At 44.9% G+C, this 57,671-nt stretch carries 49 protein-coding genes, 1 tRNA gene and 3 pseudogenes (1 of these 53 running past the window's edge); 18 read left to right on the forward strand and 35 right to left on the reverse strand.

Annotated features, from left to right (window positions below):
- Nucleotides 1-298: 298 nt before the first annotated feature.
- From AC0IYG_RS29425 to hpt, 3 genes are all read right to left on the reverse strand, one after another.
- A tRNA-Leu gene (locus AC0IYG_RS29425) sits at nt 299-382 on the reverse strand.
- Nucleotides 383-455: 73 nt separating this feature from the next.
- Nucleotides 456-1,856: an MBL fold metallo-hydrolase RNA specificity domain-containing protein gene (locus AC0IYG_RS29430; protein WP_471714615.1), complete on the reverse strand. Its 1,401-nt coding sequence runs from the start codon at nt 1,854-1,856 to the stop codon at nt 456-458.
- Nucleotides 1,857-1,869: 13 nt separating this feature from the next.
- A complete protein-coding gene (hpt, locus tag AC0IYG_RS29435) occupies nt 1,870-2,397 on the reverse strand; it encodes a hypoxanthine phosphoribosyltransferase (RefSeq protein WP_471714616.1) in 528 nt (175 codons plus the stop codon).
- Between the two features lie 163 nt (nt 2,398-2,560).
- On the opposite strand from hpt, the gene AC0IYG_RS29440 reads away from it, so the two are divergent.
- Nucleotides 2,561-3,787, forward strand: coding sequence for a tetratricopeptide repeat protein (locus AC0IYG_RS29440; protein ID WP_471714617.1), 1,227 nt, complete (start codon nt 2,561-2,563; stop codon nt 3,785-3,787).
- Between the two features lie 13 nt (nt 3,788-3,800).
- On the opposite strand, the gene AC0IYG_RS29445 is transcribed toward AC0IYG_RS29440, so the two are convergent.
- The 5 genes from AC0IYG_RS29445 to AC0IYG_RS29465 form a co-directional block, all read right to left on the reverse strand.
- The gene (locus AC0IYG_RS29445; RefSeq protein ID WP_471714618.1) at nt 3,801-5,171 is read right to left on the reverse strand and encodes a dipeptidase; all 1,371 of its coding nucleotides are present in this window, start codon (nt 5,169-5,171) and stop codon (nt 3,801-3,803) included.
- Nucleotides 5,172-5,276: 105 nt separating this feature from the next.
- The gene (gene plsY / locus AC0IYG_RS29450) at nt 5,277-5,933 is read right to left on the reverse strand and encodes a glycerol-3-phosphate 1-O-acyltransferase PlsY (protein WP_471714619.1); all 657 of its coding nucleotides are present in this window, start codon (nt 5,931-5,933) and stop codon (nt 5,277-5,279) included.
- Between the two features lie 153 nt (nt 5,934-6,086).
- On the reverse strand, nt 6,087-10,769 hold the full coding sequence (locus tag AC0IYG_RS29455) for a hypothetical protein (RefSeq protein WP_471714620.1): 4,683 nt from the start codon (nt 10,767-10,769) through the stop codon (nt 6,087-6,089).
- A gap of 8 nt (nt 10,770-10,777) precedes the next feature.
- On the reverse strand, nt 10,778-11,608 hold the full coding sequence (prmA, locus tag AC0IYG_RS29460) for a 50S ribosomal protein L11 methyltransferase (protein ID WP_471714621.1): 831 nt from the start codon (nt 11,606-11,608) through the stop codon (nt 10,778-10,780).
- Between the two features lie 173 nt (nt 11,609-11,781).
- Nucleotides 11,782-13,596, reverse strand: coding sequence for a glycosyltransferase family protein (locus AC0IYG_RS29465; RefSeq protein ID WP_471714622.1), 1,815 nt, complete (start codon nt 13,594-13,596; stop codon nt 11,782-11,784).
- 328 nt (nt 13,597-13,924) lie between these two features.
- Here AC0IYG_RS29465 and AC0IYG_RS29470 point away from each other — a divergent pair, with 328 nt between their 5' ends.
- Both AC0IYG_RS29470 and AC0IYG_RS29475 read left to right on the forward strand, forming a co-directional pair.
- On the forward strand, nt 13,925-15,493 hold the full coding sequence (locus AC0IYG_RS29470) for a glycoside hydrolase family 10-like protein (RefSeq protein ID WP_471714623.1): 1,569 nt from the start codon (nt 13,925-13,927) through the stop codon (nt 15,491-15,493).
- Between the two features lie 4 nt (nt 15,494-15,497).
- Complete coding sequence (locus tag AC0IYG_RS29475) at nt 15,498-16,715, forward strand: NADH-quinone oxidoreductase subunit D (RefSeq protein WP_471714624.1); 1,218 nt, start codon at nt 15,498-15,500, stop codon at nt 16,713-16,715.
- 56 nt (nt 16,716-16,771) lie between these two features.
- Here the strand turns inward: AC0IYG_RS29475 and AC0IYG_RS29480 are convergent, their stop codons facing one another.
- The gene (locus tag AC0IYG_RS29480; RefSeq protein WP_471714625.1) at nt 16,772-17,782 is read right to left on the reverse strand and encodes an aspartate-semialdehyde dehydrogenase; all 1,011 of its coding nucleotides are present in this window, start codon (nt 17,780-17,782) and stop codon (nt 16,772-16,774) included.
- An 84-nt stretch (nt 17,783-17,866) separates the two neighbouring features.
- Complete coding sequence (locus AC0IYG_RS29485; RefSeq protein ID WP_471714626.1) at nt 17,867-18,445, reverse strand: 5-formyltetrahydrofolate cyclo-ligase; 579 nt, start codon at nt 18,443-18,445, stop codon at nt 17,867-17,869.
- Nucleotides 18,446-18,564: 119 nt separating this feature from the next.
- Here AC0IYG_RS29485 and AC0IYG_RS29490 point away from each other — a divergent pair, with 119 nt between their 5' ends.
- Nucleotides 18,565-19,776 carry an NADP-dependent isocitrate dehydrogenase gene (locus tag AC0IYG_RS29490; protein ID WP_471714627.1) on the forward strand — a complete coding sequence of 404 codons (1,212 nt, stop codon included), beginning with the start codon at nt 18,565-18,567 and terminating at the stop codon, nt 19,774-19,776.
- 141 nt (nt 19,777-19,917) lie between these two features.
- Nucleotides 19,918-21,132, forward strand: a complete 1,215-nt coding sequence (locus tag AC0IYG_RS29495) for a BamA/TamA family outer membrane protein (protein ID WP_471714628.1) — start codon at nt 19,918-19,920, stop codon at nt 21,130-21,132.
- A 10-nt stretch (nt 21,133-21,142) separates the two neighbouring features.
- On the opposite strand, the gene AC0IYG_RS29500 is transcribed toward AC0IYG_RS29495, so the two are convergent.
- Complete coding sequence (locus tag AC0IYG_RS29500) at nt 21,143-22,669, reverse strand: RtcB family protein (protein ID WP_471714629.1); 1,527 nt, start codon at nt 22,667-22,669, stop codon at nt 21,143-21,145.
- A 182-nt stretch (nt 22,670-22,851) separates the two neighbouring features.
- Here AC0IYG_RS29500 and AC0IYG_RS29505 point away from each other — a divergent pair, with 182 nt between their 5' ends.
- Nucleotides 22,852-24,081, forward strand: a complete 1,230-nt coding sequence (locus tag AC0IYG_RS29505; RefSeq protein WP_471714630.1) for a pyridoxal phosphate-dependent aminotransferase — start codon at nt 22,852-22,854, stop codon at nt 24,079-24,081.
- Between the two features lie 96 nt (nt 24,082-24,177).
- On the forward strand, nt 24,178-25,245 hold the full coding sequence (locus tag AC0IYG_RS29510; RefSeq protein ID WP_471714631.1) for a 2Fe-2S iron-sulfur cluster-binding protein: 1,068 nt from the start codon (nt 24,178-24,180) through the stop codon (nt 25,243-25,245).
- 60 nt (nt 25,246-25,305) lie between these two features.
- Here the strand turns inward: AC0IYG_RS29510 and AC0IYG_RS29515 are convergent, their stop codons facing one another.
- The 7 genes and pseudogenes from AC0IYG_RS29515 to AC0IYG_RS29545 form a co-directional block, all read right to left on the reverse strand.
- Nucleotides 25,306-27,210 carry a M56 family metallopeptidase gene (locus AC0IYG_RS29515; protein WP_471714632.1) on the reverse strand — a complete coding sequence of 635 codons (1,905 nt, stop codon included), beginning with the start codon at nt 27,208-27,210 and terminating at the stop codon, nt 25,306-25,308.
- Nucleotides 27,211-27,212: 2 nt separating this feature from the next.
- On the reverse strand, nt 27,213-27,587 hold the full coding sequence (locus AC0IYG_RS29520) for a BlaI/MecI/CopY family transcriptional regulator (protein WP_471714633.1): 375 nt from the start codon (nt 27,585-27,587) through the stop codon (nt 27,213-27,215).
- A gap of 186 nt (nt 27,588-27,773) precedes the next feature.
- Nucleotides 27,774-28,899 (reverse strand): annotated as a pseudogene (gene dnaN / locus AC0IYG_RS29525) (DNA polymerase III subunit beta).
- 18 nt (nt 28,900-28,917) lie between these two features.
- On the reverse strand, nt 28,918-29,496 hold the full coding sequence (locus AC0IYG_RS29530; protein ID WP_471714634.1) for a Gldg family protein: 579 nt from the start codon (nt 29,494-29,496) through the stop codon (nt 28,918-28,920).
- A gap of 40 nt (nt 29,497-29,536) precedes the next feature.
- Nucleotides 29,537-29,947 carry a Gldg family protein gene (locus AC0IYG_RS29535; RefSeq protein ID WP_471714635.1) on the reverse strand — a complete coding sequence of 137 codons (411 nt, stop codon included), beginning with the start codon at nt 29,945-29,947 and terminating at the stop codon, nt 29,537-29,539.
- Between the two features lie 368 nt (nt 29,948-30,315).
- Complete coding sequence (locus tag AC0IYG_RS29540) at nt 30,316-30,573, reverse strand: DUF7088 domain-containing protein (RefSeq protein ID WP_471714636.1); 258 nt, start codon at nt 30,571-30,573, stop codon at nt 30,316-30,318.
- Between the two features lie 241 nt (nt 30,574-30,814).
- A pseudogene (locus AC0IYG_RS29545) lies at nt 30,815-31,704 on the reverse strand (3-keto-disaccharide hydrolase).
- 182 nt (nt 31,705-31,886) lie between these two features.
- Between AC0IYG_RS29545 and AC0IYG_RS29550 the strand changes: the two are divergent.
- Nucleotides 31,887-32,102 (forward strand): hypothetical protein, encoded by a 216-nt coding sequence (locus tag AC0IYG_RS29550; RefSeq protein WP_471714637.1) that lies wholly within the window; start codon nt 31,887-31,889, stop codon nt 32,100-32,102.
- Here the strand turns inward: AC0IYG_RS29550 and AC0IYG_RS29555 are convergent.
- The 7 genes from AC0IYG_RS29555 to lipB form a co-directional block, all read right to left on the reverse strand.
- A complete protein-coding gene (locus AC0IYG_RS29555; protein ID WP_471714638.1) occupies nt 32,099-33,331 on the reverse strand; it encodes a ribonuclease R family protein in 1,233 nt (410 codons plus the stop codon). The genes AC0IYG_RS29550 and AC0IYG_RS29555 overlap by 4 nt on opposite strands.
- 1 nt (nt 33,332) lies before the next feature.
- Entirely contained in the window at nt 33,333-33,611 is a 279-nt protein-coding gene (locus AC0IYG_RS29560; protein WP_471714639.1) for an RNB domain-containing ribonuclease, read from the reverse strand.
- A complete protein-coding gene (locus AC0IYG_RS29565) occupies nt 33,592-34,305 on the reverse strand; it encodes a hypothetical protein (protein WP_471714640.1) in 714 nt (237 codons plus the stop codon). The genes AC0IYG_RS29560 and AC0IYG_RS29565 overlap by 20 nt, the downstream gene beginning before the upstream one ends.
- On the reverse strand, nt 34,275-34,472 hold the full coding sequence (locus AC0IYG_RS29570) for a hypothetical protein (protein WP_471714641.1): 198 nt from the start codon (nt 34,470-34,472) through the stop codon (nt 34,275-34,277). Before AC0IYG_RS29570 ends, AC0IYG_RS29565 begins: the two co-directional genes overlap by 31 nt.
- Nucleotides 34,473-34,566: 94 nt before the next feature.
- Nucleotides 34,567-35,301, reverse strand: coding sequence for a 3'-5' exonuclease (locus AC0IYG_RS29575; RefSeq protein ID WP_471714642.1), 735 nt, complete (start codon nt 35,299-35,301; stop codon nt 34,567-34,569).
- Nucleotides 35,302-35,328: 27 nt separating this feature from the next.
- Nucleotides 35,329-35,742, reverse strand: coding sequence for a hypothetical protein (locus tag AC0IYG_RS29580; protein ID WP_471714643.1), 414 nt, complete (start codon nt 35,740-35,742; stop codon nt 35,329-35,331).
- 12 nt (nt 35,743-35,754) lie between these two features.
- Nucleotides 35,755-36,468: a lipoyl(octanoyl) transferase LipB gene (gene lipB, locus AC0IYG_RS29585; protein WP_471714644.1), complete on the reverse strand. Its 714-nt coding sequence runs from the start codon at nt 36,466-36,468 to the stop codon at nt 35,755-35,757.
- 88 nt (nt 36,469-36,556) lie between these two features.
- On the opposite strand from lipB, the gene AC0IYG_RS29590 reads away from it, so the two are divergent.
- Nucleotides 36,557-36,916: a YraN family protein gene (locus AC0IYG_RS29590; RefSeq protein WP_471714645.1), complete on the forward strand. Its 360-nt coding sequence runs from the start codon at nt 36,557-36,559 to the stop codon at nt 36,914-36,916.
- Nucleotides 36,917-37,228: 312 nt separating this feature from the next.
- Here AC0IYG_RS29590 and AC0IYG_RS29595 read toward each other — a convergent pair whose 3' ends face one another.
- Entirely contained in the window at nt 37,229-37,435 is a 207-nt protein-coding gene (locus AC0IYG_RS29595; RefSeq protein WP_471714646.1) for a hypothetical protein, read from the reverse strand.
- Between the two features lie 90 nt (nt 37,436-37,525).
- Entirely contained in the window at nt 37,526-38,326 is an 801-nt protein-coding gene (locus AC0IYG_RS29600; RefSeq protein ID WP_471714647.1) for an AraC family transcriptional regulator, read from the reverse strand.
- Between the two features lie 206 nt (nt 38,327-38,532).
- Here AC0IYG_RS29600 and AC0IYG_RS29605 point away from each other — a divergent pair, with 206 nt between their 5' ends.
- From AC0IYG_RS29605 to AC0IYG_RS29630, 6 genes are all read left to right on the forward strand, one after another.
- Entirely contained in the window at nt 38,533-39,351 is an 819-nt protein-coding gene (locus tag AC0IYG_RS29605; RefSeq protein WP_471714648.1) for a phytanoyl-CoA dioxygenase family protein, read from the forward strand.
- A gap of 72 nt (nt 39,352-39,423) precedes the next feature.
- On the forward strand, nt 39,424-42,177 hold the full coding sequence (locus tag AC0IYG_RS29610; protein ID WP_471714649.1) for a DUF1553 domain-containing protein: 2,754 nt from the start codon (nt 39,424-39,426) through the stop codon (nt 42,175-42,177).
- Nucleotides 42,178-42,214: 37 nt separating this feature from the next.
- On the forward strand, nt 42,215-43,690 hold the full coding sequence (locus AC0IYG_RS29615; RefSeq protein ID WP_471714650.1) for a DUF1501 domain-containing protein: 1,476 nt from the start codon (nt 42,215-42,217) through the stop codon (nt 43,688-43,690).
- A 32-nt stretch (nt 43,691-43,722) separates the two neighbouring features.
- Nucleotides 43,723-44,043, forward strand: coding sequence for an L-rhamnose mutarotase (gene rhaM / locus AC0IYG_RS29620; protein ID WP_471714651.1), 321 nt, complete (start codon nt 43,723-43,725; stop codon nt 44,041-44,043).
- Nucleotides 44,044-44,067: 24 nt separating this feature from the next.
- The gene (locus tag AC0IYG_RS29625; protein WP_471714652.1) at nt 44,068-45,567 is read left to right on the forward strand and encodes a c-type cytochrome domain-containing protein; all 1,500 of its coding nucleotides are present in this window, start codon (nt 44,068-44,070) and stop codon (nt 45,565-45,567) included.
- 57 nt (nt 45,568-45,624) lie between these two features.
- The gene (locus AC0IYG_RS29630) at nt 45,625-46,071 is read left to right on the forward strand and encodes a barstar family protein (protein ID WP_471714653.1); all 447 of its coding nucleotides are present in this window, start codon (nt 45,625-45,627) and stop codon (nt 46,069-46,071) included.
- Here the strand turns inward: AC0IYG_RS29630 and pnuC are convergent.
- A complete protein-coding gene (gene pnuC / locus AC0IYG_RS29635) occupies nt 46,053-46,667 on the reverse strand; it encodes a nicotinamide riboside transporter PnuC (RefSeq protein WP_471714654.1) in 615 nt (204 codons plus the stop codon). The two genes, AC0IYG_RS29630 and pnuC, sit on opposite strands and share 19 nt — an antisense overlap.
- A gap of 238 nt (nt 46,668-46,905) precedes the next feature.
- Here pnuC and mfd point away from each other — a divergent pair, with 238 nt between their 5' ends.
- Nucleotides 46,906-50,259 carry a transcription-repair coupling factor gene (gene mfd, locus AC0IYG_RS29640; RefSeq protein WP_471714655.1) on the forward strand — a complete coding sequence of 1,118 codons (3,354 nt, stop codon included), beginning with the start codon at nt 46,906-46,908 and terminating at the stop codon, nt 50,257-50,259.
- Nucleotides 50,260-50,364: 105 nt separating this feature from the next.
- Nucleotides 50,365-51,639, forward strand: coding sequence for an SUMF1/EgtB/PvdO family nonheme iron enzyme (locus AC0IYG_RS29645; protein WP_471714656.1), 1,275 nt, complete (start codon nt 50,365-50,367; stop codon nt 51,637-51,639).
- Nucleotides 51,640-51,696: 57 nt separating this feature from the next.
- Here the strand turns inward: AC0IYG_RS29645 and AC0IYG_RS29650 are convergent, their stop codons facing one another.
- Together AC0IYG_RS29650 and AC0IYG_RS29655 are read right to left on the reverse strand one after the other, a co-directional pair.
- Nucleotides 51,697-52,104, reverse strand: coding sequence for a ComF family protein (locus tag AC0IYG_RS29650; RefSeq protein WP_471714657.1), 408 nt, complete (start codon nt 52,102-52,104; stop codon nt 51,697-51,699).
- A 19-nt stretch (nt 52,105-52,123) separates the two neighbouring features.
- On the reverse strand, nt 52,124-52,390 hold the full coding sequence (locus tag AC0IYG_RS29655) for a hypothetical protein (protein WP_471714658.1): 267 nt from the start codon (nt 52,388-52,390) through the stop codon (nt 52,124-52,126).
- Between the two features lie 48 nt (nt 52,391-52,438).
- On the opposite strand from AC0IYG_RS29655, the pseudogene AC0IYG_RS29660 reads away from it, so the two are divergent.
- Nucleotides 52,439-53,801 (forward strand): annotated as a pseudogene (locus AC0IYG_RS29660) (dihydroorotase).
- On the opposite strand, the gene AC0IYG_RS29665 reads toward AC0IYG_RS29660, so the two are convergent.
- The 5 genes from AC0IYG_RS29665 to AC0IYG_RS29685 form a co-directional block, all read right to left on the reverse strand.
- On the reverse strand, nt 53,784-54,209 hold the full coding sequence (locus AC0IYG_RS29665) for a (deoxy)nucleoside triphosphate pyrophosphohydrolase (RefSeq protein ID WP_471714659.1): 426 nt from the start codon (nt 54,207-54,209) through the stop codon (nt 53,784-53,786). The pseudogene AC0IYG_RS29660 and the gene AC0IYG_RS29665 overlap by 18 nt on opposite strands.
- 83 nt (nt 54,210-54,292) lie before the next feature.
- Nucleotides 54,293-55,318, reverse strand: a complete 1,026-nt coding sequence (gene ruvB, locus AC0IYG_RS29670) for a Holliday junction branch migration DNA helicase RuvB (protein ID WP_471714660.1) — start codon at nt 55,316-55,318, stop codon at nt 54,293-54,295.
- Between the two features lie 19 nt (nt 55,319-55,337).
- On the reverse strand, nt 55,338-56,303 hold the full coding sequence (locus tag AC0IYG_RS29675; protein ID WP_471714661.1) for a T9SS type B sorting domain-containing protein: 966 nt from the start codon (nt 56,301-56,303) through the stop codon (nt 55,338-55,340).
- A gap of 59 nt (nt 56,304-56,362) precedes the next feature.
- Nucleotides 56,363-57,040, reverse strand: coding sequence for a PKD domain-containing protein (locus AC0IYG_RS29680; RefSeq protein ID WP_471714662.1), 678 nt, complete (start codon nt 57,038-57,040; stop codon nt 56,363-56,365).
- On the reverse strand, nt 57,006-57,671 hold the 3' portion of the coding sequence (locus AC0IYG_RS29685; RefSeq protein ID WP_471714663.1) for a PKD domain-containing protein. It continues 513 nt past the right edge of the window; 666 of the gene's 1,179 nt are visible here — the last part of the coding sequence; its start codon lies beyond the right edge, outside the window — the gene reads right to left on this strand; the stop codon is at nt 57,006-57,008. Before AC0IYG_RS29685 ends, AC0IYG_RS29680 begins: the two co-directional genes overlap by 35 nt.

Consider the following 57,671-nt stretch of genomic DNA (forward strand, 5'->3'; position numbering starts at 1 on the left):
TGTGCCCGGTATTCACCTCTTTCCATCCCGACTACGTGTCTCCGAACAGAGAAGTTAAGCGGGGCTGCCTAAGCCCAGAACCGCCGATGATACTTGGATCAAACCTGATAAAGCAGGCGGGACGCGCAGTCTAGCCGCCACAATACCAACACAAATACCATCTCACAAGGATGGTCTTTTTTTGCTCGAGACCTGATGGATTTAGGTAGAATGACTTTGTCCTGATCAGCATATATATTCGTAATGCACAAAAAAACCTCAACTCGCTATCATCTAGCTCATTGAGGTCTTAAAGTAGTGCCGAAGATGGGACTCGAACCCACACAGGGCAACCCCCACACGCCTCTGAAACGTGCGTGTCTACCAATTTCACCACTTCGGCCTAAAAACTGGTTGGCAAAAATAATAATGTTTTAGACTTTGTCAGCTGGTTATGTCAAAAACGCACAAACTTTTTAAATTTTGATATTCTCGAACTGAGCCGGAATGTGAATGTTTTTGAAGCCGGCACTTTCGAGTTTAAGTTTGAAAGCCACTTGTGTTTCATATTCTCCGTGAACAAGAAAAACCTGCCTAACCCTTTCCGGAGTTTGACATGATAAAAATGCCAGCATTTCATTATAGTCTCCGTGGCCTGAAAAGGATTCCATTGAAGCAATTTGGCATCGCACTTCAAATTGTTCACCAAAGATATTAACGTGCTTGTCTCCACGTTTTAATGCTCCCGCAAGTGTATTGCCGGATGCGTAACCCACCAGAAGAATGGTTGAGTTCGGATCGCCGATATTATTCTTGATATGGTGTTTGATACGGCCAGCTTCTGCCATACCCGATGCTGATATGATTATGCAAGGCTCTTTGTTGTCGTTTAAGGCGATAGACTGGTTTACATCTGAGATATAGTTAAGATAGGGAAAAGCGAAAGCGTCACCGTCTTTTTCTATATAAGCTAGAATTTCAGGATTGAAACACTCATCATGCTCTTTCATAATGCTCGTCGCGCGAATGGCGAGCGGACTATCAATGTAAACCGGAATTTCAGGAAGACGACCAGAGCTTGACAACTGATCCAGCGCGTAAATAAGCTCTTGTGTGCGGTCGATAGCGAATGCAGGAATGATCAGCTTACCTTTTCGTTTGACACATGTTTCATGCACAACTTCTAAAAGATGGCCTTGCATATCTGGTTGCTTTTCGTGCAGGCGGTCGCCGTAAGTTGATTCGCAAATGATAGTGTCAGCTTGTGGAAAGACGTCTGGTTTACGCAAGATCCGGTCTTCGGGGCGGCCAATGTCACCCGTAAAAGTAACCTGCTTGAATGTTCCTGCATCGGCAATTGTCAGATGGACGGCTGCGCTGCCTAACAAATGCGCTGCATCAGTCAGTAAAACAGAGACCTCCTTGTCATTGCCTAAGTGAAAAACTTCTCCATAACGAACTGATTTGAATAAACTCAGTGCCTTAACGGCGTCTTCCGTGTCATACAATTCGTCCAGCAACGGCCTGCCTTGCTTTTCCCGGCGCCTGTTAATGCGTTCAAGGTCTTTTTCCTGAATGTGGGCGCTATCCAGCAGCATTACTTTACAAAGATCTGCTGTGGCCGCCGTACAGTAAATAGGGCCGGAAAAACCTTGCTTAACGAGTCTTGGGATTAATCCTGAATGGTCAATGTGAGCATGCGATAGGATCAAATAATCTACATCGGACGGTTTGAAACCAAAGTTTTCGTTCAACTCATCAGTTTGGATGCCTTGAAACAATCCGCAGTCCAGCAGAATCTTTGTTCCCTTCTCGGTTGTAATCAAATGCTTGCTGCCGGTAACAGTTCTTGCGGCTCCAAAAAATTGTATGTTCATAAAGAGAGTTTAATCAAGCTAAAACGTAAAGCGAATCCAAATTCCGCCCTATCCCGTCGTAATCCAGCCCATAGCCGACTACAAACTTATTTTCTATATCAAAACCAATGTATTTCAAATCAACAGGCGTTTTCAATGCCTCCGGTTTGTGCAGCAATGTCGCGATCTCCATTGAAGCAGGGGCCAGTTTGCTCAACTGATCCAATAACTGTGACATGGTCAGACCGGTGTCGACAATGTCTTCAATAATGATTAGGTCGCGGCCAGAAATGTCTTTATCCATTCCTATTATTTCCCTGACCTCGCCGGTCGACTGTGTTTTTGAGTAGGATGAAAGTTTTATAAAGCTAATTTCGCAGCTTAATGGGATCCGTTTTACTAATTCGCTGGCAAAAAGGAATGCGCCGTTTAGAACCACCACGAAAAGTGGACAGCGGCCGCGGTAATCATTTGTTATGCTATCGGCAAGAGCGGTTATTCTATTTTCTATGACTTCCCTGGATATTAATGGGACAAATGTCTTGTCAAGGATGTTAATCATAATTGGGTGTCATTTTATCAAAACGGCCTTTGCCGCAGATAATAAATATTTTTTCAGGAGCGGAGAATTGTGTTAGTCAATATTAACTCTTTTTTCAAAAACCTAATCAGTAGCAAACGTAAAATATAAATCCCGCGTTAATTAGTGGAATTTTACCCCTGACATGAAAAATTTAATTATCCATATTATCGCATATTGTTGCCTGGCGGTGTCTGCTACACAATTGGCTCATGCCCAATTGTATTCATCTGCGGAGCTGGACAAGAATTATGATATGATTCTTAAAAATCCAAGCGTGCAAATTGAATCGACAGAGGCGATAAACATGCTTTATAACTATAAGTTTGCGGAAGCAGATGCGGAATTCCGCTGGCTAAAATATCGCTATCCGAAGCATCCAATGCCGCATTTTCTGATGGGGCTGGCGGAATGGTGGAAGATTGTTCCTAACACCGAAAACGAGGCGCATGACAAAGCTTTTCTTGCACAAATGGACTCAACCATCAATCTGGCGGAAGAACTTTATGACAAGGAAAAAAACAAAGTGGAGCCCGCATTCTTTCTCGCAGCGGCTTATGCATTTAAGGGGCGGTTGTATGCGGAAAGGGAAAGCTGGACCAAAGCGGCATTTGCTGGCAAAAAATCATTGAAATACTTTGAGCAATGCAAAGGAAATGGTGATCTGACGCCTGAGCTGCTTTTCGGTGACGGATTATATAATTACTATGCAGAATGGGTGCCAAAAGAATATCCCATTTTGAAGCCCGTAATGTCACTTTTTCCAAAAGGAAATAAAAAATTAGGTGAGCAGCAACTGGAAAAAGTTGGTAACAATGCATTCTATACGCGGGTTGAAGCGCGATATTTTCTCTTGCAGATTTATAGCATGGAAAATGAATACAGTAAGGCCTATGAAATGGCGAAATATATGTGGCAGACTTATCCCAACAACCCTTATTTCGAACGCTATTTTTGCCGGACCGCTTTTGTAACAGGAAAAATGGCCGAAGCAGAGAAGGCTGCTCAGAATATTATTGATAAAATAAGTCAGGGAATGCCTGGTTATGAGGGTGTAAGCGGGCGTAATGCTGCCTATGTGCTTGCTTACTATAACATGACTTATCATAAAAATTACGATCTGGCTGGAAAGTTTTACCAGAAAGCAATTGACTATTCAACGCAGACTAAATCTCTCAATGCGGGCTATTATGTGTCTTCGCTGATCGGATTGGGCAAAATTGCAGAGATAAAAAAGGATTACGATGAAGCATTGCGTTTCTACAAATTAGCAGCCGACAGGGCCGACAAAAAGACAAGCCAGGATAAGGAAGCAAAGAATGCAATCTCAAATTTGAAGAAATTGAAACGGGAACAGCGGAAAAAGCGGTGAGCCCGCCAAGTCGTTAAGACTTGGCAAGCTTCAAAGCTGCGTAATGTTTAAAGAACAAAGGGATCGTTTCAATTCCTTTGTAATAATTGAAAAGACCGTAACTCTCGTTTGGTGAGTGCAAGGCGTCGATATCCAGACCGAAGCCCATCAGAATGCTTTTTCTGCCGAGTTCCTGCTCAAATAGCGCCACAATCGGAATGCTTCCTCCACCGCGTGTTGGAATGGGCTTTTTTCCAAAAGATTCTTCCATCGCCATTTCAGCCGCCTGATATTCGACAGAATCCGTTGGCGTTACATAAGGCAGGCCGCCATGATGTGGCATAACCTTCACTTTTACTGACGCCGGTGCAATGGATTCGAAATGTTTTGTAAACAATTCCAGTATTTCGTCATCGGTTTGATTCGGCACCAGACGCATGGAAATTTTCGCATTAGCCTTCGAGGGAAGGACCGTCTTGGCGCCTTCACCAATATATCCACCCCAAATGCCGTTCACGTCCAGCGTAGGACGAACCGAAGTGCGCTCGATCGTGGAATAGCCTGCTTCCCCTGCGATATCGTCAATCTGCAAGTCTTTTTTATATTCTTCCACGTCAAATGGTGCTGCGTTTAGTGCATCCCGTTGCTCGGAAGTCAGGTCTTCAACATTAGCGTAAAAGCCTGGAATTGTAATGTGCCCATTTTCATCTTTAAGAGATGCGATCATCTCGCAAAGCACATTAATCGGGTTTGCGACGCCGCCGCCATAAACTCCCGAATGCAAATCACGGTTGGCACCTACAACCTCAACTTCCACGTAAGTCAGGCCTCGCAATCCGGTTTCAATCGAAGGAACGTCATTAGCGATGATGCTCGTGTCGGAGATCAGAATCGTATCACATTTAAGCAGCTCGCGATGCGCTCTTACAAAATCACCCAAATGCGACGAACCGATTTCTTCTTCGCCCTCGATCATGATTTTTACATTACACGCGAGGTTATCCGTTGCAAGCATCGTTTCCAATGCCTTAATGTGCATATAAAACTGCCCTTTGTCATCGCAAGCGCCGCGGGCGTAAATGCGTTCATTCTTGATAACAGGCTCAAATGGTGGTGAATTCCAAAGTTCGTAAGGGTCAGCCGGCTGCACGTCATAATGTCCGTAAATGAGCACAGTAGGAAGCGCAGGATTAACGATTTTCTCGCCATACACAACAGGATGGCCGGGTGTTTCGAATATTTCAACGCGATCTGCGCCTGCTTCCGAGATCCTGTCCCGCACATAGGCAGCCGCATTGAGCATATCCGGCTTGAATTTGGAATCTGCACTCACAGAAGGGATACGCAATAAATCCAAAAGCTCATTCAGAAACCGGTCCTTATTATTTTCTATATATTGAAGCATTTTCTTCTTTTTTGTTTTGTAAAAATGGCTGCCTAACAGCGGGTCAAGATAAAAAAATAGCCCCTAAGGTCTGTCCTTAGAGGCTATTTTTTTAATTATAATGTCTTACTGATGATTGCCTGACTTTGATTTTCTAAAAATATTAACACGATTTTCGTTGCCGTTAAGCAGTCTGACAATGTTCTTCTGATGCGTAAAAACAACCAGGATAAACATCGTGAATCCGAATACAATCAGCAACGGCTCCGGATGCCCGAAAACGCCAATCCAGGAAAGAACCGGAAAAGCGAGTGTCGCCAGGATCGAGCTTAACGAAACATATTGAGAAGCTAAAAGTGTCAGAATGAATATCGTAATGCAAACAGAAGCAAGTTCCGGATGAATGGCCAAAACCATTCCGAGCAATGTAGCAATCCCTTTTCCACCTTTAAAACGCACGAAAACAGGAAAGATATGTCCCACAATGGCAATGATTCCAAACAGGATCTTGTACATGAGCAACTCCGTCTCGCCAATCTCATTCATATAGAAAAGCATTGAGGCAAGGCACGTTGCAGTCCAGCCTTTCAACACGTCAATCAGCATCACAACCGTTCCTGCACGCTTTCCAAGCACCCTGAATGTATTGGTAGCGCCTGCATTTCCGCTGCCGTGTTTTCTTACATCAATTCCAAAATAACCTATTCCGTACCAAACTGAACTGGGTATTGATCCTAACAAGTAGGCAGCGATAATCGTAGTTATTAATAAGGCAATACTCATATTGTACTATTCGCAGAAAATTTTAAACGTTAAATTGTTTTGTTCAAAAATACGATAGTTGAGGGATTTTACAAGCAAAAACACTACAAAACTAACATTATACAAGTGAAATTTCAAATTGTAGCATTAACTATTGCCAATTCTACAAAGACATCAAAATCCTTCGGCAGGTTCCACTTTCTTCTTTTTCGTTTCTGCGGGCACCACTTTCTTCTTGGCTGTTTTCGCCGCCAGCTTAGCTTTTTTAATGGCTGGTTGGTAGAAATCGTCAAACCGGTTCACAAACGCATCCTTCTCTTCGGAGCCAATAGAAACCAGCGACATATCCTTCGATTTCACATTTTTGGATTTAGCCGTAATCTGATCATTAAAATCAACTTGCGATGAAACGACGCCCAACTCACCTAACTTATAATCAAAATAATACCAGACATCAGGCGACGCTTGTAAAAATAAGCTGAACTCATCGCCGTCCACAGAACGACGGATTTCCAAAACCCCTTCCATTTGTGCATTAATGTTGTTTCTGCCCAAATTCGCAACGCCAATCGGCCCTTGCGAATAATAAGAACCATGTGAAGCGGACCAGTTCAGATTCACATTGGACAACAACATCGGCACATCCAAAACAGGTGAAGCCTCGAACAACGGTTTATAGCCGGCGGCAGTTAGTTTGACATAAGCATCGGTCGCTTTTGGTCCGATTAAAGCCGACAATTTGTTATTCAATTGTTCTGCGTCATCATCCGCGGCCGTGCTGTTTTGTTCTTCAAGATTAACTTCTACAATTTTAGCTGCTAACGGTTGCGCGATCGGTTCCAAGGCTGGTAATTTCATCAATAACATTGTATTGAAGCTGAATCTTGCGCTGTCAACCTGCACTTCGCCGGTTCCTACGGATTGAAGCCATTGTGCGCCGGTGAGTTTTAATGGTCCGGAGAATGTGGCCAGGCCGGTTTTGTCGTCAAATCGCAAAGCATTGGCTTCGTCGATGAGGCCATCGGCTCCCGGTGGAGGCAGCACTTTGAATGCTTTCTCATCTTCATTGTAGTTCAATGCGCCTTGTGCGAGATAAATGTCCTCATCTCCATCCGACTCTTTGGGTGATAAGAAGGACATATATAAGCCGCGCGCTTCATTATAATGCAGACCGACCGAAAGCGGAATCTCATGTTCGTTTTTCAAATCCTTATCGATCTTGATCGCCACAGTTTCACCGGGCGCGTCTTTATAAACGATCCACGAGCTTTGGAAATCCTTTCTGAACTTGATCACCGGCTTTACAAAACCGTCCAGTTGCAATGAAGGCTCGTAAGCGATGAGATTAATGCCGCCTTTGTATTGAATGCGCGGCGATAGCAAAAGGTTTTCTGTCTCCTTAATGTCCGCGCGTGCAGTCGTGTAATATTTGACCGAAGCAGGCGCCTGATTGTTGTTACGCTGTTTTTTACCCTCTTCCGTCGCGCCCATTTCTCTCAACTCAAAATTTTGCATTTTGATATTGAATGTGTCTTTCCGGGCAGTAATGTATTGGTAAGTCGCCGAGCCTTCAAAATGATTTCTGGAATCAATCCGAATGTCTGCATCGCGCATTCTGTGCGACGTGTTTAATGTGTCAATTTCAATGCGTGCTTTCTTCAACGGAGCTATTTTTCCTTTGCTATCCACGCTAACCAAGCCGCCATCCGGAATAATCTTCACATCCGCAGTCTGAATAAAAGGAACGCCTTTGATGTTCAAGGTCACTTTTTCAACATCATAAATAGCCTCAGAACCATTGAATGTCAACCCTTCCTGATCCGGATCCATGGATGTGTAGGACGACGTCTCGCCAAAGCCTTTCATCAGAATGGTTTTCTTCGCCATATCCCACTTCGCACTTCCGATCAATGTCTTGTAAGAAGCTGTTGGAATTTCCATTCCGGATGAATCACTTCCAAAGCCCGTTTCGTCCGTCAAGAAGTTGGCAATGCCTGTTTTGAAATTAAAATCAATGTTAACATTCTTGCCTGTCAGCAATTTTTTAGTCGATTTCTGGTCAACGCTGTTAATGGCGAATTCGGAACGGTTGGCCAAATAACCATCTTTATTGAACTTAATGTCAGGAGACGAAAGCTCAGAATCAGGTCTTTTCAGCTTTCCGCTTCCGTACAACCCGCTCGAACGCAGTAACAAGCTTCCTTCCAAACTCGTGGTTCCATTATAGAAAGAAAACGATTTTCCTTGCGTATTAATGAACATGCTGTCTGCATTAGGATACCATTTCAATGCATAATCCTTCAATTGCACGGCCGGGAAATAACCTTTGCCAATCGTTGCTTCCTTAATGCTAGCCACATCCCCGGACGCCATCAAAGAATCGGCCGTAAGCAACATATCCTTTGCGGTCATTGACGCAGACAGATATTTTAAAACCCCTTTGGAATGCAAACCGGTGTTGTCCATTGTAAGCGTGTCCGTAAATTTGGCCATCGCTTTGCCTTCGTACAGCTTCATGTCCGTCACCGGTGGCTTGTATTCAAACCCAAGGGAGTTGTCCGGCATGCTTTTCAAAACCGTCTGAATGTTAGGAATAATGCCATTTGCATTGAATGTTCCTTCAAAAATCACATCCCGCTCATCCAATCCGCCCATATCAATTTTCGGAATTTTGAAATTGACTTCTCTTGGATAAATGACCGTTCCGCGTTCAGGCTGGTCGAAATAAACCATCATCCCTTCCTCAACCACAAGCCTGGGCGACTTTTTGACGCCTTTTTGAAGCCCGGATTTGTTCTTCGGATCACTCAGATAGAATGTTCCGCCCTTTTCATATTTAACGTGACCGCCGACTTCGCCTTTTTGACCTTTCGCAAATTTCTCTCTCGGGGTAAATGTGATGGAATCGGAAGGGGCAACATTTACAAAAAACTGATTGTAGTCAAATTTGATATTCTGGCCTCGGAACTGATAATTGGAAGCGACCATCTGGCCATTCAATGTGAAATTCCTGTTTTTACCAATGATCAGTTTTTTGTCCTGAGGAACGGCGTAAATTTTCAGCGAATCACTCACGACAAACCGCGAAACGCCCATTACAGTAAGCATCGTGTCCGGCAAATAAATCGTCGCATTAGCAACTTCATCATTAGCAGTGTATTGCGACGTCACCTGGAAGTTGTCGTAATCCGCTTTATCCAGATTTGCCAGCACAAACAGAATTCCTTTTTTGCTTAATGCATATTCATCCGTCGCCTTGTTATAGATGAAATATTCTTCCAGCGTCAGCCTTTGCAGCGCATTACGCATGATTTCGGGCTTCTGCTTGAACTTCGTCGCCAGTTCATCCGCAAGAAATGTGTTCTTTTTTTCTGTTTGCGAATAACTGGCAGCCATAATAAGTGGCTGGAAACCATATTCTTTGCTAATGTCTTTGAACCGCTCCTTTTTGAAATAATCCAATGATTCCAGCTTCACGGGAGCAACTTGCTTACCATTAATTCGAAAAAATTCGACCTTATCATTCGGAAACCGCCAGCGCATTGCCTGCGACCAAATGTTCATTTTGTGGTAAGTGTCTTTGTAAGGAAGCGGTGCGTAATCTGTTCTTTCAACGCGGCCTAATTTTACCAAACCTTCGTCATCATTATACCTGAATGCAACGCCCGGATGGTAAAGCGAATCTCCGCCGAGCGGCATCGAGTAAGTCGCAAATGAAGCTGCTATCACAGAATCTTGCAGGACAAACTTCTTGCTTTGGGCTGTAAATGCGAGCTTATCCTTGTATTTCACCTTAACCGTTGAAGGCAAATCGCTCAGTGAAGAGCTGTACATTTCAGTTCCGATCAACGCAAATCCACCTTTGTAATCAATATTGTTACGGTTATCCTTTAATCTGGCGTCAATGCCGTTGGAGACAAAACGCGGATATGGAGCCGGTTGGCCCTTTATTTTCTTAACTCCCCGATATTCAAGCTTTCCCTTGATTGGCGCAGCAAGCTTTTGATCATTATGAAGCGTCACATTATCCGCGACAAGTTTCGGCTGTGTAATGTTGAAAGAATAGGTGTCGAGATCAGCGTAAATGGATGAATCACCTGCAGCCTGCCAGTTAAATTTTCCATTTTTACCAACAAAAATCCCGTCTTTAAGCGCGATGCTTCCATTTGTAGGGCCAAAAACCACCGAATCTCCACCGGCAACCATTGCAAATGTTGCATTTTGAAGATCCATAATTGCGCCAGAAATTGCAGGCAACGGAGTCGACTTGGGCGCAATCACAAAGTTGGAATCAACAGGCGTGTCCCAGCTGTCGTTCATCGCCGCCACATTCGCTTCCGCATTGGCTGCTTCTGCACTTGTGGTGTCAAAGCGATATTTGTGAGAACCGCTGAGGAGATAAAGTGAATTATAATTTGCGGCGTAAAGCTTATTTGATTCATTAACGGCCTTCACCGTTTCGAGGATTCTTTGCAGCGCCTTACCGTCATATTTTTGCCCCGATTGCGTGGCAAGGTCCAGGAAACCATCCAGATTTTCGGGTGACTGCTTCGCAAATGCATGCGCATTCCGCACAAGCAAATACATTACGGGACCGGCTTTTTGACCTTTTGCGATCTGTGTTTTAACAATGTTGATAAACTTCGTCTGCTGCGATGCATTGAGGGAAGACATCCAAATGCTGTCCAGTTGCGCTGCTGAACGGATATATTGCGGATTGCGCGAGCCGTCGATCAGTTTGCGTAATTGCACTATAAATTGACCCGGCTCATCTGAAATTTTGAGATTTTGTGCAGATACAGTTTTGCCCGTAAATGCTAAAAGCAAAAAAAGTAAAGCAGTACGAAGTATCCTCATTTGTTAAATTAGCTTTTGAAAACGACACAAGCCCACTGATTGCGTGTGTTTGAATTTATTTTTGTTAATCCGTTTTCTGATGCACACTGCTCAATGTCAGCCTGATCAGTTTCATAAAATCCGCTGGTAACCAACCATCCGCCCGGTTCCAAATGCTTCACATAAGCGGGAATTTCGCTCAGCAGGATATTGCGGTTAATGTTAGCGAGGATGCCGCCGAACATGTTGCCCTCCGGCACATCAACAATTGTTCCCTGGAAAACAGACGCGTCCGACGCCAGATTGTTCATTGAAAAGTTCTCTTCTGTATTTTCAACGGCCCATTCATCGATATCAAAACCCAATAATTCCGAAGCACCCAGTTTGGAGGCCAGAATGGAAAGAATTCCGGTCCCGCATCCTACGTCCATCACCGATAATCCTGCATGCGGAAGGCTGAGCTGTTCATTCATGACGAGCCAGGTGGTTTCATGGTGCCCTGTGCCGAAAGACATTTTTGGCTGGATCAGCAAGTCGTATTTGAATGCAGGATCAGGTTCGTGAAAAGTGGCTCTAACCCGGATTTGGTCACCAACTTCAATTGGCTCGTAGCTTTTTTCCCACTCCTCGTTCCAGTTTCTTCTTTCTAACGATTTCCAGGTGGCCGCTATTGTCGTTAATTCCAGGTATTTGGCTGTAAGATCGTGTATGTTTTGTTCGTCAAAATCATTCTCCTGAATGTACGCCAAAAGCCCCTCGTCCGTCTCGACAAAAGATTCAAAACCCGCCTCACCCAATTCCGCCATCAATATTTCCGAAAAATCCGGATCCACTTTTAAGTCAACTTCTATGTAATTCATTATGAATAATTTTATGGTAGTTCTCTCTGCAAGTTTATTATGCAACCTGAATTTTAAATAATTAATGCCGGTAATTTATAATGACATTTGAGATTAACGGTATTATTCACCTATAAGCCAAAAAGCCCAGTCAAATGTAACTTTGAATGGGCTTTCATTTTATTGAAATTTTATCAAGGCTTCCGCCGCTTCGCGGCGAGATCATGAGCGGTGTCGTAATATGACCGCAGATTCATCCAGTCGAACACATCGGAAATGTTTTCAACACGGTTTCGTTGCATGATGCGGTCGCGACGTTGCATTCTCACGAATTTAAAAAGAATGTCGGCTAGCTGATCTGCTGCCTGGGTGAATGTCTGGGATTTTCTGTTGATTACGTAGATGCCGCGGTTTTCGTAATCCCGCATGATCTGCATAATGTAATCTCCAAAACCGGAAAGATCGCTTGTAACAGTAGGAACGCCCCGAACTACACATTCCAATGGCGTGTAACCCCATGGTTCATAGTAACTTGGGAAAACACCTAAGTGACAACCGCGAACAAATTGACCATAATCAAGCCCGAAAAGCGGGTTGGTTGAGGAAATGAAATCCGGATGATAAACGATTTTCACACGGTCACGCTCGTTATTGACAAGATTGGCTGTTTTGCAAAATTCTGTAATGCCATCTTCCTGTTTCAGATCATGCGTTACAAATGCTGGCAACTTATCCGTTTTCCAGCTTTGAATGGTTCTTCTAAGCCTTAAACGCCAATATTCGTCTACGAAATTATTCAAATCAGGCATTTTATGATCCGTTCCCGAAGCTGCTGCCAGGAATAGCTTTTCGCCCACATCCTTTTCAATGGCCGTACAAGTTTCCTGTAACTCGTTCAAAACAGCACGTGATTGCAAAACATCCGGATTAACCGAGTAATAAGGCTGTTTGGTCACAATGAACATCACAACCGTCATATCCATATTGGCCTGCACCATTTTCCAGTTCAGCCGCGCTAATGCTTCAAGCGTGAGGTCGTAACCTTTATTGCTGTATTCGTAACGACCGGAAGTGAAGAAGTAAAGTGTTTTGTCAAGATCAAACGAATAGCTTGGGAAGAAATGTCCCAAAACAAACTCGTGAATGCGTTCCTTATGCTTTAAATGGAGATTCTGAAATTCATGGACAGCCTGGAAGCGAACCACATTCAGACCGTTCGGCGTAACCAGATCAGGCATTCTACCCAGGAAAACTTCACATTCCCGTGCAGTAACGTCACTTACCGTTGTCAATACATGCGCACTTAATGCAGCCTGTCTTTCAACCGAACATTGCGCCAGAATGCCGTAGTTTTTTGCCTCCTGCTCCCAATCAAAGAAAGGAAGCTTGCTATAAAATCCGCTTACATTCTGCGCAAGATAACGCCCCAGCATTGTGGCATGGGTCGTGAATGTGGTAGCGATTTTAACATTATCGCGTTTCAGGTCCGGTAAGCCGCTGCTCGCCATCCATTCATGGAACTGCGCAAAAATTTCCTCGCGTTTTGCATTCTCCTCAGCATATTCCTTCAAGAAAAGACGCACAAATTCACCAAAACACAAAGTTTGGTTTACAAGGTGTTCAACATTGATAGTCGGAATTCTGCTGCGTTCCCAAAGGTTGAATTTGATTGTATCCAACTCGTGCGCAATGCTTTCCAGATCAAAAAGAATCACGCGCGGCTTGCCGGTTACAAGCCAATAGCCATAAAAAACATTATAACCCATGTCGCGCAACCGTTTCACGACACGTGCAGCCGGAGAGTCCTCCAGATCACTGATTACTTCAAATTCGGATGACGCTTTTTTCTCGAAATAAGGGCCTAGCAAAAAGTAGTTTTCATCCCACTTTTCAACCATTGCGGGAACCTTGGTCCGTATTACTGTATAAATTCCTCCAACTTGATTACAAACCTCCCATGCAATTTCAAACAGGACGTTTTTCTTAGTGGTTTTGACAAATGGTTCCAATACGGGATGTAGGTTTAAACGTTACTAGCTGCATTGCAAAGCGTGATGTTTTCTATTAGTCACAAAAATCCTTGTAATTACACAATAAATATGCAGAAAAATTATTCAGAATTACAACATTCCGGTGTTTGTTTCTTCGACCTTAAACGCATCATAATCTGCGTTTTTATGCTTAAAATATAACAAAGACAAGAAAGTCGGTTATCAGATCCGACCGCCCGGCGAGCATATTTGAAAGCGTCACCACATGAATTTAAGATCGTTCTCGGCTAACTTTGTTCCAAATTACGTTACTTTGATTGGATTAACATTTTGCATTGGTTAGATAGTGAAAAAAATAAAAATAGTTGCGCTTTCCTTTACATTCCTTCTATTTCTACTGGAAAGTTGTATAGCCCAAAATGCCGACCCCGAAGTAATTTTACCTCCGAAAAGGGAATTCAGGGCAGTTTGGATCGCAACTGTTGATAACATTGATTGGCCAAGCAGCAAAAATCTTATACCAGAGCAACAGCAACAGGAGTTTTCGAACCTGCTGGATTTTCATAAAAAAGTGGGAATGAATGCGGTGTTCGTCCAGGTGCGGGCGGCCGGAGATGCATTTTATGCCAAAAGCCCCGAGCCCTGGTCTGAATGGCTTACAGGCAGGCAGGGCCGGCAACCGGATCCGATGTGGGATCCGCTGGATTTTATGATCAGCGAAGCACACAAGCGCGGTCTTGAATTCCATGCGTGGCTTAATCTGAACCGGCTCGTACACAAATCTTCAACGAGTGTTTCTTCCGAAAACGTCAGCAAAATACATCCCGAATGGATCCTGAGTTATGACGGTTATAAGCTTTTTAACTTCGGAATTCCGGAAGTAAGGCAGTTTATTACAGATATGACGGTCAATGTTGCCAAAAATTACGACGTTGACGGAATCCACTTTGACGACTATTTTTATCCGTACGCAGCGCCGGGCCAGGTTATTCAGGATGAGGCAACATTCCGAAAATATGGTGAAGGTTTTTCCAATAAAGCCGATTGGAGAAGGCATAACATTGATTTATTGGTAAAACAAATTCATGACGGACTGGAAGCGGTCAAGCCACGACTGAAATTCGGGATCAGCCCTTTTGGAGTCTGGAGAAATAAGGATCGTGATGCAGAGGGCTCGAAAACATTCGGTGCGCTGGCTTCCTATGACGATCTTTTCGCAGACAGCCGTAGATGGATTAAAGAGGGCTGGATCGATTACATTGCGCCGCAGGTTTATTTTTCATCCGGTTTTTCACGCGTGCCTTACCGGAATCTGGTGGATTGGTGGACTGCCAATTCTTACGAACGACATTTATATATAGGAATGGGCGCTTACCGCGTCGGATATAAAGACAGGGACACACATTGGTCCAATCCACTCGAAATACCCAATCAGATCCGTTATTTGCGCGAAAGTGAGACCGATGGAGCCATATTTTTCAGTTCCCGATCCGTAAGGGGCAATAATTTGGGATTCGCTGACTCATTGAGAAGGGATTTCTTTCGCTATCCGGCGCTTATCCCGACAATGCCCTGGAAAGATCGCATTGCGCCCCTTTCTCCTAGAAGTTTGAAAGCGACATTGTTGTCTAAGGGCATTGAATTGACCTGGGAAAAACCGGATGCAGCTTCGGACGGCGACCGCGCATGGTATTATGTGATTTACCGTTTTCCGCCAGAGGAAAAACCGACTGCTTACGATCCGCGCCGCATCATTGGCATGTGCTATGAAGGCGAACAATATGTGGATATGACGGCTGAGTCCGGGCAACGATATGTTTATTATGTAACGGCCGTGGACCGCCTGCATAATGAGGGCCGCCCGATCGGTCCATTAAAAGTGGAAGTCCATGACCAGAAACTGGTAAGATTTTAGTCCTATGAGCAACACCATTCAATACGAATATAAACCTGAATATTTAGCCGTTTCAGTTCCTACAAAATACAACTCCGAAACGCTTCGTAGGGAAGAAATGGTGCTCAATATTGGTCCGCAACATCCTTCTACTCACGGTGTTCTGAGGCTGGAAGTGGTTACGGATGGCGAGATCATTGTTGACGTTGTCCCACATTTGGGTTACCTACACAGATGTTTCGAAAAACACGCGGAATCGCTTCCTTTTAACCAGGTTATCCCTTATGTTGACCGGTTGGACTATGTGGCGTCCATGAATTCCGAACACGCTTATGTGATGGGTGTGGAAAGAATGCTGGGCATTGAAAACGACATTCCCAAACGCATTGAATATATCCGGGTCGTGGTGGCCGAGCTTAACCGGCTTGCATCGCACTTTGTTGCATTGGGAACTTACGCGATGGACATTGGCGCTTACACACCTTTTCTTTGGATGATGCGTGATCGCGAGCAAATCCTTCGGTTACTCGAATGGACTTGTGGAGCCAGAATGCTATACAATTACATTTGGATCGGCGGCTTGTTTTATGACTTGCCTGTTGGGTTTGAAGAGCGCTGTTTGGAGTTTGTTAAATATCTGAAACCTAAGCTTGTTGAATTGCAGCAACTGGTGGTTGATAATAAAATTTTTATCCAGCGAACTGCCAATGTCGGCGTGCTTCCGTTGCCGGTTGCCATTAATTATGGTTGCACTGGCCCCATGTTGCGCGGTTCCGGCTTGCGTTACGATTTGCGAAAAGTGGATGGATATTCCGTTTATCCCGAGCTCGATTTTGACATTCCGATTGGGGAAGGAAAAATGGGCACCGTGGGCGATTGCTGGGACCGAACCTGGGTTCGTGTGCTGGAATGCTGGGAATCGGTGAAACTGATCGAGCAAAGTTTGGAGCAACTAACTGGTGATTATAAACGGACTCGTGATTTTGACCCGCAGGCTGTTGTGCCCAAAAAGATCCGCCCCAAAGCAATGGATTTTTACGTTCGTGGTGAAAGCCCGAAAGGTGAGCTTGGCTTCTTTTTCAGAACTGACGGCCGTTCAGACGTTCCATTTCGGTGCAGAGCAAGATCCTGTTGCTTCCACAATCTTTCTGTGATTGGAGAAATCACAAAAGGCTCTTTACTGGCTGACCTGATCGCCGTAATCGGCTCCATTGACGTCGTAATGGGCGAGGTGGATCGCTAGGACAAAAAAAGAGCCACTTTTCAGCGGCTCTTTCTGCTATTTAATTGATGTCAAAATTAAGCTTCCTGCGCAACGCCTACCAATTCATTTTTTGCTAGAAACTCAGCAATTTGAACGGTGTTCGTTGCAGCGCCTTTGCGAAGATTATCCGCTACAATCCATAGGTTCAATGTCTTAGGCTGTGATTCGTCGCGGCGGATGCGGCCCACGAATGTTTCGTCTTTTCCATGTGCTGTCAATGGCATTGGGTAAAGTGCATTTTTTGGATCATCCTGCAAAATCACACCTTCCGCCTCGCTCAATATCTGACGCACTTCGTCAAGATCAAATTCATTCTCAAATTCAATGTTAACTGCCTCAGAGTGACCGCCAATCGTTGGAATGCGAACAGTTGTTGCAGTTACTGCAATGCTGTCGTCGCCCATGATTTTTTTGGTTTCGTTGGTCATTTTCATTTCTTCCTTCGTGTAACCATTGTCCAGGAACACGTCAATGTGCGGCAACACATTCAGGTCAATCTGGTGCGGATAAACTTTTCCTCTACTGTGATCGCCAGCGCGCTCTGAGAAAAGTTGGTCAACTGCCGCCTTACCCGTTCCGGTTACAGACTGGTAAGTGGAAACAACCACACGTTTAACCTTATATTTTTTGTGCAAAGGATTCAAAACCACCACCATTTGAATGGTCGAGCAGTTTGGATTTGCAATAATTTTGTCTTCTTTGGTCAATTCACCTGCATTAATCTCCGGAACAACCAGTTTTTTGGTCGGGTCCATTCTCCAAGCTGAGGAGTTATCAATTACTGTAATGCCAGCTTCTGCAAATCTTGGTGCAAGTTCCAATGACGTTCCGCCGCCAGCCGAAAATATTGCTATTTCAGGTTTGGCTGCAATCGCGTCCTCAAATCCGATCACCTTTATCTGTTTACCCTTGAATGTAACTTCCTTGCCAACAGATCTTTCGGATGCAACGGCTAATAATTCCGTCACTGGGAAATTACGCTCTTCGAGCACTTTGAGGATTTCGCCGCCCACCAAACCGGTAGCGCCTACTACTGCGATTTTCATTCTTGCATTGAGATTAGATATGAAATAATTGAGATTTTACCCCGGCCGTTTAGGCCAAAAGTGCCGCAAATTTACGAGTAATTTTTAGAATTTATAAATATTATATGGTGTAATACACACATCCATAGGCACATCGTGTTGGTCCAAATCATCGATTTGCTGAACAGGAGGGAAGAACGAAAGTCCTACCTTTAAAGTATCAGGCTTGCATTGAGACAAAAAACGATCATAATAACCGCCCCCATAACCAACGCGAAAACCGTTATTATCAAAAGCCAGCAGCGGAATCAGAACAGCATCCAACTGATTTACCTCAATTATTTGTGCATGAACAGGATCGGGCTCTGGAATGCGCCAGCGGTTTTCGATCAATGTGGTTTCTGGCTGTAAGAAATAGTGCAGCATTTCTCTGGTGCCCGGGATTATATAAGGTGCTGCAATATGCATGGAAGGGAAAGCTTCATGGATGAGGGATACAATTTCCCAGGTGTCGACCTCGGTTGCATTTCTTTGTGGAAGGAATGTGTGAATGATGTTAATCGTCTTGTCAATCAGCAACTTCCGCAGGTTTAATGTGATTAATGCATTTGCATTTGAAATGTCAGCCGGTTGCATGGCTTGTCTTTTCGCCAGATATTCCTGTCTTAATTCAAATTTGGTCATTGCAGGAAAAGCGTCTTTTTTTGGATTGCAAGATCAGGAATTTTCGCCTTTTTATTCTATTGTTCGTACTTTCACGATCTGATTTCAAAATCTTTAACTATTGTATAGCATTTAAAGACATGAACAAAATTAAAGTTGAAAATCCCGTCGTTGAGCTGGATGGCGATGAAATGACCCGGATCATCTGGAAGTTTATCAAAGAAAAACTCATTTTACCGTATCTGGACGTAGATATTAAATACTACGATTTGGGCGTGGAATACCGCGACGAAACCAATGATCAGGTTACGATTGATGCAGCCAATGCAATTAAAGAATATGGTGTTGGTATCAAATGTGCAACCATTACGCCTGATGAGGATCGCGTAAAGGAATTCAATTTGAAACAAATGTGGAAATCACCTAACGGAACGATCCGCAATATTTTGGATGGAACTGTTTTCCGTGAGCCTATCGTAATGAGCAATGTGCCTCGTTTGGTAACAAACTGGACTGCGCCTATTATCGTTGGACGTCACGCTTTTGGTGATCAATATAAGGCAACAGACTTCGTTGTGCCAGGAAAAGGAAAGCTTACTATCAAGTTCGAAGGCGAAGATGGACAAGTGATCGAGCACGAAGTTTACCAATTCAAAGGAGCTGGTGTTGCGATGGGAATGTATAACATCGATGAGTCGATCCGTGGATTTGCTTATGCTTGTTTCAATGTTGCATTGGACAAAGGATGGCCGCTTTACCTTTCTACAAAAAACACGATTCTTAAAAAATACGACGGACGCTTCAAGGACATTTTCCAGGAAGTTTACGAAAGCGATTATGCAGGAAAAGTGCATTATGAGCACCGTTTGATCGATGACATGGTTGCTTCTGCATTGAAATGGGAAGGTAACTTTGTTTGGGCTTGTAAAAACTATGATGGTGACGTTCAGTCAGATACAGTTGCGCAAGGCTTCGGTTCACTGGGCTTGATGACTTCTGTTTTGGTAACACCAGATGGCAAAACCATGGAAGCGGAAGCAGCGCACGGAACGGTAACACGTCACTATCGTGAGCACCAAAAAGGAAAACCAACTTCTACAAACCCGATCGCGTCTATCTTCGCATGGACTCGTGGATTGGCATTCCGTGGTAAATTGGATGGAAACCAGCCATTGATCGATTTCAGCCTTGCCCTTGAAAAAGTGTGTATAGAAACGGTTGAAAGCGGAAAAATGACAAAAGATCTTGCGGTTAACATTCACGGAAATGACGTGAAGCATGGCGAGCATTATCTATATACTGAGGAATTCCTTGACGCAATCGATGAAAATCTGAAAGCGGCATTGGCATAATCTGCATATCATTGTTAAAAAAAGCCACTGATTCTTCACGAATCGGTGGCTTTTTTGTTTAGGTATCATTTTGGTATAGTATATTATGTTGTAAATGTTACCCCCATAAATAAGTTGAAGCCACATTTTCTACGCATATTGATGCTGTTTCTTTACCTGTCGTTCACAGGTGTGGAATCATACAGCCGGCCTATGCAAATCCCTGATGATCAGCCGGTCGAGAAAGCTGATTCGGTTCAAAAGATTGTCTTGCAAAAGGATATTATTGACGTCCTTAAAGGCTTGCGTAAAAAGAACCGTCAGGATTCTGTAAAGGTTGATACGGTTTTGAAAACGGGAAAAGTGCTGTTCTCAATTGTTCCGGCATTTGGCTATACATTAACATCAGGTCTGATCGGTTCAATGAATGTAAATTCCGCGTTTTATTCCAGCAATCCGCATAAAACGAGGTTATCAAGCATTACTGCAAACTTCATTTACACGCAATACAAGCAGATCACCATTCCGCTGCAAGCGAGCATCTGGACAAGAAATAACGATCTGAACATTCTGACCGACTGGCGTTATTTCAAATATCCGCAGGACACTTATGGCTTAGGGCCTGACAGTGAGCTTAGTAACGCGTCGCAAATTGATTACAAGCATGTTCGACTGCATCAGACTGTCTTGAAAAAAGTCACAGAGTCGTTTTACGCCGGAGTTGGGTTCTTCTATGATTATCGCTGGCGCATCAGCCAGGAAGACAGCAATGCGGACGTTACCCGATATGGCCTGACGCCAAAATCGATCTCCGCCGGACCGGTTGCCACATTAGTTTATGACAACCGAACAAACTCCATTAATCCCGAAAAAGGCTTTTACACCAGCGTCCAATATAGATCAAGCCTGAAAAGACTAAATAGCACGAGCAACTGGAATTCAGTTGTCGTGGATATAAGAAAATATTTCAATCTCCCACAAGGCAGCAGAAACACACTAGCATTCTGGAATTATAACTGGCTGGTTGTAAGCGGTAAAGCGCCTTACCTCGACCTTCCAAGCACCGGCTGGGACCCTGCAACTGCTATGGGTCGCGGCTACATTCAAGGCCGTTTCCGCAGTCCAAAATTACTATATTTTGAAACAGAATATAGAATGTCCCTCACCCGCAACGGCCTGTTCGGCGCCGTAGTTTTCGGAAACGCCCAAAGCGTCTCCAACTGGCCCGCCAACAATTTTACGAAAATCGCCCCCGGCGGCGGTGTCGGACTCAGGATCAAAGTCAACAAGAAATCTAGGGCGAATGTTGCTATCGATTACGGTTTCGGGATGAAGGGGTCGAGGGGTTTGTTTGTGAATTTGGGGGAGGTGTTTTAGCCAACGCCCTCTAATCCTCCCTCCCTTCTTTCCGATTCGGATCTGCCATTCTGACGATTTTTGGTGAGAATTTTGCCAGGACTTTTACAAGGTTATGTTGTGCAGCGATGACCTGGTCGATGTTTTTATAAACCATTGGCGATTCGTCGAGATCGCCGCCTATGAGCTGGATTCCGGCGTCTTCTAACACCTTATTCATTTCGCTTCTTGTGGTTGTAGAGAATGCTTTTGTGCGTGACATAACGCGCCCTGCGCCGTGTGAGGCGGAATTTATTGCTTCTGTGCTTCCTTTGCCACGAATAACATAGCCCGGCTGACTCATGGATCCTGGAATAATGCCGAGCTCGTCAACACCAGCAGGCGTCGCGCCTTTCCTGTGAACGATAACATTCCGGTCATCCGCAAGTTGCTCTTTCCACGCAAAATTATGGTGGTTTTCTATCATTCTTAGTGGCTTATGCCCCAGCTCGCGGGCGATTTTATTATGGATTTCATGATGATTTGCGGAAGCATATTCACCAGCCAAGTTCATCGCGATCCAATATTCCTGTCCTTCTTGCGTATTCAAATCCAGCCACGCGAGATGCGCAGCCTGCTTGGGCAGAACTGTTTTTTGCATAGCCAGTTTGGAATAATGATTGGCAACATTGCCGCCAAATCCACGCGAACCGGAATGCGAAAGCAATGACAAATAAGTGCCTTTGGGAAGTTTGAGCAATGTATCATCTTCAAAAACTTCCACAATTCCCCATTCAACAAAATGATTTCCTGTGCCCGAAGTTCCCAACTGACGATATGCCTTGTCTTTCAGGTTTTTGACAATTTTGACCGAATTCCATTCCGGCAGATCCATCACGCTATCGTCATATTTGCGAGTCGTTTCGCCACCCATGCCGAATTTGGTGTTTTCAGTCAGGATCTTTTTGAGCAAATGCGGTTCACGTTTCATATAATTGGCAGGCAAGTCAAAAACCGACATGCACATGCGGCAGGCAATGTCGACGCCCACGGCAAACGGGATCACTTTATCAGCTTCCGTCGCGAGCACACCGCCGATCGGCAAGCCATAACCCTGATGTGCGTCCGGCATTAATGCGCCAGCAATCGAAATAGGCAGACTTACAGCCGTTTCCATTTGCTGCAAAGCGCCTTCCTCAATGTGCTCTTTCCCAAAAACCGCATAATGCAGTTTGTCTTCCCGCAGATTAAACTTATGCTTTTCCTGCCCATCCTTTTCCTCCAATGTTAAAACAGCTTCCTCATTGTATATCAGCTCCTTACCGTCGTCCGTTAGCGTAATTTCCTTTCCGTTTCTTTTATATTCGTATAAGATTTTGGCAAGATTGGTCACCTTATTTCTGGAAAGCGCATATTTTTTCGGGCTATTGATCATTTTAGCCAGCAGCAGGAAAACTTTCTCTTTCGGTTGCTTAGCACGCTGATGCAGGCCGTTCGCAACACGCAGCACTTGCGCATGCAGCTCCTCAGGAATGTTGGCCAAAAACTTTATCTCGTCAATGTTGATTTCCGTGTTCATTTGAATGTTGTTTTAAGTTAGAAAATTCATCTATCCTTAGACGCACATCTTTCGGTTTGGTAACGCTACTTTTCACAAATCTTTCTTTGCATTACACAAAACAACTTCTAAAAAACACGTACCTTTGCGGGCAATTTGTTCATACAGATCGCAGTATCTTCTTTAACTAAATTATTGTTGCAATGTCCGCAGTAGCAGAGCAAACCCAGGTTGCACCCCGGTTATTGGCCGACCGGATCAACGCACTCGAAGAATCTTCGACGCTTGCGATGACGAAAATGGCGCGTGAATTGGCCGCACAAGGCCACAAAGTAATCAGTCTGAGCGTAGGAGAGCCAGATTTCAAGACGCCCGCACACATTTGCGAGGCTGCAAAGAAGGCCATTGATGATGGTTTTCATGGATATTCACCCGTAGCAGGGTATCCTGATTTGCGAAAGGCAATTGCTGACAAATTAAAGCGCGACAATAATATAGATTGGAAACCGGAAAATATCGTGGTTTCAACGGGTGCGAAACATTCATTGGCCAATGTAATCCAGGTTTTGATCAATCCGGGCGATGAAGTTGTGATTTTTGCGCCTTACTGGGTTAGTTATTCCGAAATGGTGAAACTGGCTGAGGGTAAATCAGTTGTGGTAAATGGTGCTTTTGATAATGATTTCAAAGTTACCGCTGCACAATTGGAAGCTGCGATCACACCCCGCACGAAAATTGTGATGTATGCTTCTCCAAACAACCCAACGGGAGCAGTTTACTCAGAACAAGAATTAAGAGAAATCGCAGCTGTGATCGAAAAGCATGAAGATGTTTACGTTCTGGCTGACGAAATTTATGAATATATCAACTTCACCGAAGAAGGTCATTTCAGCATGGGATCGATTCCTGCATTGAAAGATCGCGTGATTACGGTCAATGGTGTGGCAAAAGGTTATGCCATGACGGGATGGAGAATCGGGTTTACGGCTGCTGCAAAATGGATCGCTGATGGCGTTGAGAAATTGCAGGGTCAGGTTACTTCGGGTACGAATTCTATCGCTCAAAAAGCAGCAGTAGCAGCATTCAACGGCCCTATGGAGCCTTCGATTGAAATGACAAAGGCTTATGCGCGTCGTCGCGACCTGGTTGTTGGTTTGTTGAAAGACATTCCTGGGTTTAAGGTAAATGTGCCTCAGGGAGCATTTTACGCATTCCCGGACGTAAGTTATTACTTCGGAAAATCAGACGGAACGACCACGATCAATGATTCGGACGACTTCTCAAACTGGTTATTGAACAACTCATATGTGTCAACAGTTGCAGGTTCAGGTTTCGGTGCACCAGATTGCATCCGGATTTCAACAGCTGCTGCTGACGAATCACTTGTGGAAGCAGTTCAGCGCATCAAAGACGCCGTAGCGACTTTAAAATAACATAAATTGAAATCATAAAAGCCTCATGGGTGTTACCTGTGAGGCTTTTGTATTCCCGGGCAACGGAATTAGCCGTTCACCGCAATATTTGAATCGATGAGTAAGTATTATTTTTTGAAGGTTAAAGAAATAGAAAAAGAGACGGAGGAAGCTGCTACGCTGCATTTTTGGCATCCGCTGAATGAGGTCGTTGCGTATCGCCCGGGACAATTCCTGACGATACTTTTGCCGGTTGATGATAAAAAGATCAGGCGTTCCTATTCAATGTCGAGCTCGCCTTATACGGATGTTTCGCTTGCCATTACAATTAAGCGGGTTCCGGGAGGTTATGCTTCCAATTTGCTGCTCGATTCGGTGAAGGTTGGTGATACATTGGAAGTTATGGAGCCTATGGGCGCATTTTTTCCAAAACAAAGCGATGATCAGACCCGGCAAGTCGTTTTTGTAGGAGCGGGGAGCGGCATTACGCCTTTGTTTTCTATTTTGAAATCTGTTTTAATGGTTGAGCCCGAAAGTGAGGTTTTCCTTATTTATGGCAGCAGAAATGAGGATAGCATTATTTTTAAAAATAAGCTGGAAGCATTGCAGGCCAAATATGGAGAGCGCTTAAAAGTCGTTCATACATTAAGCCAACCCTCGGATTCCTGGGAAGGGGAGAAGGGGCGTTTGAATAAAAGCCATTTGCTCAAAATCGTTGAGAAGTTACCGACATTGAATAAATCCGAAGCCGAATTTTTCCTTTGCGGCCCGGAAGATATGATGGAAGAAGCGCATAGGGCGTTGGCCATTTTAGCTGTTCCAGAAAATAAGATCCGGAAAGAAAGCTTTATGACGGCAACGGCCGCGCAACCTGGTGAAGTGACATTGGAAGAGGAAGATGACACATTGAAAACGCGCGAAATCACATTGTTCTATGAAGGCGCGGAATATAAATTGCCAGTAAAGCCACACGAAACGGTGCTCGAAGCAGCCTTGAATATGGACATTGACTTGCCTTACTCGTGTCAGGCAGGCATGTGCACGGCTTGTTTGGGCCGATGCACTTCTGGAAAAGTGCATTTGGACGAAGAGGACGCGCTTTCAGAAGCAGAATTAAACGAAGGCTTTATCCTAACCTGCGTAAGTCATCCGATGAGTGATGATGTGATTATCGAGGTGGAATAATTAGAATCAGTTATTAAAAAAACCGAGCGGGTAATGATTACATTGCCCGCTCGGTTTTTTTTACTTATTAGGAACTGGTGGTTTGGCAGGCGCTGCCGGCGCTTTTGCAGGCTTTGCAGGAGCAGGTGGTGGCGGAGGCGCTTGTCCGTTCCGGATGGAAGTGGCTTTCGCAGGTCGGGGCATTTTGGCAACCCTCACTTTCGGCACTGATCGCGTTTCATATCGGGCGAGTCCAAGCGATTCAACTCCCATTTTCTCGCTGATGGTTTCCATTTTTTCACGAAGGCCTTCGATTTCTTTTTCAAGATTGCGGATAGGCTCCTCTGCTTTTAATGTTTCTTTTCTTGTGGATGCAATCTGCGCATTCAGGTCAGAAATCACTTGTTCTTGTGCTTTGATCTGCTGCTCAAAATCTCCCAATTGCTTCTCTAATTCCGATTCATTGGTCTTATTATCATTGGAGCGGGATCTTTCCAGAAGTGAAGATCTCTTTTCCATCAAATCTTCACGCAATTCCATTGCCCCTTCTTTTTTCCATTCGAGCTTTTCCATGTTTCTTTCCACACGCTCCACATCGAACCGGTATTTTTCAATTTCCAGGTTAATCTCCTCAATGCGCTGGTTATAAGGCTCCATCTCGGTTTGAAGCGCTTGCAACTTACGGTGGATCTCGTTCATTTTCTTTTGCGTCGAGTCGTTCATGAATGCAACGTCCGCCATGCCGGAAAGGTCAATGTCAGGGATCTCAAATTCAGGAATGTCAAATTCAGGAATCTCGGGAACATCCATATCCGCAAGTTCAACAACCGGCTCAAACTCATCTGCATGGGCAACGGAAAGATCTCTTGCCGCATATTTATGTGCAGATTGCTTTTTCTTGGCGTTATGCTGCGCTGACTTTTTCGCCTTTTGCTTGTCAGATTTTTGGGCGACAGCATAAACAGAGATCCCAATAACCAAGCTCAACGCAAAAAGCATAATTGGTAGGTTTCCAAGTGTTCTTGCAGGTTTAGGGTTTAATCCCAAAACGCGCTGCACTCTTTGCAAAAGCAATGGTTTTTTTGAAGCAAATGCCATTGCAAAACCAGGCGTATGCTGCCATTCAGCCACTTTTACCAAAGCATGCGCTAATGACATTTTGTCTCCGCAAACACTTAATGCAATGTCGTCACAGCAATGTTCACGCTCGGCACGGATGCGGTCGGATAACCACCAGATGGCGGGATGGAAGAAGAAAACGACTTCCACAAATGATTGTAACATGTTGATCAGATAGTCATTTCGTCGGATATGCGCCAGTTCGTGAGCTAAAATTGCTTCCACTTGCGCAGTTGAAAATCCGGATAGCAATCCAATCGGAATTAAAACGACAGGGCTAGGCGCTCCAATGACCATGGGCGTCACGATCTTCGCCGTCTCCCGAAATTCAACAGATTGTGTAATGTTCATTTTCGCGATCATTACGCCAAACCGTGCACGCCATTCTTTGTCCATGACAATGTTGGCTTTCGTGCGCAAACGCTCTGTGAAGATCCATCCGCCTGCAAAACGCACAAGCAGAAAAGCAGCACCTATGAGCCAGCAGACCACAAGTTCATTCAAATGAGCGGAAATCCAGAATTGAACTTTGAAGGATAACGGAAGCTCCGAATCGATTGCACGGTTCATCGTTGAACTGGCTAAATGGAACATTCCGGTGGATTTGGCTGCTATTCCTCCACCAACCATTGCCGCTGACGTTGCTTTGAAATAATAATAAATGAATGTGAGTGCGGATACGAAAACCTGAGCCGACAGAAAACCCACGCCAAAGACGTATTTTAAGTTAGCAGATTTTCGGCGAAGCAGATAAAAGCAGGCAACAGCAATAATGGCGATCAATGTGCCTTGCCATAAGGAATGGATCAATGTCCATCCGAAAGCAGTGATGACAGTGTCTGAAAGAAGGTTTTGGATAATTTTCATGGCTAACGATTGTTTTCAAGGTTGTTTAATAACGCACGTATTTCATCTAATTCTTCTTTGGAGGTCGAGTGATTCCCCAGCGCTTGCATGACCATCTGCGCAGCCGACCCCTGAAAAGCAGTTTCAACCAACTTGCCCAACAAGTTTTGCTGCGTCTCTTCCTTCCCTAGCAATGCAACATAAATGTGCGACCGACCTTGCTCCGTTCGATACAATAGTCCCTTGTCATGCATGATCTGCATCAACTTCAATGTGGTCGTATAACCCACATCCTTGGTTGCAGACAAGGCATCATGAACGGCTCGCACGGTGCTGGGCCCGGCTTGCCACAGGTAATTTAAAATTTCTAATTCAGAATCCGTTGGCTTGATATACATGGCGGTAATTTGAGACGATAATCTTCGTATCAAATGTCTACGAAAAAAATCGTAGATGCAAGCCCTAACTACGATTTTTTTCGTAGTAGAATGTTAAAAGAAGTTAATATGCTGATTCAAAAGGATATAAAGCAAGAAAATCCGGCTGATAGCAGCCGGATTTTCTTCATAGGAACAGTGTATTTTCTAAACGTAAGTGTTTAGCATTACTGGCATAACGAGCATTAGAATGTCTTCATTCTCTTCCTGATCAACTGGAATAATCAAACCAGCACGGTTTGGAGCAGATAATTCGAATGTAATTGTCTTGCTGGAAAGGTTTCCTAACACTTCGATAAGGAACTTTGCATTGAAGCCAATTTCCATATCGTCACCATTGTATTCACACATCAAGCGCTCATTCGCTTCGTTGGAATAATCAAGATCTTCGGCAGAAATAACAAGGTCATTCAGCGACATTTTCAGGCGAACCTGGTGCGTTGTTCTGTTTGAGTAAATGGAAATACGTCTTAGCGAGCTAAGGATTTCCATATCTGTTAATGGTAAGCGTATTTTGGTTATTGGTCGGAATTGCATTCTCATAATCCGGGAAACGCTCGTCGATCAAACGGCAGATCATGCGGATATTTCCAAAGCTGAAAAACGCATTGCTGGAAGTGAATTCAGCCTTAACCGGCATATCCTCGGAAGGAAGACAGGATTTCAGCAAATTCAATGCTTTGCGCTGAATGATCATCGAAGTGTCCACCTCCGACTTAATATCAGTGCGGCGATATCTTACCAATCTGTGACCGTCTGTTGCTACGAAAGTTGCGTTTTCTGTTCCCATTTGAACAAAAACCCCTGTCATAGCAGGACGAAGGTCATCCGTGCTCGTTGCGAACAATGTATTAGCAATGGCCGCGCCTAAGGACGAAGAAGAAAAGTCAACAGACTGACCGCGATTAACGGCCGGAGTTTTCGGGAAATCAATTGGATTCTCACCTGAGAGCTTGTAACGACCATTATCAGAAATGATTTCTGTGCCGAATGTTTCGCTATTTACTTGCAATGTGATCGGCTGCTCAGGCAATCCACGAAGCGTGTCCAGCAATAATTTAGCCGGAATGGCAATGGCTCCTTTTTCAGAAGATTCAACCTCAATTTCAGTGATCATCACTGTTTGCAGGTCAGAAGCCGTTACGGTTAATGTATTTCCTTCCAATGACAAAAGGAAGTTCTCTAAAATCGGCACTATTGGGTTCGTTGAAACGACACCGTTTATAGCAGAAAGCTGTTTAAGTAGAACTGATGACGAAACGACAAACTTCATAATTCGTGACGTAAGTGTTTAGATGATAAATTTATAGAATAACAGATTTCGAAAAATCGTTTTGTAGGGGACAAAAGTATAAAAAATAACCGACGAAGCACCGTGCTTTAAGCGAATTTTCGGCTGCGGAGATAGTAACGTCAGTGCTCCGAAAATGCCAATCAAGATGATGGGAAGTAATAAATTAAGTGCCTGCCAAAACTTCTTATTCTCGCGGATCTGGATTTTGTCCAATGCCCGAATGTCAATTTGTTTGCTCCGCGCATTGATCAATCCATTTGCATCCGTCATGTAATCAAGCGCATGCATCACGAAGTCCTTATTTCCGAAGGTTTGCCTCGTAACCCGGTCATAACCTAACGGCAGGGGCGCATTCCTTTTATAATCATAATCGTTCACAATGATGTCTCCGTCTGAACAAATGATGACTTTGGCCGGACTCCCGGTGGATTTAAATTTTGCTGCTTTCGGGTCACCCGGTAAAATCCGGTTCGCGAAAAGAGAACTGAACGAGCCTTCTAAAAGAACGCCTGCCAATTTTACACCATTATTATAACTTGCCGGATCCGGATCTTTACGAGCCTCGTTATAACCCACAAGCACTGGGGCGTTCAGAATCTGCGTATTTCAGAGGTCATCAGCAGAGGCGTTTCCGAATGTTCTGAGCGCCGCCAACTGTGTTGATGGGCTCAGGAACCTTGTATAAACTGCATTGAGCATTTCTTGTAATGGTGTGTTTGCCGAAGTTCTTCAGCAACGGGAAAAAGCGCCAGGGCACGGGCCTGATATCCGGCTTGTCGCCCACATTGCCCACATTCATAAGGATTTCCGCGCTGCTTTTGAGGTCCTTAACTAGATTTGTATTCACCCTTGCACCCCATTTGAAAAAAAGGTCATTGAGATCCAGATCCAATGGCTGCGCATAACTCCCGTCCAGACTAACGCTGTCAACCGTCGCCGTCCACAAAAACAATGCATTGCCGCCACTCATTATGTATTGATCCAGCTTAAATTTTTCGTCGTCGGAAAAAGCACTGTCTGGTTTCAAAATCAGCAATGCGTCTAGTCCAGCGTCAGGATTCAGGATTGTTCATGTCCAGAAACACGTCGTAATTCTGCTGGATGGTTGCGATAAGGTCGCTCAGACGGGCGGGAGAAATTTTGGTATGGCTGACAACCAAACCCACTTTTTTGTGCTCCTGATTGCCTAGCAGGCGAATGGCAGATGCGATCTCGAATTCAACGCCTTCGTAAGATTGGTTGAGCTGCTCCTCAGGCGTGGCCGATCTGTTCCTTTTAAAAGCTGCACAGGAACCGAAAGCGTGTCTGCCTGAACGATCGCGCCTGGAAAAACGATCTTTTCCGTGCGCTTTCCGTCCTCATTATCAAATATGTTTGTTTGGAGTTAATCCTCTGTCAACGAGGTTCAGGAATTGTTTTTGCCGCTGCTCTTTCGCTCGTCGCCTCGGAAGGATCCGAATAGTTGACAATTAAATGTCCATTGGCGTAAGTTTTAAACTCTTCAAGCGTCTCGCGCGTAGCAGCTTTAGCAAGTCTTTCAAAGCCAGCCGGAAGGTCGCCGCTGAGATAAACATTGACGACAACATCCTTGTCCAAGTTGCCTAAAAGTGCCTTTGTCGCATCCGAAATGCTATAACGCTTGTCTTTCATCATCTAATCGAAAAAAGAATTGCGATGCGAGCCAGTTTACTCCGGCGAGCAAACCCAAAATTAAGACAAACCGGAGCGCTGAATTTTTCATTAAGGAAGATTATGTAAACAAAAAATGGACGATGCTGTGTCCAGTATTAACGTCCATTTTCTGCAAAAATATAAAAAACCAAAAATGAATTGGTGATTAATTATTTCAACACATCCTTAGATTGACAGGAATCGAGCGATTACAGCTGAATGTTTACTTGAATACGCAAGCGCTGTTGTCTGAATATTGATAATAGGACTTGTAATTTTTGGCCTTTGGATTCATGCAGCCTTTCAAATTGAGCAATTGAATGTTCCGGAAGTCGATAGGATGACTTTCGGCCTGCAATGCAATGTAACCGCTGCTTAACGGCGTGTTGTCTTTGCGAACCCATTCGTCTTCGCTGCCTACTTTTCGTCCTTAAATGTATGATTCTTGCCCACATATCCGCCGCCAATTTTTGGATTGGTGAATGTGAGCACCGTGTCGCCTTCAATCATGTGATAAACAATGGAGTCGCCTAGCACAATGGCCTCAGCACTAACCCATTGGTCGCCATTATAGGTTTTTGAGGTGGAATTAATGCAATGTGCCTCATCCACTTTTCCGTTTATCTCAACAATTGTTCCGGGCGTGCAGAGATTTCCGGTAGTTCTTTCGCCAGCATTCAAGCCACCTAAATACTGCATTTCCAAAGAGATAGGAAAATCCTGATCCAGACCTAAGCTTGCAGCAGACTGCGAATGCAGCATAATGCCGCTGTTCCTGACATTCCACGAAGCGCCACCGGGCACCTGAGTCCCTGTGAAGCGATATTGCAGTCTGATTTTATAATGAGAAAAGGACTTGTTGTAATACATATGCCCGTATTCGGTAGTGAACTTGTCGTACTCTTTGTAGTTCACCCGGATCATGTTGTCCTCGACAATGAAGGTGTTCTTATAATTATCATTCACCTTATGCCCCGCAATTTTAATGTCCCAGCCCGTAAGGTCTTTGCCATTGAATAAAGATTGCCATTCCTCCTTGTCAGCTGCTTTTTGGGCTTGGGATGTGAGAGAAAGGATAAGCAGGGTAGCTACGGATATCAGTTTTTTAAACATGTTGAGAGATTGAAGTTTGCTCTAATGTCAAAGCGGCAAAACATGTTAATCTAATTCTTTCGATTCAAATAAACGGCTAAACGTTACCGGCGAATAATTCCTTTCGCATTGTCGTAAATGCTAGAAGCACATATTAATAGTATTTTGGATCAATTACTTGAACTTAAATCAATTCTGAGCACATGAACCAAGAGATTATCCCGAAATCCTTACGGGCGGCATTCACTAAATTTTCGACATTGCAGAGCGACGAGGAGAAGAAAGAATTTTGGAAAGAAGTGGCCCGGAACAAAGATCAGTTTGCTCCGGGAACATTAGATATGGAAATTGAAAAAGGGCTGACTGCTTTGTCAGATCGGGTTGACGAGCTTTTGAAGAAGGTAAAACAACCCGCTTAACTATCGCCCCCGTCTCTTACTCTTAGGTTTCGGAGAAGACGAGCTTGAACTCGGTTTGCGGCTTCTGCCGGACGATCTAGATTCACGCGACTCACTCGACGATCTTGAACGTCTTTCCCGGTCGCCGAACCATTATTTCTGGAAGGGGAGGGAATCGTTCCAGCCAGATACAGATCCATGCTGCGGCGCGCGAGATTGGTTTCTTTCACTTTAACCTTAACCGTATCGCCAAACGTGTAAATCTTCTTGGTGCGCTGACCGATTAACCGGTAATTTTCTTTGTCCAACTCATAATAGTCATCACCCAGATCCGTCATGCGGATCAATCCTTCCGATGCGGTTTCTGTGATCTCAACAAACATTCCGAATTCAGTGACGCCGGTAACAATGCCATCAAATTCGCGGTCTTTGTCCATCATACTCATGTACTCAACCTGCTTGTATTTGATCGAAGCCCTTTCCGCTTCTGCCGCAAGTCGCTCTCTTTCAGACGAATGCTTGGACGCGTCTTCGTAGCTGTCTCTCGGAACCGAAGTGCCACCGTTCAGATAATGTTGCAACAACCGGTGCGCCATGACGTCCGGATAACGGCGGATAGGCGATGTAAAGTGGGAATAGCGCTGAAATGCGAGTCCGAAGTGGCCCAGATCTTCAACGCTGTAACGCGCTTTTGCCATTGTCCTCACGGCAAGTGACTCGATCAGGTTTTGCTCAGGCTTGCCTTCCACTTTTGAAAGCATGCTGTTCATGGATTTGGCAATCTTATTTTCCTCTTCCACTTCCAGCTTATAGCCGAGCTTGGCAACAAACGTCGCGAATGTTTGCAGACGATCCGTGTCCGGCGCTTCGTGAACGCGATACACCATTGTATTTTTATCTTCGCCTTTCGAAAGCGAATACACATATTCTGCCACCCGCTTATTAGCAAGAAGCATGAATTCTTCAATCAGTTTGTTGGAATCGTGGCGTTCTTTTGTGTAAATGCCAAGCGGTTTTCCTTTCTCGTCCAGTTTAAACCGAACTTCCGTTGTTTCAAAATTGATCGCACCACTTTTGAAGCGCTCTTTTCTCAGAATTTTTGCCAGCGTGTTCAATGTGTTCAGCTCGCGAACGTGATCGCCCTCGCCCGAATCCAGAACACCCTGCGCTTGTTCGTACGAAAACCGCCTGTCTGAGTGAATGATCGTCCTGCCAAACCATTCTTTAAGCACTTTTCCTTTCGGGCTCATTTCAAAAATCACCGAAAAAGAAAGCTTGTCTTCGTTCGGCCTTAGTCGAGCAAAGGTTGCTGGAAAGCTTTTCAGGAAGCATAGGAACCGTCCGGTCCACCAGATAAACTGATGTTGCACGACGGTAAGCCTCTTTTTCCAACTCCGTTCCCGGTAAAACATAATGTGAAACATCCGCAATGTGAATGCCCACTTCAACATTTCCTTCATCCAGATAACGCACAGAAAGCGCATCGTCAAAATCTTTCGCGTCCACCGGGTCAATCGTAAACGTCAGCACATCGCGAATGTCCTTGCGGTTTTTGATCTCTTTTCAGAATATCCGGGATCCGCTGCGCTTCTGCTTCCACGATTTCAGGAAAATGATATGGAAGACCAAATTCTGCTAAAATGGCGTGCATTTCAACATCATTGTCACCGGCTTTACCCAAAACCTGAACAATCTCACCTTCAGCCTGGCTTCTTCTTGTAGGCCATTGCGTAACTTTTACAATCACCTTATCACCATCCTGCGCTTCCTTAACCTCTTCCGGTTCAATGTAAATCAGGGTCAAAAAGCTTTTGTTATCAGGCTGAACGACCGCATAACGGGAAGTGATTTCAATGATCCCCACAATCTCCGCACTCGAACGCTCCACAATTTCAGCGACCCGTCCTTCAACACGGCTTTTTCCCGAGTCATTACGACCTGATCGTGAATTGCGGCTATTTTTTGTCAAAGGCTGCACCGTAACAATGTCTCCATCCCACGCGCCATTCAACATTTCGGACTCTATATAAATGTCGTCTTCGCGACCTTCAATGATCACAAATGCAAAGGATTTGTTCACACGGTCCACGCGGCCGGTCAGCCCTTTCTTCACCTCTTTATTCGGACCGGCAGAATAGCCGCCGTTTTGATGCACAAGCCTTCCTTCCTCTTCCAGCTCGTGAATAATTTCATTTATAAGCTGCTTAACCTTCTTATCCAGCACACCAAAATGGTCGTGGACATCGAAAGGCCGGAAAGTGTGTTCGCTGTTTGATCGAAAAAAGCCGCAATGTCAGCTTTCAGATTATCAATGTAGGAAACGATGTGATGGGGCGCTCTGGCCTCTTTCTTATCATTGCCTTTGTTAATTTTTATTTTTTTGTCTTTCATTTATTCTCTTATTAAATGCTTCCACAATTGTGAAAGCGGTTTGCCGCCGGAGTGTCGGACGCCGGAGCGCCGGGCGCCAGCCATTAGCTGAATGCTATTCAATTCTAACAATGTTTTCGGGCTGGACTACTTTAAAACAATGTAATCTCAGATAAAGCTGTGCCAGAACGACAACATCTTCTCTGCAATATCGGCAAATTTTGGCCAGATCATTTTCTTCGTAATAAACCTTGGTAACCTGGTCGCCGCTCATTTCGTTTTTGCTGCCCGGAATGTCAAAAACCGCTGCCAGCAAATCCAGCGAAGTGTAGCTTTTATAATCGCCAAATTTCCAAAGGTCCATCGTGTCCTGATGCAAAATTTCCCAGGGTTTTTTACCCGAAATCTGCAATGCTTTCGGGATTTCAATGCAATGGATCAGCATTCTGCGACATAGGAACGGGAAGTCAAATTCCTTGCCGTTATGCGCACACAAAATGAGCTGATCTGCCGGATATTTTTCTATTAATGCTTTGAATTGCAGGAGGATATCAACTTCATTGTCTCCTGAAAAGCTGCTGACCTTGAATGAAAGCTCATCTTTTTCATTCCAATAAAATGCACCAAATGCAATGCAAACGATCTTGCCGAATTCCGAGTAAATCGCGCCGCGGTCGTAGAAATAAGCAGCATTGGAAGTTTCGTCATCCCCTTTTCGGAAAGTCAGTGCTTTTTTGTCCCAAAGCTTTTGCATCCGCTCGGGAAGCTCGTCGTAGGAAGCAAATGAGGAAACGGTTTCAATGTCAAGCAACAAGAAGTTCTTGGCACGCCTTCTAAAATCTTCTGTCATAATGTGTGTTTTGTGTAAAAAATACTGCTATTCATGCACCACGCCTTCCAGCCCAAGCGGACTGATGGGAATGAGGTTATCTTCAATGATGCTGTCGGGCACGAAGATAAACTTTTTATCGTATATCTGATTTCCAATGAAATAGCTCACCCAAAATTCGTTGTTGAGATGAAAAACATCCGGCATGATCGGCTCCACAACCACGTGCTCACCAGCCTTTATTTCGGGGAAAAAATGTCTTAATGTAGAAGTCCGCTGCTCCGAGTTAGTCCCGGATTCGGTGTTACCATAACCTTTTGACGTTACAAATACATTGGTAATCAGCTCCTGATTTCTGTTGATCACGATCACGTTCCATTCGTCCGCGCCCGCCTCATTGATATTCCTTACAATCGCAACCTGTATGCCCTGAACCGGGTGAAATATGATATCTTTTTTCATTAATTCTAAAACTTACAGCTCCATTTGGAACAGTCCTGCTAAATGATTTTTTAATTTATCGGAAACTTCCTGCATATCCAATTCTCTTCCCAATTCCGCTGCCATGGAAGTAACCGCCTTATCCTCAATGCCGCACGGCACAATGTTTCCGAAGTAAGAAAGGTCCGTGTTGACATTCAAAGCAAAGCCATGCATCGTAACCCACCGGCTCGATTTCACGCCCAATGCACAAATTTTTCGTGGATTTTTTTGCTCTTCAAAATCAAACCAAACACCCGTCAAACCATTGATCCGACCTGCACTCAGTCCATAATCGGCCAATGTAAGAATAATCGCCTCCTCCAAAGTCCGCATATAACGGTGGATATCGGTAAAAAAATTGTCCAGATCAAAAATCGGGTAACCCACCAGCTGGCCCGGGCCGTGATAAGTAATGTCGCCGCCACGGTTGATCTTGTAATATTTGGCCTGTTTTTCCAAAAGTGCTTCGTCACTAAGAAGCAGATGATCCGCCTTACCACTTTTTCCAAGCGTATAAACGTGGGGATGCTGGCAAAAAAGCAAATAATTGGGAGTCAAAAGCTGTTCGTCCGCTGGAAGATCCCGGTTTGCAGTTTTAATTGAAATTGTCTCCGCAAAGATCTTCTCCTGATAATCCCAAGCCTCCTGATAATCAATCAGCCCCAAGTCTTCAAAATGGACGTTTTTATTGATGAGGGTATTCATTTAAAAAATTTGTGACCAAAATACTTTTTAACGTCTCAATGTAATATGCATCTAATATTAAACACACATTCACATACAAATTGTTCTTATGGCAGCACATAATGACCTCGGAAACTGGGGTGAAGATAAAGCAGCAGAGTTTCTGGCTGCGAAGGGATTTGATATTATCGAAAAAAATTACCGCAAAAGCCATTCGGAAATCGACCTGATCGTCAGGAAAGACAAAATGCTCATATTCGTCGAGGTTAAGACGCGCAGCAGCACATGTTTTGGGATGCCTGAGGAATTTGTGAATGTTACAAAGGCCCGGCTCATCATGCGGGCTGCCGAACATTACATTTTTGACAAAGACTGGATGTTTGATATCCGCTTTGACATTATTTCAATCCTGATATTACCGAATGGCAAGCCAGAGATTTACCACATTGAAGATGCCTTTTGTAAGTGAATGTTTGAGGCGCAAATTGAGTGATTTGCATAAATCAAATCCCAGAGGGATAAAATATCGGTAGAACAAAATATACCAACGATGTCCAAAATCCCGGAGGGATGCAACAGGTTGTAACATGCCTGCCGGCATTTGCATTTATTTCGTTTTTGACATTGCTACCAATATTGCATGCCTCTGGCATTGGCATGATGCATCGATTTTAAATTGTACGTCATTTGCGAAACTGGATGACTTGTGTAACGCCTTTGCTCCGATATAATCCCTAATGCTTTTCGAAAACCGTTTTCTATAATTCGGCGGACTCATTTATCATACCTTTTGCAGGTGAATGTTGTGGGCCACATCGAGTGATTTGCATAAAATCAAATCCCAGAGGGATAAAATATCGGTAGGATAGGAGACATTAACCGGGTCGAAATCCCGGAGGGATGCAACAGGTTGTAACATGCCTGCCGGCATTTTGCGTTTTTCGTTTTTGGAGAGGTTACCGATATTGCATGCCTCTGGCATTGACATGATGCATCGATTTTAGGTTTTACGTCATTTGTGAAACTGAATGACTTGTGTAATGCTTCTCAACTCTTCGCATGCAATGCCTTACATTCTCTAAATCCCTTTCTGAAAGCTTTTCCTGTAATTCAACGGGCTCATTTTCATGCGTCTTTTGAAGAGTTTGTAGAAATGAGAAACGTCGCCGAATCCGCTATCAAAGGAAATTTCGGAGACGGGCCGGTCTGTGGAAAGCAGCTGCTGCACGGCGAAATTGATGCGGTAATCGATCACCGTATCCAGGAAAGTTTTGTTAGTTACCCTTTTGAAATATTTACAAAAGGCATTGGGCGACATATTTACGACCGCCGAAACCTCATTCAGCACAATGTCATTTCGGAAATTGTCCACAATGTAGCCCAGCGCAGCATTAATGCGGTCTCGGTTGCTGCTTAGCTGCGTGGCAACCACTCCGTCCTGATCGAGCAGCACGAATTCTTTTGAAGCCGATAATTTTTCCAGAATATCCAGTAACAGCAGCATTTTCCGGAACGGATCCGTTTCCTGGGCAAGCGTTTTCATACTAGCCGCTATTTCAACTGCCGTTTGGCCTAGAAAATGAACGCCGTGTGCACTCACTTTCAACAGCGCACGAATGTTTGCCAATTCTGGTTTTTCAAAAAAATCAGCGCCGAGAAAATTTTTATCAAACTGAGCCACAATGGATTTGGCTTGTAAACCGGGCACTGTAAAACTTCCCGATTTCCAGGAATGAGGCAAATCCGATCCCAGCAGCACAAGATCACCGGTTTCAAAATCAGCCATATTTTTTCCAACATAGCGCTTCCCTTCGCCTTTGAGAATCAACGTAAGCTCAAATTCCGGGTGGAAGTGATAAGGAACATCAAACCGCTCCAAATTGAATGAATTGACAAGAAACGAGGCGTCCGCACCAGCGTTAATCGTCTCAAACAGTGCTCTCGATCATTGACTATTTTAATCGGAATATATTTCAGGCAACAATAATAGACAATATCCTCCACAAAATATCCATTATCAGCCTAGCCCTCAACGACGAAACCACCGAAATTTGGGGTTGATTATTCCTAAACTCTTCAAAATTTATGGCAACCTTAACTGCTCCTGACCTGGCTGGTTTTAAGGAAATTCCCAGCGCTGACATTGAAAGCTTCCGAGAAAACGGCCACATATTAATTAAAGGCGTGCTCAATAACTCGGAAATTCCGCATTATCGGGAGGTTATCAACAAAGCAGCTGTGGAATTCAACACTGAAAAACGCAAGCTCGAAGATCGCGACACGTATGGAAAGGCTTTTTTGCAGATTACAAATCTCTGGGAAGTCGATGAAAATGTGAAAGCATATTCTTTGGCCAAGCGTTTTGGTAAAATCGCTGCGGACTTGCTGGGAGCAGACAATGTCAGAATTTACCACGACCAGGCTCTGTACAAGGAGCCTGGCGGTGGATTTACGCCGTGGCACCAGGACCAATATTACTGGCCGATCGACACCAGCAACACGATTACAATGTGGATGCCGCTGATAGACATTGATGTGGATATGGGCATGTTAACATTCGCTTCGGGTTCACATCAGGCCGGATTTGTGGAAAATGTTCCGATCTCGGATGAATCGGAAGCCATGCTGGAAAAATTTATCCAGGATAAAGGATTTAAAATTAGTCGTGCACAAACGATGAACGCAGGAGATGCCACCTGGCATTATGGCTGGACGCTGCATTCAGCACCAGGAAATAAATCCGCAGAAACCATGCGGGAGGTGATGACGGTCATTTTTATAGCCGACGGCGCCAAAGTTACCGAACCCAAAAATAAGCACCAGGAAGCCGATCGCCAGCGTTGGATGTGCGGCCAGTCAGCGGGAAGCACATTAAATTCTCCCCTTAATCCCTTGATCCTCTGATTTTTTAAAGGTAACTTCTTGGCCGATTCTCTTTCTAGGGGAAAACTGCATTTGACTACATTATAACCATTCATGAGTAGCAGGATTTTAATAATCGTGAGCGCATTGGCGGTGATTTTGGTTTCCCTGACGTGGTCTTCGGGTTGGTTTGGGAAAAAAGTGGACTACAACACCGAGGTCAAGCCTATTCTGAATAAACATTGCATGGGCTGTCATGGCGGCGTAAAAAAGGCTGGCGACGTCAGCTTTTTGTTTGAACATGAAATGCTTGAACCGGGCAAATCAGGGAAAATTCCGGTGGTAAGAGGAGATGCGGACGCTAGTGAAATGATCAAACGCATTTTGAGTGACGATCCGGAAGAGCGCATGCCTAAAAATGGGACACCGCTGAATGATAATGAAATTGGGACACTCAAAAAATGGATTGATGAAGGTGCAAATTGGGAAAAACATTGGTCCTACAAACGCATTGAAAGACCCGAAGTCCCATCATTAAATAGCATTACGAATCTTTTCGGACTTCTTGAAACGGGAGATAAAAAATGGGCTAAAAATGAAATTGACCATTTTGTCCTGAAAAAGTTAAAAGAGGAAAATCTCGCTGCCTCGCCCGAGGCGGATCGTGCTACATTGATCAGAAGAGTCAGTCTGGACCTCACCGGTCTCCCACCGACAGAAAAACAAGTTGAAGATTTCAAGAACGACAAATCAGAAAACGCTTACGAAAAGGTCGTCGATAAGCTGCTCCAATCTCCCGCTTACGGAGAAAAATGGACTTCGATGTGGATGGATCTTGCGCGTTATGCTGATACAAAAGGTTATGAAAGCGATGGCGGTCGCACCATGTGGCGTTATCGTGATTATGTTGTGAAGTCATTCAATGAGGATAAGCCATTTGACCAGTTCACCATTGAACAATTGGCTGGCGATTTGCTCCCAGGCCGGAATGATGGATTTCCAGATCAGAAAAATCTGATAGCAACTGGTTTTCACCGCAATACGATGACAAATAATGAGGGTGGAACAGACGACGAAGAGTTTCGTACCGCGGCTCAGATTGATCGGGTGAACACAACCTGGGAAGTTTGGCAGGGAACAACATTCGCTTGCATTCAATGTCACAGCCATCCTTACGACCCCATTCCGCATGAAGATTACTATAAATACATGGCGTTTTTTAACAATGCACGGGATGAGGACGTCTGGGACGAATGGCCAAAGTTGAGATTTTATAAAGGTGAAGATTCTGCGCGGGTGGAGCGTGTAAAGGATTGGATTAAGCAATATAATCCCGATCAAGTGCCGGAAGTGATGCAATTTATGCGGGTTATAGAGCCGAAAATCAATGCGCATAATTTTGTGAAAGGCGACCAGTCGACGGTCTTGCTGATTTCTTATTATGGTGTTAAAGACAAGGGAAATGCTAAGATTTCTCAGGTTAATCTGACCAATGCGGGCAGCGTTGTAATGAATGTGTCGACAAAAGCGGAAAATGCGACATTGAAATTACATCTCGACAAACTGGACGGACCCATTATTTCAAGCATTAATGTTCCTGTTCGCGACTCTGTCATCATTGCGCCTATAACACCCGTTTCGGGGAAACACGACGTTTTTCTTTCCTTAACCAGTCCGACAAAGCCGGAAGAATGGGTGCGCATAACATGGGTTTCGTTTCAAAAGGCATTGCCCGGAGCGGACCAGGAAGGTTACAAGAATGTGGTTGCAGATTATGCAACTGCGTTAACCCATTCGACAGAAAGCATGCCGATCATTTGGGAAGGAAAGGATGACTTTGCCCGAAAAACCAATGTTTTTGTAAGAGGAAACTGGATGGTTAAGGGTGCAGAAGTGAAGCCGGATGTGCCAAAATTGCTTGCAGGCATGCCCAAAGAATATCCGAAAAACAGGCTTGGATTGGCAAAATGGATTGTAAGCCGGGAAAATGCGCTGACTGGCCGGGTGATCGTAAACCGTTTTTGGGAGCAGCTTTTTGGCAGAGGAATTGTTGAAACCGTTGAAGATTTCGGTTCGCAGGGAAGCGAGCCTTCGCATCCGGAACTCCTTGATTGGCTGGCCGTTGAATTCATGGAAAAAGATGAGTGGAGCGTGAAAAAGCTTTTGAAAACCATGGTTATGTCGGCAACTTACCGGCAAAGCTCACGATCGGATAAAGAGAAAATTGAGAAAGACCCTTATAATGTCTGGATTTCAAGAGGGCCGCGCGTGCGGCTGAGTGCAGAACAGGTTCGGGATCAGGCATTGGCGTGCAGCGGATTGATTTCTGATAAAATGTATGGGCCAAGTGTAATGCCGCCGCAGCCGGACAAAATCTGGCAATCGCCTTACAGCGGAGAAAGTTGGGTGGTAAGCGAAGGCGAGGACCGTTATCGTCGCGGGGTTTACACTTATTGGAAAAGAACGGCTCCATATCCTTCAATGACCACATTTGATGCGCCTAGCCGGGAATTTTGTCAGTCCAGGAGAATTTTGACCAACACACCTTTGCAGGCTTTGGTCACGTTAAATGATCCGGTTTATCTCGAAGCTGCGGAAAAACTGGCGTCTAAGATGAAACAAAGAGGAAAAACGCCTGAGCAGCAATTGCGGGAGGGTTATAAGCTGCTGACATTCCAGCCGATTGAACAAAAAAGTCTGAATGTGCTGGTTAAAATTTACAACGAGGCACTAACAACTTACAAAAACAAGCCATCGGAAGTGGACAGCATTCTGGTTTATGGCAAAGAAAAATCGCCCGAACTCGCTGCACTGACAATTTCAGCCAATGTGCTGCTGAATCTAGACAATGTTGTAACAAAAGAATAAATCCTTGCCCGGGCCTCAGCCCGGGGTAAATATAAAGATGAAGACACTATTAGAAGAACTGCAATATGCTGATTTGCATCGCCAGACCCGGCGCCATTTCCTGCAATCCGCCGGATTTGGATTGGGAGCATTGGGGCTTGGCTCTTTGCTGAGTTCTTGTGGAAGTTCATCCAGCAACACCGCCGCCGCACCGCAAGCCGCTGCTGCGCGCATTCCGCAATTTGCGCCAAAAGCCAAGCGCGTGATTTACATTCACATGGCCGGCGCGCCGTCTCAGCTCGAACTGTTTGATTATAAGCCTGAACTGGAAAAATATCACGGCAAAGATTGTCCTGCCGAGTTTCTGGAAGGGAAGAAATTTGCCTTTATCCAGGGTGTTCCCAAAATGCTGGGACCGCAAGGGAAATTTAACCAATATGGACAATCCGGCGCATGGATGTCTGACTATGTTCCTTATTTGCAGACTGTTGCGGATGAGATTACATTTCTTAAAGCCATGCATACGGACCAGTTTAACCACGCACCTGCGCAATTGCTCCTGCACACGGGAAGTGCACGATTGGGCAGGCCGAGCCTCGGTGCCTGGGCGGTGTACGGACTGGGTTCTGAAAACCAGAATCTGCCCGGATTTATCGTGCTTGCATCGGGAGGAAGACAGCCTGATGCGGGCAAAAGTGTTTACGGTTCTGGTTTCCTACCATCTGTTTATCAGGGAGTTCAGTGTCGCACAGGCGGCGATCCAGTGTTATATGTGACCGATCCCAATGGCATGAACCGAAATATGCGCAAGCAAACCATTGAAGCCATCAATGAGATCAATAAACAGACTTACGAAGACGTTCAGGACCCGGAAATCCTGACGCGGATTAGTCAGTATGAAATGGCCTTTCGCATGCAAATGTCTGTGCCTGAAGTGATGGACGTTTCCAAAGAGCCGCAGTTTATTCTTGATATGTATGGCGTGAAGGCCGGTGAAGGCACTTTTGCGATGAACTGTCTGCTAGCCAGAAAGTTAATTGAAAACGATGTGCGTTTTGTGCAGCTTTTCGATTGGGGCTGGGACGGTCACGGCACGTCTGCGGGCGATAATGTCGAAGGCGGATTGAGAAATAAATGTCAGCTTTCGGACAAACCGATTGCTGCGCTGATTCAGGATCTGAAAATGCGCGGACTTTTGGAAGAAACATTGATTGTCTGGGGCGCGGAGTTTGGCAGGACGCCTATGCAGGAAAACCGGAATGGATTGGTTATGCCTTATATGGGTAGGGATCACCATTTGGATGCTTACACGATGTGGATGGCTGGCGGCGGCGTTAAGCAGGGTTACACCCATGGCGAAACCGACGAATTGGGTTACTATGGCGTCAAAGATCGCGTGCATGTCCATGATTTACAGGCCACTATTCTACATTTGATGGGCTTTGATCATGAAAAATTTACCTATCCTTTTCAGGGAAGAAATTTCAGGTTAACAGACACAGAAGGCAAGGTTATCAAGCAAGTTATCGCTTAAAATTAGAGTTCAATTTACATAAACGCGCCTTCATGGAGCAGGATAAGATTTCAGCATTCCGGATGCAGTTAAAACCGGGCAACGAGACAGAATACAAAAAACGCCACGATGAAATATGGCCGGAACTGGCTGAATTGCTCAAAAATGCGGGCATTAAGGAGTATTATATTTTTCTGGATGAGGTCACATTGGCTCTTTTTGCATTCCAAAAAATCGGAAGCAATGATCAGACCGCAGGCCTTGCGTCTTTACCAATCATGAAAAAATGGTGGGATTATATGGCTGATCTGATGGAGGTTAATGATGATAATTCGCCAAAAACAGTCGCTTGCCCGGAGGTTTTCCGATTATAATTTAGTTCAAATCCTTAACCCTCCATGCTGCAAATCCTTTTACAGGCGTCGTCCTGGGCTCTTTTTATTGGAAGGTTTCATCCGGTGCTGGTGCATTTGCCCATCGGATTTTTGCTGGTTGCGGCACTGCTCGAAATCGGTCGCCGCACGGGAAAGGTTGCAGTTAGTGAATCCACAATTTCTTTTATTCTGTTTTGGTCTGCGGTAAGTGCCACCATTGCTTGCATTGCGGGTTATTTGCTGTCGCTAGGCGGCGGTTATGACGCAGAACTGCTGAGCGATCATATGTGGCAGGGCATAGGCGTGGCAGTGTTTGCCTGGATTGCGTGGCTCGTAAAATCCGATCGTTTTCAGAAAATAATTCCTTTCAGTGCGATGATATATGTGCCTGCATTTAGCATTGCAACCATATTATTGCTGTCAGCCGGGCATCACGGCGGCTCGCTGACGCATGGCGAAGATTATTTGACCCAATATACACCCGAACCATTCCGAAGCCTCGCTGGAATGTCGCCCGCGCAAGAGACAGTTACAGAAATAAAACCGCTCGCTGATGTCAATAATGCATTGGTTTACAAAGATGTTGTGCAACCGATCTTACAAATGCGTTGCGTGCAATGTCATAATGAAAGCAAGCAAAAAGGCGATTTGCGCATGGATCAGCTTGCATTGTTGATAAAAGGCGGTGAAGGCGGACCTGCATTTGTAGCCGGAAAAAGCGCGGAAAGCGATATGCTCAAACGCTGCCTTCTTCCTGAAAATGACGACGATCACATGCCCCCAAAAGGCAAACCACAGTTAACGCCGGATCAGATTACATTGCTTTCCTGGTGGATCGACCAGGGAGCGCCTGCCGATAAAAAAGTCTCGGAACTCACTGTTTCTGAGCAGGTAAAACCCGCTCTGGCAGCATTAGGGACGACTTTCGGAGGAAATGCAGTGGCAAAAATTAATGTATCAGCCATTCAAAACATAAAAGTGCCTGCTGCCAACGAAAAGGATCTGGATGCTTTAAGAAAGGCCGGCTTGATCGTAAATGCTTTGGCACAAGATCAAAACCTGCTGGAAGTGAGCGCAGTAAATGCACCCAACTTTGCGGATAAGGATATGGCCTTGCTTGCGCCCGTTGCACAGCAAATTGCCTGGCTCAAACTCGGCGACACCAAAATAACGGACGCCGCATTGAAAGAAATGCCCAAGTTTAAGAATCTGAACAAGCTGCATTTGGAGCATACAAATGTCTCGGATGCGGGCATTGCAAATCTCAAAAACCTGCCTTTATTGGAATACATTAATCTGGTGGATACGAAAGTCGGTGATACGGGTTTGAAAGAAGTGGCCACATTTAAGCGGCTTCGCTCTGTTTACGTTTGGCAGTCGGCAGTAACGGATACGGCTGTGCGTGAAGTGATTAAGAAATATCCTCAATTAATGGTTGTAAATGGTTTTGATAAAGAAGCTGTTGCTGAATTTTTGAAAGCGGGTGATTCTACGGCGATTAATGCAAAATCAAAGGTGCCATAATTGCCGTGTTGCAAAGTAAATTTTTTTAACTTGCAGCGTTGTAATCCGCCAAAAAATATGAAGAACACACACTTCCTGATTGCCAAGGAGCAGTCGGATGTTAAGACCCTTTTCCTGGGCGCTTTCATTGCGCACATTGATGGCCGCAAGGCAACTTCGCTCAAAGAATTTTACGAAGAAATTTCAACGGCCATGCATTTTCCCGAACACGACGGGAAAAACCTGGATGCGCTTGACGATTTGCTCAATGATCTGGAATGGATCAAAGAACAAAAGGTCATCATTTACATTGACAACTCCGCTGAATGGCTTGCTAAGGAGAAATCAGAAGAAAAATTGCTTTCTGTGATCGACATTCTGGATGCAACCGCCGAGGACTGGAAATGGATGGATGAAGAGGAAGAAGGCATTCCAAAAAAGGAATTGCAAATCATTTTCCATGATTCGGAACGCATCAGGACATTGCTGGAAGAACAGGAAATTCCTTACTGGGTTCTGAGCTGAGTCACATCGCGTTTCCACTGCACATAACCGGCGACGGCGAGCGCAAGAAAAACAGCATATAATATGGCGGTCAAATGCAGGTCTTTGTAAAAATACATGACCACATAGCATGCGTCCGCAATAATCCATAAGATCCAGTTTTCCAAATATTTACGCGCCATCATCCACTGCCCGATCAGGCTCGCGATCGTTAATGCTGAGTCAGCATAAGTCAGACTTGCATCCGTGAACTTTCCCAATAAAAATCCCCAGGACGCGGTTATAACAAGAAACACAAGTCCGAAAATAGGATACATGCGGGCTGGCGTGCGCGTTACGCTGATCCCGTCATGATTTTTCCCGCCAAATTTCCACATCCACCAGCCGTAAATGCTCGTCAGGAAATAATAGCCCTGCAAACCCGTATCCGCATAAAGTCTGACCTGCCAGAAAACAATCGCGTAAAGCACTGCATTAATGATCCCGAAAAACCATCCCCAGACATTCTGCTGCGTATTCAAATAAACGCAGATCGCCCCGGTGATGAAGCCCAGTATTTCAAGCCACGTGGTGGCAATGCCCGCCAAAGAAATGGTTTGATTGAGCCAATCGGTCATAATTTCATGCTTTCAAGGATTATTCGGCTAAATATATCAGCTACTGTCCGATTAACAATTTTGTAATTTGCCGTATTCTGCGTTTCAAGCTATTTTTGTGACAGAATAACACGGCAGTTTCTTTGGCAAACATTTTGTACCAATCCGTTGTTATATAAAATGCCGGTCAGGGAAAATCCTGAAACGGCTTTTTGCATTTGTATTCACATAGCGAATTACGCTTTATTACTATACATAATTGGAAGTTAAAGACTTACTAACACTGTACAAGGGAGACAGTTACCTTGACGTCCTGAGTACACAAATTGCCTCGAAAGATCCCGAAGCGGCGCATGTTCAGATCAAAGGATTGGTAGGAAGCCTGGATGCGGTTGTGGCTGCATCCGTTCAGGAAAAAAAGAAAGGGCCGGCGGTTTACGTATTGAGCGACAGGGAAGAGGCGGCCTATTTTCAAAACGATTTGCAGAATCTGATCGGTAAAACGGAAGTTTTGTTTTACCCGACTTCCTATAAGCGGCCTTATCATTACGAAGAGGTTGATAATGCCAACGTGCTGATGCGCGGCGAGATTCTTAACAAGCTGAGTGCAAGCAAATCTGTCGCTACGCAAATTGTTACATATCCCGAAGCATTGTTTGAAAAAGTGATTAACAAACGGTCGCTGAAAGCCAACACATTCTCCGTGAAGGTTGGCGAAAAGCTTGATCCTTCGTTTCTGACGGAATTCCTGACAAGTTATGGATTTGAAATCACGGACTTTGTTTTCGAAGCAGGGCAGTTTTCGGTTCGTGGGGGGATATTGGACGTGTTTTCATTCGCCAGCGAGCATCCTTTCCGGATCGAGCTTTTTGGCGATGAAGTTGAAAGCATTCGTTCATTTGACCCCGACACACAGCTTTCGCTAGAAACTGCGAAGCAGATTAACATTGTGCCGGACATTCAGCAAAAGCTCTCGCACGAAACCCGCGAATCGTTTCTCAATTTCTTTGCGCCAGACACCGTTTTGTGGTTTAAAGACGCAGAACTGACTTTGGAAGTGATTGAAAATTGTTTTGAAAAAGCAGAAAAAGCATTGCAGGAAGTGACCGGCGGCGGCATTCAGATCGTTTCCAATCCGCAGGATCTTTTCGAAACGCGCAGGGGATTTTTGAACCAGGTTAAGAAGTTCAAAACTGTTGAATTTGGTAAAAAGGGCTATTTTAAAACAGAAAGCAAGCTTCCATATTCTTCAAAACCACAACCTTCATTTAACAAGGACTTTAAAAGATTGCTGGACGATCTGTCTGATAATCAGGCAAAAGGCTATGTCAACATTATCGTTGCCGAGCAGCCCAAACAGCTCGATCGCCTCGAAAGAATCTTTGAAGATCTTGATCCGTTCGTGAAATTCCGTCCGATGCACATTTCGTTGCGTGAGGGATTTGTAGATGATAATATGAAGGTCGCTTGTTACACGGATCACCAGATCTTCGCCCGTTTTCATAAATATCGGCTCAAAGAAAAATTTAGCAAATCAAAGGCAATCACGCTCAAAGAGCTGAAATCCCTGCATCCCGGCGATTTTGTGACGCACGTGGATTATGGAATTGGACGATTTGCTGGCATGGAGCGGAAGGATGTCAATGGTAAGGAGCAGGAAGCAATCCGGCTTATATATCGGGACAATGATCTGCTTTATGTGAGTGTGCATAACCTGCACAAAATCGCGAAATACACAGGCAAGGAGGGCACACCGCCCGCCATGAGCAAGTTGGGCTCAGGCGAATGGGAAGCCAAAAAATCAAAGGTTAAGAAGCAGCTTAAAGACATTGCGCACGAGCTCATCGCATTGTATGCAAAACGTCGCCAAGCGCCGGGATTCCCGTTTTCGCCCGACAATTATATGCAGGCTGAGCTCGAATCGTCATTCTTATATGAAGATACGCCCGATCAGGCAACGGCGACTGCCAATGTAAAAGAGGATATGGAAAAAGCGCATCCGATGGACCGGCTGGTGTGCGGGGATGTGGGTTTTGGTAAAACTGAAATCGCAATCCGCGCAGCATTCAAGGCAGTTTGTGACAGCAAGCAAGTTGCTGTGCTGGTGCCGACGACCATTTTGGCGATGCAGCATTTCAAGACATTCAGCGAGCGATTGGGCGATTTTCCGGCGAAAGTGGGTTATATCAACCGTTTCAAATCTCCCAAAGAGATCAAGGAAACGCTGAAACAAGCTGAGGAAGGCAAAATTGACATATTAATAGGAACACACCGCATTCTGAATAAGGATGTGAAATTTAAAGATCTGGGTTTGCTGATCGTCGATGAAGAGCAGAAATTTGGTGTAAAAGCGAAGGATCGGTTAAAGGAAATGCGAGTGAATGTGGACGTTTTGACATTGACGGCGACGCCTATTCCAAGAACATTGCATTTCTCACTCATGGGCGCGCGTGACCTTTCGGTTATCGCCACGCCGCCGCCTAACCGTCAGCCGGTTACAACGGAAGTGCATACATTCAGTGAAGAATTTATACGGGATGCAATCAGCTTTGAAGTGCAGCGCGGCGGACAGGTTTTCTTTGTTCACAACCGGGTTAACGACATTGAATCCATTGCCAACATTGTGTTACGCCTCGTTCCTGACGTGCGCATAGGGATCGCGCATGGGCAAATGGACGGTGATAAGTTGGAAAAAGTGATGGTCAATTTCATTGAAGGCGAATATGATGTGCTGGTTTCGACCAACATTATTGAGTCGGGAATTGACATTGCGAATGCGAACACGATCATTATCAATTCGGCGCATATGTTCGGTTTGTCCGACTTGCACCAAATGCGCGGGCGTGTCGGACGTTCCAATCGGAAGGCCTTCTGTTATCTGTTAACCCCTTCTGTGTCAACATTAGCGAGCGATTCTCGGAAGCGTTTGCAGACATTGGAAGAGTTTTCTGAACTTGGAGATGGCTTTAAAGTCGCCATGCGCGATTTGGACATTCGCGGTGCAGGAAACTTGCTGGGTGCTGAGCAGAGCGGTTTTGTGAATGATCTGGGTTATGAATTGTATCACAAAATGCTGGATGAAGCCGTTTCTGAATTGAAAAATAATGAGTTTAAAGACCTGTTCTCGACTGCATTAGGTCTGCCTTCCAAACTGGTTCCGGATTGCCAGATCGAGACGGATTTCGCGACATTGATTCCGGATGATTATGTCAAAAATATTTCAGAAAGATTGTCGTTATATACCCGCCTTGACAATATTTCGACCGAAGAAGAGCTGGCTAAATTTGAACAGGAGATTCTGGACAGATTCGGACCCGTTCCGGCAGAGGTTGGCGATTTGTTGAAAACGGTGCGATTGCGCTGGGAAGCAGAGCTTTTGCACTTCGAAAAATTAACTTTGAAAAGCAATACATTGAAAGGCTACTTCGTTACTTCGCAGAACGACGAATTCTTTCAGTCTCCGAAGTTCGGAATGGTGATTGATTACATTAAACAACATCCCAAGAAAATTGCTTTAAAAGACCAGAAAGGCAAGTTAATGCTCATTTGTGAAGACATTAAAAGCATTGAACAAGCCAGAAAGGTTCTGATGGAGATGACCGGGTCAATGTGACCAATAATTGATTTTTAAAAATAATTTCTTTTCATTTCTTACATTTGCGATTTCGCATACTATAAAAATACCAAACACTTAAGTCACTTTAAAGCAATGATTTGCATGCATAAGATGGGTATCCGGTCGATCGCGTTGATTCTGATTGTGTTATTAGCGGCTACTGCCTGTAGTAAAAAGAAACGACCAACCAGTCTTAAACCTGGTAAAACAAGCTCTAAAACGGGTTTGGCTTACAATGGCAAAGACGGATTTGAGGTTAAACAGTACAAAGCATTGCCAGCAGGCCCCGACCTTGTTTATATAGAGGGTGGCCGGTTTACAATGGGTTCTTTGGAGGAAGAGGTGATGAGCAGACGGGATAATCCAAAACGTACTGTCAGCATCCAATCCTTTTATATGGACCAGACAGAGGTGGCAAACGTCCACTATCTTGAATATCTAAACGCAGTTCAAAGAGATTCATCTGAAGAATTTTACAGTAAAGCATTACCTGATACCAACGTTTGGTACAATGAATTATCATTCAACGATTCATATGTAACCATGTATTTGCGTCACCCAGGATTCCGTTTGTATCCGGTTGTGGGTGTTTCATGGGTTCAGGCAAATGATTATTGCGCTTGGAGAACAGCAGCGGTAAGTCAGGCTAACAATACGGCCGGACAAGCAGCAGCAAGTGGCAAGAAGAAAAAAGGTTTCTCTTTCGGCAAGAAGAAAAAAGATGCAGCGGCAGCAGATGCAGCAGTTGCTACAACAGAAACAGCAGCAGCACCACAACTTAGAATTGAAAGTGGTTACGTAATGCCTCCTTACCGTCTTCCAACAGAAGCAGAATTTGAATACGCAGCGATGGCGATGATTGGAACACAATATTCTGATGAAAACCAGTCGAACCAAAGAATTTATCCATGGGACGGTTCTACAATGCGTCAGCCACGTGGCCGTAAGCAGGGAACAATGCTTGCAAACTTCAAACGTGGTCCAGGTGACTACGCGGGTATTGCTGGTAAATCCAATGACGGAGCGATCATTACACAAGAAATTCGTTCATATCCAGCAAATGACGTTGGCTTGTACGATATGGCTGGAAACGTTAGCGAATGGGTTTATGACGTTTATCGTCCGCTTTCAAACAGTGATGTAAATGACTTGAACTCTTTCCGTCGCGATGGATATCAGGATGAGGCGAAAAACTATGACAGCAAGAATGCTAACTCATTGGTAAGCGACAATTTGAGAGTTTATAAAGGCGGTTCATGGTCAGACGTTGCATATTGGCTTTCACCAGGAACACGTCGCTACATGGATCAGGATTCAGCTACTGCAATGGTTGGTTTCCGTTGCGCGATGATCGCTACGGGAAGTCACAAAGAATAATAGGATTTTAGGATTATAAGATTTTAGGAAGGCGCTGCTCATTGAGCAGCGCCTTTTTTAATGTTCAGCCAGTGCAATGGTTAGAATAGTGAAGGATTCGCAGCCTGCTTGTTTTAATGTTTGGACGCATTCTTCCAATGTGGCGCCGGTTGTTAAAACATCATCTATAATAATGACGCTTTTTTGGTTGATGTTGCCTTTAACCGCAAAGACGCCTTTAACATTTTCCCGCCTTGCAATTTTGCTTTTTCCGGTTTGCGTTGCCGTGTGTTTAATTCTTTCCAAAATAGTTGCTGACCATGGAATGCCGGTTGCGTTTGAGAAGCCTTCCGCCAGCATATCGCTTTGGTTATAGCCTCTTATTTTCTGTTTCTTTTTGTGCAAAGGCACGCTAAGGATCAGTTCCGCATCAGGAAGCATTCCGGCCGCCATCATTTCCTGTCCGAACATAAATCCTAGCAGCAATCCGACTTCCTTATTTCCCTTATACTTCAGAGCATTGCAAGAGCCGCTGGACTTTTCCTTTTTTGGTAAAAAGCAGAAAAGAATGTGTCAATTTCACTTCGGGCACATTGACAAACTTATAGCGAATAACATCCTGCTGTAAACCATCAGGCTGGATTCTGGGCAACGAAACAATGCAGGAAGTGCAGATCGTGGCTTCATTGCCAACAAGCGAGCAACCGCAGGCTTCGCAACATCTTGGGAAAATCAGATCGGTAAAATCACTTAAAAAAATTTTCAGATTCATTATTACAGGTTTTAAAATAACTTTGCACCACATCAAAATCTACCCCGAATGACCACGCTGATCGTAAATGCACAAGTTGTAAATGAGAATGAGATCAATGACTTTGACGTAATAATTGAAAATGGTCACATTCAGCGGATCGGAAAAGATTTACAGCACGTTGCGGCGGACCGGGTCATTGATGCAAAAAGGACAATATCTGATGCCGGGAGTAATCGACGATCAGGTGCATTTCCGGGAGCCTGGATTGACTTATAAGGCCAACATTTACACAGAATCCAAAGCAGCGGTTGCAGGCGGCGTAACGTCGTTCATGGAAATGCCAAATACGGTTCCTAACACACTTACGCAGGAGTTGCTGGCTGATAAATACAAGATTGGAGCGGACACTTCTCTGGCCAACTATTCCTTCTTCATGGGTGCTTCCAATGATAATTATGAGGAAGTGATGAAGACGAATCCCGCAGAAGTTTGCGGGATCAAGATCTTTATGGGGTCTTCAACTGGCAATATGCTCGTGGATGCGCCGGAGGTTTTGGAAAAAATATTTGCAAATGCACCGTGCATCATTGCCACGCACTGTGAGGATGAGCCAACGGTCCGTCAGCGGATGGAGCATTTCAAGGAGAAATACGGTGAGAATGTGAACTACAACATTCACGCATTGATCAGGAATGAAGAAGCTTGTTTGAAATCATCCACATTTGCCAGCGGACTTGCGCATAAGCATGGCACGAAGTTGCATATTCTGCACATTTCCACCGGCGATGAAGTTATCCTTTTTGAGCCGGGAATCCGGAAAAATGGTCAGATTTTGCTCAGTGATGGAAGGCCGAAATTAGTTACGGCCGAGGCCTGCGTGCATCATTTATGGTTTGATGCAGAAGATTATCATACGCTTGGAAACAAAATCAAATGTAACCCGGCAATTAAGGCGCCGCATCATAAGGAAGCGATTTTGCAAGCGGTGCTCGACAACCGTATTGATGTGATTGCAACAGACCATGCGCCGCATACGATTGAAGAAAAAGCACAAGGTTACTGGCAGGCGCCTTCGGGCTTGCCTTTGGTGCAGCATACATTGAATGTAATGCTGGAATTGAATAAAACGGGCAAAATTTCAATAGAAAGAATTGTTGAGAAAATGAGCCACGCCGTTGCTGATTTATTTCAAATCAAGGATAGGGGATACATTCGGGAGGGTTACTGGGCAGATCTGATCCTTGTGGATACGAATGTGCAAACAAGGGTTGAACCCAGTAATATTTATTCAAAATGTGGCTGGTCGCCATTTGAGGGAGTTAATTTCCAGTCTAACGTAACGCACACATTCGTGTCGGGAAACCTGGTTTATGAAAACGGGAAGTTTAATGAAGAAGTGAAAGGACAGCGGTTACATTTTAGCCGCTAAATATTGATAGTAATTCTCGATCACATTCAGGTCTGCTTCGGTCCAGTCCAATGTTGGGAGCTGGCCGGGCGAAAGCCATAAAATTTGCTCGTGCTCGGACAACGTAATGTTGAGTGTTTTGAGCGTGCAAACGAAAGGAACGAGGATAATCTCACGCCAGCCCTGATCTTTTGACGTCTCGGGCAGTTTGTTAAGTATCTCAATTTCAACGTCAAGCTCTTCTTTTATTTCGCGGGCCAGCGCTTCTTCGTCTGTTTCGCCTTTTTCAAGCTTGCCGCCGGGAAACTCCCATTGCAGAGGGAATGATAATGCAGCGCTACGTTGTCCAGCCAGTACTTTTCCATTATGTTCAATCACAGCACAGGGCACTCTCACAACCAATTTTTCGGAAACCAGTACTTCAATCATAGAGGCGGTTAGTAATTTACCGCAAAAATACTACATTGAATGTTAATAAGCGATTAATTCTTAAAACTTCGTGGAGTACAATTTCAGAAAAGCTCCCCCGATCTGTAAGTTGGCAAAATCCCTAAGTGCTTGTAAGCCTTCTCAGTAACTTCTCGCCCGCGCGAAGTCCGCTTCATATATCCTTCCTTGATCAGGAACGGTTCATATACTTCTTCAATCGTCTCCGCTTCCTCGCCGCACGCAGTCGCAATGGTCGAAATGCCGACGGGGCCGCCTTTGAATTTGTTAATGATCGTCGAAAGAATCCGGTTATCCATTTCGTCAAGTCCGTTTTGATCCACGTCCAGGGCCAGCAATGCGATTTCTGCGATTTCAACTGTAACACGTCCGTTGCCTTTCACCTGCGCAAAGTCACGTGTCCGACGCAAAAGATTGTTTGCAATACGCGGGGTTCCGCGGCTTCTGCGAGCGATTTCGAAGGCTGCGTCTTCTTCCAGCGGAGTGCCCAAAATCGCTGCTGAGCGTTTTAAAATTGTCGATAGCAATTGCGCATCATAATATTCCAGACGTGCATTTATTCCAAATCTTGCGCGCAAAGGTGAAGTAAGCATTCCCGCCCGGGTCGTGGCGCCTATTAATGTAAATGGATTTAATCCTATTTGAATGCTTCGGGCATTAGGGCCGCTATCGAGCATAATGTCGATCTTATAATCCTCCATTGCTGAATAAAGATATTCTTCAACAATGGGATTCAGCCGGTGGATTTCGTCGATAAACAAAACGTCATGTTCCTGCAAATTGGTAAGCAAGCCGGCAAGGTCACTCGGTTTGTCAAGAACGGGCCCGGAAGTGATCTTGATTCCTGCTCCTAGTTCGTTGGCGACAATGTTTGATAATGTTGTCTTCCCAAGTCCCGGAGGTCCGTGCAGCAATACGTGATCGAGCGCATCGCCACGCTGACGCGCAGCCTGAACAAAGATTTTGAGGTTTTCAAGAATTTTGTCCTGACCCGTGAAATCGTCAAAAGTTAGCGGGCGCAATGCGCGCTCAATTTCCTTTTCTGTATTGGAAAGATTTTCTTTATCTCCGGACAAATAATCCTGACGCATAATAATCGGCTAAATAAACTTAACCAAAAATACTCGTTTTAATCTGCAAAAAGAAGCTTATCGGATGATCATAACCGAACCGCGCTTCACTGTCGGGGCACGTTCGGGATAGTAAAGTGCTTCGTAAGAGATCAGCATAAGGATATGCTCCCGGCTGCACTTTCTGGCCTTTATAAGTTCCGTCCCAGCGGTCTTCAATGTTGGTAGAAGCGTAAATTACTTCACCCCAGCGGTTATAGATGCGGATGGAGAAATTGGTATAATACGCTCCAAAAATATCCAGCTGCTCATTATGCCCTTCACCATCTGGCGTAAATGCATCCGGGATGAAAAATCTCGGCTCGCAACGATCTACAACTTCGGTGGTTTGCTGTGCAAAGCAACCCTCTTTATTGACGGCGATAACCGTGTAACTTCCCTCTGCGCCAACAGTCACGGTTCGCGTCGTGTCGCCGGAATGCGGCCATTCGTAAGATTGGACTCCCTGTCCGTTTGCATCCAGAATAACGGATTGACCATCCGGAATGCAAATCGCATATTCAGGCAAGAGATTCAGGATCGGTGAAGGCCGCTCGCCAACCTGAATGGTGTCCGAGTTGTAGCAATCATTGCGGTCTTTTACGATTACAAAATAAGATCCTGGCTGGCCAACTGTGATGTCCCTGGTGTCTTCGCCGGTGCTCCAGTTGAACTCAATCCATCTTTCGCTTGGCACGGTGAGAACGATTGAACTGTCGCGGCATAATGTTGTGTCCGGTCCAATGCTCACTGCCGGCGGGCGGCGTAAGGTGATTTCAATCGTGTCGGCAGAGAAACATTCACCTTGCGGACCGTTGAATGCAACGGCAATGTAACGGCCTGTTGCAGTTGCATTATAAGTTTTTCCACGTCCTACAACCCTTCCACGGTTGATCCACGCATAAACCTCGGCTTGCACATCCATATCCAAAGGAACAAAATGCACCGCAGGTATCTTTATCTGCACCCAGATTAATTGGTGGAGGTGTTTCGAAAATCACGACTTCCTGAACAATTGTAGTGTCTTTACATTTGTTGAGTCGCACGCATACGCACCATGTAAGTGCCAGGCTTTGTATAGGTGTAAGTCGCTTTTTGTTCTTTTGAAGGCGCTGTAAAGCTGCCGTCTCCAAGGAAATCCCATTGATAAGTGTCTTCAATCGGGTCGCAAATAGGGCTGGCTTCGAATGTTGTAGGTTCATTTGTACAAAAACCACTTGCTTCAAAACCAGGACCGGATGATTCCTGCGTGAAATCCTGAACCATGTTTGGCAAACCTAACTGACTTTTTTTGCCGCCCAAACTCACACCATCGCGCTCATATTCAACGCCCGTAAGCGAATTTCCTTCGGGTTCGCCAATGACGGCCAGATAGTCACTGCCTTCAATCGCCATGTAAATCCGGCCATCCGGTCCAAATTGTAGTGCTCCAAACTTTCGGTTAGCAGAACTGTCAATGGTTATTGCTGTTTCGGTAAGCAAACTGTCGGGCAATGTAAGGTCGTATTGTTTTAAATAAGAGCTGGTGCCGTTTTCGCCCGAAAATGAAATGTACATTTTCTCCCCGGTGGGAGAAAATTCAATTCCATAAGCTGTGGGCGGCGCGGCTCCCAAATCCACGGTTTTATCATAGGTTAATGTGCCCGTTGAATCATTGAAACTGAATAATTCAACATAATTTTTTGGAGGGCCCGGAATGATCACCGCCAGTCTGCGCTGTCCGGTGGCACTGTCGGGGGAAAGAGAATTTCATATAACCTTCCGCTTTTCCCAGGCTGTCGTGCTTCATGCCCAATTCAGGAGCGCTGCTTTCTACCAATCCGCCGGTTGTTGCGTGGAAAATGCGGAATTTGTTGGTGCCGTAATCGTGAGAAATCACCCAGTAAGTGCTGTCGCGGTCATTACGGGCAGACACTATACGTTCGGTCGTAGGCTCCTGCAATAATGTATTGGTTTCAATGATCGCGCCTAGGCCATTGTTCCGGCGCATATCCACAACGCTTTTGGTCAGCAGCTTTTCGCCATTGATATCGGAAGTTGTAAACACGTTGAACAAATATTCGCAACCCTTACAAGTAGGCTGAGGCACAATGAGAACGGATTGCGTGGAATTCGGGCTTCCTTTCAGCGGCGGACAATTGGGCTGTTCAAAACAGGGCATCGGGTCGCCATTCTTATTCCAGACCGTTATCCCGTCAGAATAAAACAGTAATTGACCTTTGGAATTGGCTATGGATGAGGTTCCTTCTGGTGTATTAAGCTTTCCGTCGGTGATCGGCGTGGGCGGCGTATTAGAAAAATCCAGACCTGCATTTCCACCAAAAAACCATTTCGC

The organism is Dyadobacter sp. AC419 (assembly GCF_979253085.1).

Coding starts and splice junctions, on each gene's coding strand:
- AC0IYG_RS29430 (WP_471714615.1), bottom strand. CDS start 1,856: ATGAACATACAATTTTTTGGAGCCGCAAGAACTGTTACCGGCAGCAAG.
- hpt (WP_471714616.1), bottom strand. CDS start 2,397: ATGATTAACATCCTTGACAAGACATTTGTCCCATTAATATCCAGGGAA.
- AC0IYG_RS29440 (WP_471714617.1), top strand. CDS start 2,561: ATGAAAAATTTAATTATCCATATTATCGCATATTGTTGCCTGGCGGTG.
- AC0IYG_RS29445 (WP_471714618.1), bottom strand. CDS start 5,171: ATGCTTCAATATATAGAAAATAATAAGGACCGGTTTCTGAATGAGCTT.
- plsY (WP_471714619.1), bottom strand. CDS start 5,933: ATGAGTATTGCCTTATTAATAACTACGATTATCGCTGCCTACTTGTTA.
- AC0IYG_RS29455 (WP_471714620.1), bottom strand. CDS start 10,769: ATGAGGATACTTCGTACTGCTTTACTTTTTTTGCTTTTAGCATTTACG.
- prmA (WP_471714621.1), bottom strand. CDS start 11,608: ATGAATTACATAGAAGTTGACTTAAAAGTGGATCCGGATTTTTCGGAA.
- AC0IYG_RS29475 (WP_471714624.1), top strand. CDS start 15,498: ATGAGCAACACCATTCAATACGAATATAAACCTGAATATTTAGCCGTT.
- AC0IYG_RS29480 (WP_471714625.1), bottom strand. CDS start 17,782: ATGAAAATCGCAGTAGTAGGCGCTACCGGTTTGGTGGGCGGCGAAATC.
- AC0IYG_RS29485 (WP_471714626.1), bottom strand. CDS start 18,445: ATGACCAAATTTGAATTAAGACAGGAATATCTGGCGAAAAGACAAGCC.
- AC0IYG_RS29490 (WP_471714627.1), top strand. CDS start 18,565: ATGAACAAAATTAAAGTTGAAAATCCCGTCGTTGAGCTGGATGGCGAT.
- AC0IYG_RS29495 (WP_471714628.1), top strand. CDS start 19,918: ATGCTGTTTCTTTACCTGTCGTTCACAGGTGTGGAATCATACAGCCGG.
- AC0IYG_RS29500 (WP_471714629.1), bottom strand. CDS start 22,669: ATGAACACGGAAATCAACATTGACGAGATAAAGTTTTTGGCCAACATT.
- AC0IYG_RS29505 (WP_471714630.1), top strand. CDS start 22,852: ATGTCCGCAGTAGCAGAGCAAACCCAGGTTGCACCCCGGTTATTGGCC.
- AC0IYG_RS29510 (WP_471714631.1), top strand. CDS start 24,178: ATGAGTAAGTATTATTTTTTGAAGGTTAAAGAAATAGAAAAAGAGACG.
- AC0IYG_RS29515 (WP_471714632.1), bottom strand. CDS start 27,210: ATGAAAATTATCCAAAACCTTCTTTCAGACACTGTCATCACTGCTTTC.
- AC0IYG_RS29520 (WP_471714633.1), bottom strand. CDS start 27,587: ATGTATATCAAGCCAACGGATTCTGAATTAGAAATTTTAAATTACCTG.
- AC0IYG_RS29540 (WP_471714636.1), bottom strand. CDS start 30,573: ATGATGAAAGACAAGCGTTATAGCATTTCGGATGCGACAAAGGCACTT.
- AC0IYG_RS29550 (WP_471714637.1), top strand. CDS start 31,887: ATGAACCAAGAGATTATCCCGAAATCCTTACGGGCGGCATTCACTAAA.
- AC0IYG_RS29555 (WP_471714638.1), bottom strand. CDS start 33,331: ATGAGCCCGAAAGGAAAAGTGCTTAAAGAATGGTTTGGCAGGACGATC.
- AC0IYG_RS29570 (WP_471714641.1), bottom strand. CDS start 34,472: ATGAAAGACAAAAAAATAAAAATTAACAAAGGCAATGATAAGAAAGAG.
- AC0IYG_RS29575 (WP_471714642.1), bottom strand. CDS start 35,301: ATGACAGAAGATTTTAGAAGGCGTGCCAAGAACTTCTTGTTGCTTGAC.
- AC0IYG_RS29580 (WP_471714643.1), bottom strand. CDS start 35,742: ATGAAAAAAGATATCATATTTCACCCGGTTCAGGGCATACAGGTTGCG.
- lipB (WP_471714644.1), bottom strand. CDS start 36,468: ATGAATACCCTCATCAATAAAAACGTCCATTTTGAAGACTTGGGGCTG.
- AC0IYG_RS29590 (WP_471714645.1), top strand. CDS start 36,557: ATGGCAGCACATAATGACCTCGGAAACTGGGGTGAAGATAAAGCAGCA.
- AC0IYG_RS29595 (WP_471714646.1), bottom strand. CDS start 37,435: ATGTCAATGCCAGAGGCATGCAATATCGGTAACCTCTCCAAAAACGAA.
- AC0IYG_RS29605 (WP_471714648.1), top strand. CDS start 38,533: ATGGCAACCTTAACTGCTCCTGACCTGGCTGGTTTTAAGGAAATTCCC.
- AC0IYG_RS29610 (WP_471714649.1), top strand. CDS start 39,424: ATGAGTAGCAGGATTTTAATAATCGTGAGCGCATTGGCGGTGATTTTG.
- AC0IYG_RS29615 (WP_471714650.1), top strand. CDS start 42,215: ATGAAGACACTATTAGAAGAACTGCAATATGCTGATTTGCATCGCCAG.
- rhaM (WP_471714651.1), top strand. CDS start 43,723: ATGGAGCAGGATAAGATTTCAGCATTCCGGATGCAGTTAAAACCGGGC.
- AC0IYG_RS29625 (WP_471714652.1), top strand. CDS start 44,068: ATGCTGCAAATCCTTTTACAGGCGTCGTCCTGGGCTCTTTTTATTGGA.
- AC0IYG_RS29630 (WP_471714653.1), top strand. CDS start 45,625: ATGAAGAACACACACTTCCTGATTGCCAAGGAGCAGTCGGATGTTAAG.
- pnuC (WP_471714654.1), bottom strand. CDS start 46,667: ATGACCGATTGGCTCAATCAAACCATTTCTTTGGCGGGCATTGCCACC.
- AC0IYG_RS29645 (WP_471714656.1), top strand. CDS start 50,365: ATGCATAAGATGGGTATCCGGTCGATCGCGTTGATTCTGATTGTGTTA.
- AC0IYG_RS29655 (WP_471714658.1), bottom strand. CDS start 52,390: ATGAATCTGAAAATTTTTTTAAGTGATTTTACCGATCTGATTTTCCCA.
- AC0IYG_RS29665 (WP_471714659.1), bottom strand. CDS start 54,209: ATGATTGAAGTACTGGTTTCCGAAAAATTGGTTGTGAGAGTGCCCTGT.
- ruvB (WP_471714660.1), bottom strand. CDS start 55,318: ATGCGTCAGGATTATTTGTCCGGAGATAAAGAAAATCTTTCCAATACA.